The following is a 57,671-nucleotide window of genomic DNA, read 5'->3' as shown; positions in this document are numbered from 1 at the left end:
GCGTCAGCAGATCCGTCGCCTCGACCCTGCGGTATCCGCCCTGCGGCGCTCGGTCCGCGCCGAGATCGAACGCGAGATCGAGGGGGTACGCAACAACCATGACGAGGAAACCGTCAAAGTTGTTGAACGTGCCCTGGGCCGCGTATATAAGCGGCTACTGCATTCGCCTATGATGCGCGCCCAAGAACTCGCGCGGGAAGGAGAGGGTCAAAAGTTCATGTCCGCTGTCCACACGCTCTTCGGTGTGGACCTCGAACAGGGCGGACGGGTACCTAACGACCCTGCCTCGATCCAGGCCCGCGAAACACTGCGCGATGTTGCCGATCACGACCAAGATGCACCAGCGCACGCGATGCCGTTATCCGAGATCCGTGACGCGTTCGTGGACTATGAAGAGACCGCGACCGTGATCGAAGAAGAACTCAAAGAGAAACGCTAAAACCCTGCGGTGTTGAACTGTTGAAACGCTAGCGGCCGATGCGTTCTCTGAGCTCCCCGAGCACTGTTGCCGGGTCGTCGGAGAGGCCATCGTGGTGGTGATCCGCTGATTCCCACACGTTGATGCCGCGGATTCTGGAAGCCGTTTCAAGCGAGAGCTCACGGTCCACATAAATGTCCGGGGTATAGACCGCGGCGGCGACGGGAACCGTGTTGTTCGCCAGTTGCTCGTAATTGTAGAGCGGGTTCCATCCGCTGTATTCATGCAGCGCATGAGCGAGTTGCTCAAGCGGCTGCAGAGCCGGGTCTTGCTCGAAATCTTCAGGCAACGCTGCCTCACCGATCAGCTGCGGAACATCGGCACTAGGCAACGTTTGAGGGTGTGTCTGCTGTTGCGAACGCGAAGCCGCCCACCGTGTCGCAGGGCCGGACGTGTAGATCGCTTCTTGGAAGAGCCAATAGATCGGGTTGCGTGCGTGATCCACCTGGGAACCCAGAAGCGAGAGCATCACAGGGGAGATGCCACCATGCGAGAGGGCGTCTTCTAGCCCGAAACGCAACTGTTGAACACGCGAATTACCGCCCAATAGCATCCCGAGCCGCTGGATAGTCAGTTCGGTCACGACATGGCCGTTAGCTAAGCGGTACGGATGCCCGGCATCGCGAGCGCGGCGCGCTTCAGCGTACAGATCTCTCAACTGCGCTGCGGCATGCGGCCAAGCCTCGAAGACCTCGGCCTGACGTTCAGCAGTACGAGCGTATGTTGCGTCATAGACCCGCTTCGGATCACCTTCGATGAGCCCAAGCCCGCCGGTGATCATCGAACCAGCCAACGCGTCCGGGGCGAAGCTCAGGTAGCTCATCGTGATGAAGCCACCGTAGGACTGGCCCAGCGTGAACCAAGAATCAACACCCATAGCCAGGCGGATCGCCTCAGCATCAGCAACGATGTCAGTGGCCCGGAAGTGAGACAAGAACTCGATCTGTCGGGTGATCTGTTGCGGCTCAGGCTCGCCCGAACCGATAGCATTCAGCGTCGCAGCGCTGATCGGAGAGGAACCGCCGGTACCGCGCTGATCCAGCAACAACACGCGGAAGTGCGGTAGCAGCTCACCAAGCCAGCCGGAGGACGGATTAACGGGACGCAGAGCTTCGAAGCCTGGGCCGCCCTGTAAATAAACAAGCCACGGCCGCTGTTCCGCATCCGCATCGATTGAACGAACCTCACGCGCCCGCACCGTCACGCTCTGAGCATCGAGTGACGCTCCAGAGCTGTGCGTCGACGAGTTAGCAGCTAAGTGCTCGGTTCCGTGGACGAGCGGTACTTCGTATAGAACCGAAGACACGACAGCGCCCCGCCAAGCAGCCGCATCATCACGGCGAAGAAGCTTAGCGGGGCGAGGCGTCAAAGGAGTCAAAACAGTGCTGACCTTCGGTTGGCTCGAACGGTGAAGAGATGCTCACGGTGAAGAGATACTCACCGCGCTGATAGAAATTAGTCGGCTTTACGCAATACGAGCTTGTCCTGACCATTGGTCAGTTCAACACCGTTGGTCGCCTCGGAAATACGCAGCTTACCGGAGGTCAAGAAATCCCCCAGGTCTTCAGCGGCGGTGAGAGCTTCGCCCTGGCAGTTGGTGACATTGCTGTAAGACTGCGTCACCGTTGCATCAGAACCCTGAACATCGACGTCATAGGTTTCGTTAGCGCACTGGTCGATCACTGCCAACGTGCCCTTACCGGAGCCCGAAGGGGTCAACATGAAGCCACCCAGCTTCGCTTCAGACACAGCGCCCTTGATAGTGAAAGACTTCACGGTCAGGTGAGTGTTCTCAGAGAAACCAAGAGCGGACACGCCAGAGTCCTTGCCGGACTCCGTCGAGGAAGCCTCGCCCGAGGCTGCTTCCGACGTCGGTTCAGCCTGAGAGTTTTCACCCTGATTGGTGTTTTCACCCTCAACAGAGCCGTCCTTCTGATGGAACTGAGAGGACTCTGGGGTTGGGGAATCAAGAGTCGTTGGGTGCTTAGGGGCACAACCGGCCAGGGAAGCAACTACCAACGATGCAGGCGCCAAGAGCGCAACTGCGCGAACAGTGCGAGTGGAAAGTCGTGACATGGGAACCATTCTATCGCTAATTTATGTTTGACATGTTCACCGGCGTTCGCCCGTGCCGTCGATGCGGCCGATCGCCGTGACCGTGAGCGCTAATTCGCCACGCTCATCCGTAGCATCCAAATCAACAACCGCATCGAAACCCCAGTCGTGATCACCCTCCGGGTCAGCGAACGTCTGGCTGACCTTCCAGATCGGCCGACCATCGGTGTCTGTTGCCTCAACAATCTGCAACAGTTCAGGGGAGCGGCCGCCCGGGCCATCGTCGATGTCCTCATGCTCAGCGAAGTAATCATCCATCAGATCAGCCCACGCATCGGCATCGAAACCAGATTCGCCATCCAGCTCACCCAGAGCAATATCCTTCTCAGCCCCGAACAGCTTGACGCGAGAGAACATCGCGTTGCGCACCATGACCCGCAAAGCACGCTTCTGCTGTGACAAGCGCGGCGGCTCAGCCGGTTGCTGAATCGACTGATCCTGCGGCACCTCACCCGAAGCTAAGGCCTCCCACTCACTCAACAGCGAAGAATCGACCTGCTCGATCATCTGACCCAGCCACTCGGTGATGTCCTCAAGCTCCTCAGTTACAGCAGAATCCGGCACCGAGCTACGCAAGGCCTTATACGCATCCGTGAGATAACGCAGCAGAATCCCCTCAGCCCGCGTCACCTGATAATTGCGTACATACTCGCCAAAGCTCTGACCCGTCTCATACATTTCACGGACCACCGACTTAGGGGAGAGCTCATAGCCAGCCAACCAGCCAGCGCCCTGCCGGTAACGTTCAAAAGCCACCTCAAGGTCTTCCCGCAAAGGCTGCGGGTGCGTGATCTCATCAAGCCGATTCATACGCTCGTGATATTCGAGGCCATCGGCACGCATCTGCGCCATCGCCTCACTCTTGGCCTTCTTGACCTGTGCCCCGATAATAGGGCGCGGATCCTCAAGGGTCGCCTCAAGAATGGAGACAACATCGACTGCGTAATCAGGTGAATCGCGATCCAGCATCTCTAACGCGGCGATAGCGAAGCTAGAGAGCGGCTGATTCAGGCCAAAGTCTTCCGGCAAATCAACCGTGAGGTGAAGCCGGTTGCCGTACTCATCTGGCTCGCCGCGCTCCAAAACATTGGTCGCCAGTAGCTCCTTGATGATCCCTAAAGCCTTCTTGACGTGCTCCCGGTTACGGATGGGTGGTTCGTGATTCTGCGTCAAGATATCGCGAGCATGTCTGAACGCATCGCCCTCATAAGCGAGCAGGTTCAAGATCATCGCGTGGGAGACCTGAAAAGACGAGGTCATCGTCTCCGGCTGAGAGGCCACGAGCTTCTCAAAGGTCTTCTCACTCCAGGACACGAAGCCATCAGGGGGAGACTGCTTCTTAACCTGGCGCAGCTTCTTCTGATCATCCCCGTGCCGAGCACGGGCTTTCTCCATAGCCTTCGCGTTAGCGATCTCATGCTCCGGGGCCTGCACCACCACATCACCGGCAGTGTCAAAACCTGCCCGGCCTGCACGCCCAGCCAACTGATGGAACTCCCGCGCGTTCACATGCCGGGTGCGTTGACCATCGAACTTAGACAACGCGGTCAAAATCACAGTACGGATCGGCACATTGATGCCCACACCGAGCGTGTCAGTACCGCAAATGACCTTGAGCAAACCAGCCTGGGCAAGCTGTTCAACGAGCCGACGATACTTAGGGAGCATCCCTGCGTGATGCACCCCGATACCGGCACGAATCATCTTCTTCAGAGTCTGCCCAAAACCCGAAGCGAAACGGAAGCCACCCAGAAAATCCGCGATATGGTCCTTCTCCTCGCGGCTAGCAACATTGAGCGAAAGCAAACCTTGAGCTTGCTCGATCGCCTCACGCTGAGAGAAATGCACAACATAGACCGGGGCGCGGTGAGTTTCGACCAGTTCCTTGAGCGTCTCGCCGATCGGCTCCATGCCGTAATGATGGTGCAGGGGAATAGGGCGTTCGGAGCCTGAAACCGTCACAGCAGGCCGGCCCGTGCGTTGTTTGAGGTCCTCTTCAAAGAACGTCGTATCGCCCAACGTTGCCGAAAGCAACAAGAACTGCGACTGCGGCAAACCCAACAGTGGAACCTGCCACGCCCAGCCGCGCTGCGGGTCAGCATAGAAGTGGAACTCATCGGCGATCACGACACCGCAATCAGCGTGTTCGCCTTCGCGTAACGCCATGTTCGCGAGGATCTCCGCGGTACAGCAAATAATCGGTGCCTTTGGGTTCACGCTCGCCTCACCCGTGAGCATGCCCACGTTCTCGGCACCGAAAACCTTGATCAAGTCAAAGAACTTCTCAGAAACCAACGCCTTGATCGGGGCTGTATAAAACGAACGCTCACCGCGGGCCAAAGCCGCAAAATGCGCCGCGATAGCAACCATCGATTTACCCGAACCCGTGGGGGTCGCAAGAATTACATGCTTACCCTCAACAAGCTCCATGACCGCTTCATCCTGAGCCGGGTACAGCGTCAACCCACGGTTTGAAACCCACTTCAGGAACGCATCGTAGATGGCCTCCGGAAGGTTCGTCTCCGAGGCATTCGGGACCAGAACAGACAGGTTCACGTTCATCACCAGCCGCGGGCACGCCACTCAGGCAAGCTCGCACGCTCATCACCTAGCGTGGTGCCATCGCCATGACCCGGTAAAACAACCGTTTCATCCGGATAACGGCCGAACAGTTTGGACTCAACGTCGTCAATCAGCGTTGCGAAACGCTCCGGATCATTCCATGTATTACCCACGCCACCAGGGAAGAGGGAATCGCCCGTGAAGAGGTGCTGAACCCCATCGATCGTAGTGGCCAACGCAATCGAGCCAGGGGTGTGTCCACGCAACCAGATCACATCCAACGTGACCCCGCCAGCGTCCACCGTGTCACCATCATCCACAGTCTCCGTGAATGTGACGCCCCGCATCTCTTCAACCGCAGGAATATCCAGCGGATGCCCGACGAGCCGGGTACTTTCCCCGGTCAGCTCCGGCAAAGCGCCAGTGTGGTCATGGTGCTGATGCGTAATCACGATGCTCGGCGCGGCATCAGCACCGACGGCCGCGCGCAAAGTCTCAGGCTCAGCAGGGGCATCGATGAGCAACACATCCTGCGGATCAGTCAGCGACTGCAGAATATAGGCGCGGTTATCCATATCGGACACCGCGACCATGCTGAGCCGAGTCTTGTCATCCGAGGCAATAACCTGTGCTTTTGATCCTTGCGAAGAGTTACGTGGAGATGCTGGAGCCATGCCCAGTAGTATACCCTGATACATATCTCGTATTGTGTTGTGTCAAAGGCACTAAAACCGCCGGAAAGATGACTATGACGATCCTCGCCGACTTCACGGTCAGCAGTGAAGACATCCCGCCGTACCGCCAAGTGCGCCGCGCAATTGCCCAAGACATCCGAGAAGGCACGATCGCCGTCGGAACGAAACTACCGACAGTCCGCTCACTCGCCGCCCAACTCAACCTCGCGACCAACACTGTTGCCCGAGCCTATAAGGAGCTCGAAGAACTCGGCCTCGTGGAAGGCCGAGGGCGCGCTGGCACGATCGTGACACCCGGAGCCGGGCGAACATCAGCGAAAATCGCATCCAATGCAACATGGTTCGCTCGCTCAGCCGAAGGCGCAGGCCTGAGCCTTCAAGCGGCCCTCGACCTCGTACGCGCCGCCTGGCCATCTAATAAATAGCCAGCCACGCAGTATTGAACTAACCAGTATTGAACTAGCCGGGCCTCAGCATTGAACTAACCGGGGTTCAGCCGCGCGGAGTGCGCGGTGCGCGACCGCGACGCAACCAGTTGCGCAACTGACACTTACTACCATTGGAGCTGTGACTTCTTCTGTGACCACACCTTTCAGCACTCGCCCTGACAGAACCCGCGTTGTTGTTCAGGGAGCCCGCGAACACAACCTTAAAAACGTCGATGTGACGCTGCCGCGCGACGCCATGATCGTCTTCACGGGATTGTCTGGCTCCGGTAAGTCTTCCCTGGCCTTTGACACGATCTTCGCGGAAGGCCAACGCCGCTACGTCGAGTCTCTTTCGGCTTATGCCCGCATGTTCCTCGGCCAGGTTGATAAGCCTGACGTCGATTTCATCGAAGGCCTTTCACCGGCGGTTTCGATCGACCAGAAATCAACCTCAAAGAACCCGCGCTCCACGGTTGGCACCGTGACAGAAATTCACGACTACCTGCGCTTGTTGTTCGCGCGCGTCGGAATCGCACACTGCCCAGAGTGCGGCGAGAAAATCACGGCTCAGACTCCGCAGCAGATCGTGGATCAACTCATGCGGGAAGAAGACAAGACTCGCATCGCCGTCATGGCCCCCATGGTTCGGGAGCGTAAAGGCGAATTCCAGGACCTCTTCGCGCAACTATCCCAAGACGGTTACGCCCGCGCCCGCGTGGACGGCGAAACCATCCAACTCTCTGATCCGCCTAAGCTCGCCAAGCAGTACAAACACACGATCGAAGTCATCGTGGACCGCATCGCGATCAAAGAATCCGCGATGCAACGCCTCACCGACTCGGTTGAGACCGCGCTCAAGCTCGCCGACGGCCGCGTGATGATCGACTTCGTGGACCGCGACGCGGATGCAGCCGACCGCACCCGTACGTTCTCCGAACGCCTCGCATGCCCCAACGACCATCCGGTGCAGCTTGAAGAGATCGAACCACGCACCTTCTCCTTCAACAACCCATTCGGTGCATGCCAACGCTGCGACGGCATCGGGCATCAGCTCGAAGTGGACCCTGACCTCGTGGTTCCAGACCCATCCGCAACCCTGGCTGAAGGCGCGATCGCGCCGTGGGCCATCGGCAGCTCGGTTGCCAAGTATTGGGTGCGCGTCATGGCTGGGCTGGGTGAAGAACTCGGCTTCGACGTCGATACGCCTTTTGAGAAGCTACCGAAGAAGGCTCAGAAAGCGCTACTGCACGGCAAGGACTATAAGGTCACCGTGGCCTACCGCAACCGTTTTGGCCGCGAACGCCGCTACACGCAGGGTTTCGAAGGTGTGCTCGGATACATCAAACGTAAGCACGGCGAAACCGAATCCGATACCGCTCGTGAACGCTACGAAGAGTACATGCGCAACGTCCCGTGCCCGGAGTGCAACGGCGCTCGCCTGAACCCTGCGGTGCTCGCCGTGCTGGTCGGTGGGAAATCGATCGCAGAAGTTTCAGAAATGGCGCTCGATGAGGCTTATGAGTTCGCCGCGAGCCTCGAACTCAACGAGCGTGAAGCTAAGATCGCAACCGAGGTTCTCAAAGAGATCCGCGCTCGACTGAAGTTCATGCTCGATGTCGGCTTGAACTACCTCAACCTCTCCCGCGCCTCCGCCACGCTTTCGGGCGGTGAGGCCCAACGCATCCGTTTGGCGACCCAGATCGGTTCAGGACTGGTCGGTGTGCTCTACGTGCTCGACGAACCATCCATTGGTTTGCACCAGCGCGATAACCGCCGCCTCATCGAGACCCTGACGCGCCTACGCGATCTCGGCAACACGCTGATTGTGGTTGAGCACGACGAAGAGACCATCGAAGAAGCCGACTGGATTGTCGATGTGGGGCCAGGCGCTGGCGAGCACGGCGGGCAGATCGTGCACTCGGGATCGCTCGCCGAGCTGAAGGAAAGCACCGAATCGGTTACGGGCGCTTATCTTGCTGGCCGTCGAAGCATCGCGGTTCCGGAGAAGCGCCGCAAACGCGATAGGAAGCGCCAACTCAAGATTGTTGGGGCACGTGAGAACAACCTCAAGAACGTGACCGTGAACGTCCCGCTTGGCATGCTGACCGCTGTCACGGGTGTTTCTGGCTCGGGTAAGTCCACGCTCATCAACGACATTCTGTATCGGGTCTTGGCGACCAAGCTCAACAAAGCGAAGTTCGTTCCGGGCCGCCATACCCGCGTCGAGGGCCTTGAACACCTCGATAAGGTGATCCACGTAGACCAGAGCCCGATCGGGCGGACGCCGCGCTCCAATCCGGCCACCTACACGGGTGTCTTCGATCATGTTCGTAAGCTCTTCGCCGAAACCCCGGAAGCGAAGATGCGCGGCTATTTGCCGGGGCGTTTCTCCTTCAACGTCAAGGGTGGGCGCTGCGAAGCGTGCAAGGGCGATGGAACCATCAAGATCGAGATGAACTTCCTGCCGGACGTCTATGTTCCGTGTGAAGTCTGCCACGGTGCCCGTTATAACCGCGAGACGCTGCAGGTCAAGTACAAAGGCAAATCCATTTCCGATGTGCTTGATATGCCGATCGAGGAGGCCGCTGACTTCTTCTCCGCCTTCAGGCCCATCGCTCGCCACCTCGACACGCTGGTCGATGTGGGGCTCGGTTATGTGCGGCTCGGCCAGCCCGCCACCACGCTTTCGGGTGGTGAGGCTCAACGCGTCAAGCTCGCCTCCGAGCTGCAGAAGCGCTCGAACGGGCGCAGTATCTATGTTTTGGATGAGCCGACCACAGGCCTGCACTTCGAGGACATCAACAAGCTTCTGCGCGTGGTGCAGGGGCTGGTGGATAAGGGCAACTCGGTGGTTGTGATTGAACACAACTTGGATGTGATCAAGTCTGCGGACTGGATTATCGACTTAGGCCCCGAAGGTGGTTCTGGTGGCGGGACAATCGTCGCGGAAGGAACGCCGGAGGACGTGGCAAAGGTTTCCGAGTCCCACACGGGCTTCTTCCTCAACGAGATCCTGAACTAACCCGCCCGGGTGCCTGCGCCTGCTAGGTGCGGCCAAGCATGCCGGAATCGGCATGAACCTGCGCCTTGTAATGCTCCGCTGTGATAAACAAAAGGCGGGCCATCCGTGGCACAATTGCAAACGGAAAACTTCTAGAGCAATAAGAAAAGCATGCCTTTCAAGGCATGCAGATAAGGTGACGAATCCAGGATGGCAAGCATCGATTTCTTCAAGCCCGTGGTAGCGCGGGCTATCAAGCTTGTCTTCAGGCCGACCATCACAGGCCTTGAGAACATTCCCAAAGAAGGACCGTTCATCGTCGCTTCGAACCACTTGTCGTTCTTCGACTCGGTCATCATCCAGGCGTTGATGCCGCGCAAGGTCGCGTTCTTCGCTAAAGCCGAATACTTCACGACTCCGGGCATTAAAGGTCGGATCATGAAAGCGTTCTTCACCTCGGTTGGCTCGATCCCGGTCCAACGCGGGCAACAGGCTGCCTCAGTGGCCGCGCTGGATAAGCTCGTTGAGATCCTCGACAAAGGCTCCGGAGTAGGTATCTATCCGGAGGGGACCCGCTCCCGTGACGGCCGCCTGTACCGGGGGCGCACTGGCGTAGGCTGGTTGACCCTGGCCACCGGAGCGCCAGTGGTTCCTGTAGGGCTCATTGGTACAGATAAGCTCCAGCCTGCCGGATCCAACCGGATCCGGCGCCATAAATTCGAACTCCACGTGGGTGCGCCGCTTGCTTTCGAACATCCTGGCGCTAAGCACCCGTTGCCGCTACGCCGTAAAGTAACTGATCAGGTGGTCGATGCGATCGCACAGATCACGGGGCAAGAACGCGTGGGGGAGTACAACAAAGCCCCAACAGCCCAATAGGGCCACGGCATCCCAGTAAAGCCCCCAGCATCCCAGTAAAGCTCCGACGTTCCAGTAGCGAACCACCAATAGCGAACCCTAAGTAGTGACCGCAGTAGTGACCTAGGCGAGGTGAATCAGGTGGCCGATCCGGCATCGTACCGCCCCGAATCATCTCAGATCCCTACAAGTCCGGGCGTCTATCGTTTCCGAGACCCTGCTGGCCGCATCATCTATGTCGGCAAAGCCAAGAACCTGAGGAACCGGCTCAACTCCTACTTTGTTGCCCCGGAACAGCTCTCGCCTAAGACGTACACGATGGTGCACACGGCATCGTCTGTTGAATGGACGGTGGTGGGTTCCGAACAGGAATCGCTACAGCTTGAATACACGTGGATCAAACAGTTCAATCCACGTTTCAACATCATGTTCCGGGACGATAAGTCCTATCCTTACCTGGCCGTCACGGTTTCTGAGAAGTTCCCGCGCGCCCAGGTGATGCGTGGTGACAGGCGTAAGGGGACCAAGTATTTCGGGCCGTTTTCCCCGGCGCGTGCGGTGCGTGAAACCCTCGATCTGTTGCTTCGTGTTTTCCCGGTGCGTACCTGTTCAGCGGGCGTTTTTCGCCGGGCAGAGCGTTCGGGACGCCCGTGCCTGCTCGGATATATCGACAAATGTTCCGCCCCGTGTGTGGAGCGGGTCAGCGTTGAGGAGCATCGTGAGCTTGTCAACGGCTTGATTCGGTTCATGAGCGGCGACGGCAAGCCCGCAATCCGCGAGCTCGAAGCGAAGATGAGGCAAGCCGTCGCTGAGCTCGACTACGAATCCGCCGCACGGCATCGCGATGACATCCAGGCGCTTCAGAAGGTCTTTGAACGCAACGCTGTTGTGCTGGATGAATCGACGCACGCGGATATTTTCGGTATCGAACAAGACGACCTGGAAGCGGCGGTCCAGGTGTTTCACGTCCGCCACGGGCGCATCACAGGCCAGCGAGGCTGGGTCATGGAGAAGGTTGAAGACCTCGAACCGCCGCGGCTTGTTGAGCAACTGTTGGAACAGGTTTATGGCGCTTATGATGATGCCGACCGGATCCCACGTGAAGTATTGGTCCCTGAACTGCCTACGCGTTTCGAGGTGCTGACCGGCTGGCTCTCTGAGTTGCGCGGCGCGAAAGTCTCTTTGCGCGTTGCCCAGCGCGGAACCAAGCGTGAACTCGCTGAGACTGTGCATGAGAACGCCGTCCAGGCGCTCAAACTTCACAAGATCAAACGTGCCGGGGACATCACGGTGCGTTCAGCTGGCCTGCAACAACTCCAAGAAGCTCTCGGGCTTGCTGAGCCACCGCTACGCATTGAAGGCTATGACAACTCTCATTCGTCCGGAACCAATGTTGTGGGTTCGATGGTCGTGTTCGAAGACGGGCTGCCGAAGAAGTCTGATTACCGCAGGTTCATGGTCAAAGGTGACGCTGCCCGTGATGACACGGCCTCGATGTATGACGTCATCTCGCGCCGTTTTCAGCGCTACCTCGAAGACCTTGCGGAGGCCGAGACTCACACTTCTGGTGAGATCACTGCCGAAGAAGCCGTGAAGGGTCAGGCCCCTAAGTTTGCCTACCCGCCTTCGCTGGTTGTGGTCGATGGCGGCCCACCTCAGGTGGCGGCTGCCCAGCAGGCTCTACTGGATTTGGGGATCACGGACATCGCGGTGGTCGGGTTGGCTAAGCGTCTTGAGGAGGTGTGGGTCCCCGGGGACGACTACCCGGTGATTCTGCCTCGGCAATCCGAAGGGTTGTTCTTATTACAACGCGTGCGTGATGAATCACACCGTTTCGCGATCACGTTCCACCGAGAACGCCGAGGCAAGTCGATGCTTGAGTCCATCTTGGATACCGTGGATGGGCTCGGCCCCGCCAAGCAAAAGGCTCTACGGGATGCGTTTCCGTCGCTGAAGAAGATGCGGGCCGCGAGCGTTGAGGAGCTTCAAAGCGCTAAGGGCGTTGGTCCTGCGTTGGCTCAGAAGATCTACGATGCGCTTCATGCTGATGAGACCGAGGCACGCTAGGGACGGCGGTTGGGTAGCCTTGGGTTATGCAGATTGAGCAGCCGGCTGAGGTACCGCAGAAGAATACGATCGTTGTCATGACCAGCATGTCTGGGGCAGGCCGCACTACGGCAGGCCATGCTTTAGAGGACATGGGCTGGTACGTGGTGGATAATCTTCCGCCACAGATGTTACAGACCCTCGTAGATGTCTTGTCGCGATCGCGTAGCCAAGAGTTCAAGATCGCGGTAGGTGTAAACGTCCGGTCCCAGCAGGTTCTGGATGATCTGAGTAGCACGCTCGCGCAGATGGACACTGACGGCGTGGAGTATCAGCTCCTGTTTATCGATTGTGACGATGCAACACTCGTGCGCCGCTTTGAACAGGGCCGCCGCCCGCACCCGTTGCAAGGTAGCGGGCGCATCGTTGACGGGATCGCGGCCGAGCGCGCCCTAACGGCGGGCCTGCGTGAGCGGGCCGATTTCACGCTTGACACCACAACGATGAACGTGCATGATCTCAGCCGCTCCATCCACGACCTGTTCAATGAGCAAGGCCCCGTGGTTCTGACGCTCAACGTGATCAGCTTCGGCTTCAAATACGGTGTCCCGATGGACGCTAACTTCATGGCTGATGTCCGTTTTGTTCCTAATCCGCACTGGGTTCCTGAACTGCGTCCACTCACCGGTCAGGATCATGACGTTTCGCAGTATGTGTTGCAAGCGGAGGGCACAACAACGTTCATCGAGCACTACGTGGGTGCGCTCGAATCGGTGTTCGATGGCTACCGCCGTGAACGGAAGCATTATGCGACGATCGCTATCGGGTGCACTGGTGGTAAACACCGTTCGGTGGCGATTGCAACCGAGGTCGCTCGCCGTCTTGATCAGAACCCTGATCTGAAGGTTGTTCTTTCACACCGGGACTTGGGGAGGGAATAGGCATGGATATACCGACACATGCGATCCCGCTGGTCGCTCCGCGTTTGCGTCCTAGCCAGCGTCGCTCGCGGTGGAAGATCACCGCACTCGGCGGCGGGCATGGACTGCATGCCTCGCTGAAGGCTTTGCGTTTGCTTGATGCTGACCTGACGGCCATCGTGACGGTTGCCGATGACGGAGGTTCTTCAGGCCGGATCCGTGACGAGTTCGGTGTGCTGCCGCCAGGGGACCTGCGGATGGCGCTTTCGGCGCTGTGCGATGACAGCGAATGGGGCCGCACCTGGGCCCGGGTCATGCAGCACAGGTTCACAACGCTTCCAGATTCTCCTCGCAGTATGGAAGGTCACGTTCTGGGTAACTTCCTCATCGTGACCTTGTGGGAGATGCTGGGGGATGCGGTCGAAGGCCTGAACTGGGCTGGCCAGTTGCTTGGTGCCCGCGGCAGGGTCCTGCCGATGTCGACCGATCCGTTGCGCATCAAAGGCACCGTTGTGAGGGAACAAGATGGTCAGCCGATAGCTGAGGTGTATGAGGGCCAGGTTGCGTTGGCGAAAGCGGCGCACCGTGGTTCCGTGACCGATATCTGCTTGCTTCCTGAAGATGCGAGCGCGACCCCGCAGGCTGTGGAAGCCATCAGCGAAGCGGACTGGAATGTGCTGGGGCCAGGCTCGTGGTACACGTCGGTTATGCCGCACCTGTTGCTCAATGACAGCCGGCGGGCGCTCGCTGAATCGCAAGCCCGCACGCTTGTGACGATGAACTTGTCGTCTTCAACGTTTGAGGCCTCCGGGCTGAGGTCTGCTGATCACCTCAAGATTCTGCGCCGCTACGCTCCTGAGCTGCACATCGATGCGGTGCTCGCTGATCCATCGACCCTCGATGATGAAGCGTATTTCTGCCAGGTCGCAGAGAACATGGGCACTAAGGTGTTCTTCGACCGTGTCGAATCGAAGGCTAAAGAGTCTGTGCATGATCCATTGCGGCTCGCGGCCGCATATAAGGATGTTTTTTCGCACTTCGAGTCCGGGGGTGTCTCCGGTTAGACTTATGGTTTTTGTAAGACCTATTTTTGTATGGTCTGTGTAATCCGAAGGGGATGTCAGCTTTCATGGCATTGACGAATGCAGTCAGAGACGAGCTGGTTGCCGTGGACGTTACGGTGACGTCCCAGCGCCGTGCCGAGGTAGCTACCATGCTCCGTTTGGCTGGTGGTTTGCATCTGGTTGCCGGGCGGATCGCGGTTCAGGCAGAGGTAAGTGGCGAGGCGATTGCGCGCCGTATCCAGAAGACCCTAGGTGAGGTTTTCAACGTTCGATGCGCCATGCGGCTCGTCAGCGGTGGCGGGCTACGCAACTCTGAGCGTGTTGAGATGCAGGTTCTGGGCGATGGAGCATCGCTGGCTCGGCAGACAGGTTTGGTTGACGGCATGGGCCGCCCGGTGCGTGGCTTGCCTCCTTCGATCGTCAACGGTTCGGTCGCTGATGCGGCGGCCGTGTGGCGCGGAGCGTTCCTCGCGTCGGGCTCACTGACCGAACCTGGCCGCTCCTCCGCGTTAGAGATCGTGTGCCCCGGACCCGAAGTCGCGTTAGCGCTCGTGGGGGCCGCACGCCGCCTGGGCATCACCGCTAAAGCGCGCGAGGTCCGCGGGCAAGATCGCGTTGTCTTGCGTGACGGTGAAGCGATCGGTCTCATGCTTCAAAAAATGGGTGTCGTGGAAGCAGTCAAGGTCTGGGAGGAGCGCCGGGCACGTAAAGAAGTGCGTGCCAACGCGAACCGTCTAGCGAACTTTGATGACGCGAACCTACGCCGCTCCGCGCAAGCCGCGGTCGCTGCTGGTGCACGCGTTCAGCGCGCCCTGGAGATCCTCGGTGATGAGGTACCGGAACACCTCCGGGATGCCGGTTCCTTGCGCATCGAGCACAAGGAAGCAAGCCTCGATGAGCTTGGCCGGCTAGCGGACCCGCCGCTGACGAAGGACGCGATCGCTGGCCGTATTCGCCGCCTGCTGATGATGGCCGATCGCGTTGCTGATGAACGCGGGATCCCGAACACCACAACCGCAGTTCCTGCGGATATCCTCGACGACTAACCCAGGTGGGGCCGTCCATCCCGGCGTGCGGAACAGGATGACACCGCAACGCGCAAGATAAAGCGCGGCCCGGGAATAAGAGCGGGGTTGTGTTGGTTACACCCGGATGAGGGCGTCCTCAGGGATGGCTCCCAACAGTTTGCGCTACCCCTACTCGCACTGCCCAGACGTCAGGGGAGTAGAGGCGTTGCAAGAGTACATCTGTATGACCGGCATGGAGATTCCTGCTGGTTGAACCCATGGAGGTTAACTTGACTCAGTACACGCTTCCGGACCTGGACTACGACTACGGTGCACTTGAGCCGCACATTTCCGGCAAGATCATGGAGCTGCACCACTCCAAGCACCACGCAACCTACGTCAAGGGCGCCAACACCGCCCTCGAACAGCTGGCAGAAGCACGCGATAAGGGTGATCTGTCCAACGTCAACAAGCTCACCAAGGACCTCGCGTTCAACCTCGGTGGTCACACCAACCACTCGATCTTCTGGAAGAACCTCTCCCCAGAGGGTGGCGGCGAGCCAACCGGTGAACTTGCTGAGGCCATCAACGAGCACTTCGGTTCTTTCGAGAACTTCAAGAAGCACATCAACGCCGCAGCACTGGGCATCCAGGGCTCCGGTTGGGCTCTTTTGTCCTATGAAGGCATCGGCGGCAAGTTGCTGATCGAGCAGTTGCATGACCAGCAGGGTGATGTCCCAGTAGCAACCCAGCCACTACTGATGCTGGATATGTGGGAGCACGCTTTCTACCTCGACTACCTCAACGTCAAGGCTGACTACGTTGATGCGTTCTGGAACATCGTCAACTGGGACAACGTCTCCGAGCGCTACGCAGCAGCTAAGGAAGGCGCATCGAAGCTGGTTCTGCCAGGCGCCTAATCAACGCAACTAGAGCGTGAGTGTCTCGCCGCTCTCGTCCGCTTCGTCGCGGATGAGAGCGGCGAACATCGTTAACGCGGGCGTTATCCCGTAGGCTTAGATGTATGCCTGCCTTTACTCTTGAGGATTTGATGTCCAAAGGCGTCAAGGGCCGTACGGTTCTTGTACGCTCCGATTTGAACGTTCCACTCGACGATGACCGCAACGTCACCGATGCTGGCCGCGTTAAGGCCTCGATTCCGGTGATTTCGCGTCTGAGCAACGCTGGTGCCCGGGTGATTGTGATGGCACACCTGGGTCGGCCGAAAGGGGAGCCTGATCCGGCGCTTTCGATCCGCCCGGCAGCTGAAAAGCTCGCTGAGCTGAGCGGCTTGAACGTCACGGTCGCTGAAGACGTTGTAGGGGAGTCCGCGCAGTCCTTGGCTCAGGAGCTTGCCGATGGTGAGGTTCTGGTGATCGAGAACGTTCGCTTTGAAGCTGGCGAGACGTCCAAGGATGACGCCGAGCGTGAGGAACTCGCGAAGCGCTACGCCGCACTTGCCGGCGAGGACGGCGCGTATGTGGACGATGCGTTCGGTGCGGTGCACCGTAAGCATGCCTCGGTTTTCGATATCGCACGCCTTCTGCCGGCGTACCAGGGGGACCTGGTTCGTGATGAACTTGAGGTCTTGAAGCGTTTGACGGTTGAGCCTCAGCGCCACTTCGTTGTAGTTCTGGGTGGGGCGAAGGTCTCTGACAAGCTCGCTGTGATCGAGCGTTTGCTCACCGTTGCTGACCAGATTCTGGTGGGCGGCGGAATGGTCTTCACGTTCTTGAAGGCTAAAGGCTATGAGATCGGTAGCTCGCTGGTTGAAGAGGATCAGCTTGAGACGGTCAAGGGTTACCTTGACCGTTCCGGAACCGAAGGGCACGCCGAGATCATCCTTCCAAGCGACATCGTGATGGCTGATTCCTTCGCTGCTGATGCCGCCCACGAAACCCGCTCGGTTGAAGACCTGACTGGCGGCAGCATCGGGCAGGCCGGCATGGGCTTGGATATTGGCCAGGTTTCCGCTGGAACCTTCGGAGAGAAGATTGTCACCGCAGCCACGGTGTTTTGGAACGGCCCGATGGGCGTGTTCGAGTTCCCGGCATTCGCTGCGGGTACGCGCGCTGTAGCGAGCGCGCTGGAGCGCTCTGAGGCGTTCACGGTCGTGGGTGGCGGCGACTCGGCTGCTGCGGTTCGTAGCCTGGGCCATCACGATGCTGATTTCGGGCACATCTCAACCGGTGGTGGCGCATCCCTTGAATACCTTGAAGGTAAGGAACTTCCAGGGCTGACTGTTCTGGAGGAGAGCAACTAGATGGCACACATCACCAACGGTGAATTCGCTCGCCGTCCACTGATTGCCGGCAACTGGAAGATGAACATGGATCATCGCCAGGGCATCACGTTGCTTCAAAAAACGGTGTGGACGTTGCAGGACGCGAACCATAACTTTGATCGAGTCGAGGTAGCGGTCTTCCCGCCGTTTACTGACCTGCGTAGCGTTCAGACGCTGGTTGCGGGGGACGATCTCCCGGTGGTCTATGGCGCTCAAGACATCTCCGAGCATGACGAGGGGGCGTACACGGGCGAGATTTCCGGGCAGTTCCTGGACTCCCTGGGGTGCACCTATACGCTCGTGGGCCACTCGGAACGCCGCACACTGCATCAGGAAACCGATGAGGTAGTTTCCGCTAAGACAGCCGCGGCGCTGCGCCACGAGATCACGCCTGTGGTGTGCGTAGGTGAACCGCTTGAGGTACGCCAAGCGCAGCAACACGTTGAGCACACGCTTGAACAGGTCAAAGCCGTGATCAGCTCGCTGGATGTGCACACGGTCTCGAAGCTCGTGCTCGCTTATGAGCCGGTGTGGGCGATCGGGACCGGCGAGGTCGCTGGACCGGAAGACGCCCAGGAGATGGCTCACGCTATCCGGGAGTGTGTCAACCAGATCCACGGCGAGGATGCCGCTAACGGCGTACGTATCCTGTACGGTGGGTCAGTGAAAGCAACTAACGTCGCGGAGATCATGCAAGAAGCCGATGTTGACGGTGTTCTTGTGGGAGGCGCAAGCCTCGATGCCGTGGAATTTGCTAATATTGCTAGGTTCGAACAGCACTACGCATAGACGCGGAGTGCGAAGCGAACACTTTGAATCAGTTTTGACGTATTTAGAAGCTCGAGGAGATCATGTCGGGTTTGATCAACGCCTCGCAGGTCACCCTGCAGATCCTTGTACTTATTACCAGCATCCTGCTGATTATGACGGTGCTGTTCCATAAGGGCCGTGGCGGCGGCATCTCGGATCTGTTCGGCGGCGGTATGGCCTCATCGATGCAGTCTTCCGGTAGTGCTGAGCGAACGCTGAACAAGATCACCGTTACGATCTCGATCGTGTGGGCTGTGTGCATCGTTCTGCTTGCTCTTCTGATGCGGCTGAACGTCGAGGCCTAGACAGCCTGAGCAACATAGACGTTGGAGGCGGACCATTTCGGTCCGCCTCCAACGTGTTTAAGCCCGCCGCGGCAGGCTCGCTTGGATATCGAGGTTGCTTGGGTACTGAGGCTCGCTTGGGCTTCTAGATGTGATTCAGTGTTCAGGAGCGCTTGAGTATCTCGGTGAGCTTGTCCACGATGTACGGCAATCCTACCGCTGGGTCGTCGGCTTTGATCATGAGGACGGGACGTCCGCGCCCGGCGAGCACGCGTGCGTCTCCGGTGGCTTGTGCTGCAAGCTGTTCACCGCCGGTATGGTCCAGGCCAGGGATGTCGATGTCGTTGACGGTTCCGGCGAGGATGTGTATGAAGATACCTTCCGCTGGACCGCCCTTGTGGGCTTGTCCGGTCGAGTGCAGGAAACGGGGCCCCCAACCGAATGCGGTTGGACGTTTGAAGATCTCTAAGAGGGCCGTCTGCAAGGTAGCGGCGATCTCACGGTGCTTGTTGCGGTCAGCGAACACGTTGACCGCAACATAGCTACGCGATGTGGAGGCGGCACCGAGTTCCTCGATAGCCGAGGAAAGGTCGGTGATGTTCGCGTTGTTCGCCCAATCGCCGTATGCGGCGATACGGACCGGACCGTCAGCGATGTTCGGGGGAGTCTGAGCGTTGCCGGGTTCGCCCGCTAGGAGGCTGCGAGCTGCCACTTTGGAGGTCTCGACATCCGGCTGGTCGAATGGGTTGACGCCGATCAGACGGCACGCCACCGCGACCGCGTACTCCCACACCATGAATTGTGCAGCGATCGAACCCGCGACGGTGATGCCTGGGCCCGCGGGCGTGTGGGCGCCATCGTTGGTGCCTTGCAAGTAGACGTGCAGAACATCCTCTGCCTCATCTAGTAGCGCATCCTCGGCTGATGAGGCCAACTGTACGGTGGGCACAAGCCCCAAACCCTGTTTGCCAGTGGATTCGGCTACGAGCTGTTCGATCCACGCACTGAATCCTGGCAGGTGGGTGGTGTCATCATGGATCACAAGCTTATTTCGCTGTGGATGCTGGCCCGCTAAAGCCGCGCCCAAGATGAGTGCGGGGTTCTCGCGATGATCCCGGATGCATTCGGCTTGCGCCGCCATCGCCTCATCGAGTAGGCGCTCAACATCGACGCCGGCGAGACCGGTTGGCACGAGCCCGAAAGCAGCCAGAGCAGAGAAACGACCACCAACCGTTGGGTCTGCGGTGAACATCGTGAGCCTGTGCTGATGCGCTAGTTGCTCAAGCGGGGAGTCAGGGTCAGTAATGACCAGAACGTGCTCAGTGAGCCTCAAACCAGCCCGCTGGACGGCCTCGCTGAAAACCCGGAAAGCAACGTCCATCTCAAGGGTGCTTCCGGATTTAGAGGCCACGATCATCAGCGTCGAATCAAGGTGTGTCAGTGTTGCGGCGAGCATCCCAGGATCGGTTGAATCGATCACGCTGAGCTCCACACCTGCTGCGCGAGACACAACCTCTGAAGCCAGCGTGGAACCACCCGTGCCCGCCAGGATGATCCGTTTGATGCCGCGTTCTTTCAGCTCATCCCGCAACTCGATGATGGGGTCAATGAGCGGGCCAGACGCAGGAAAAGGGTTCGCCCAGCCAAGCCGATGCACAGCCTCGAGTGCGGCTTTCTTGCCCCACAGGGAAGAGTCCTTAGCCGCAAGGCGGGAAGCCACACGGTCCTTGACCAGCTGAGGCACTAAAGCGTTGACCGCCTCCTCGGTTTCGAGGTGGGCGGTTGTCGAAAGCATCGTCATCTCTAGCGTTCCGATGCAGCCTGAAGTTCAGCCTCGAGCCGCGTCAGCAGGTCCTTCCATGCTGCAACAAACTTCTGGACGCCTTCGGTCTCCAGCTTTGCGATGACCTCGTTGTAGTCGATTCCGAGTTCACTGAGCTCATCGAGGATCACGTCTTGCTCACGGTAGGTTCCGCTCACTGTGTCCTTACCGTCACCGCCGTGATCAGCTACCGCCTTGAGTGTGGCCTCAGGCAACGTCGTGACAGTCTGAGCGGCAACGAGCTCATCCACGTAGAGCGTGTCTGCGTAGTCGGGGTTCTTGACCCCGGTCGAAGCCCACAGGGGACGCTGCGGATGCGCACCTTGAGCCGCGAGTGTCTTCCACCGCTGGGTCAGCGATACTTCACGGAAAATCTCGTAGGCCAAACGCGCGTTAGCCAGCCCCGCTTTACCTCGCAGCGCAAGAGCCTCAGGGGAACCGATCGCATCCAGGCGCGCATCCACCTCGGTATCCAGACGGGAAATGAAGAAAGACGCAACGGAATGGATGCTGGCCAGGTCCAGCCCGGTATCCCGGGCCTTCTCAAGGCCACGCAAGAAAGCGGAGAGAACCTCGCGATAACGCTGCAGACCAAAAATCAAGGTCACGTTGACGCTGATACCGCGGGCAAGGCACTCGGTGATGGCAGGCAGACCCTCATCCGTTGCCGGGATCTTGATCATGACGTTGGGACGGTTCAGGGACTCCCACAACGCTACTGCCTGATCGATCGTTGCCTGCGTATCGAAAGCGTGGCGTGGATCCACCTCGATCGAGACACGACCATCCACGCCGTCCGTCGCATCATAGATAGGCCGCAACAAGTCAGCGGCCTGCGCGACGTCCTTCGAAGTGATCGCAACCACCGCATCGTCGACTGAAGCGTTCTGAGCGGCCTGCTCAGCGATGTCAGCGGCATAGCTTTCCGAATCAGCAAGCGCGGAGGCGAAAATCGCAGGATTAGTGGTCACACCGGTGACGTTCACCTCACGCATCAAAGATTCCAGCGAGCCGCTCGTGATGCGGTGACGAGACAAATCATCAAGCCAAATGGAAACACCGGCATCGGAAAGGGCCTGCGTATGAACGTTAGACATGAACGGGGACAACTCCTGAATCAAGAACAGTTCAAGTGTAAAAACAGCGGTGAGCGCCCGGCACACACGCGTGCCTCTCGGGCGTGCTTGCGGCTCGCGGGGCGAGCGCACACACGTTATTCCATCGTTAGCGGGCAGCGAGGGCTTCTGCAGCCTCGACAACAGCCTCAGAAGTGATACCGAACTTACGGTACAGCGTGTCACCGTCCGCGGAGGCGCCGAAGTGATCCAAGCCAACGATGCGGCCGTTGCTACCAACCCATTCGTACCAGCTCATCGGGTGAGCCGCTTCCACCGCTACACGCGCAGTGACCTCAGATGGCAGGACCTTTTCGCGGTACTCGGCATCCTGGGTGCGGAACCATTCGATGCACGGCATCGAAACCACGCGGGCGGCGATCCCGCGTTCGACCAGCGTCTTCTGTGCCTCCACGGCGAGGCCAACCTCGGAGCCTGTACCGATCAGGATGACATCCGGGGTGACGTCCTCGCCGTCGCGGGTCGCTTCACGCAGGATGTATGCGCCGCGTTCAGCATTCTCGGCTGCGGCGAAACCGTCTTCCTCACGCGGCAGGGTCTCTACACCTTGACGGGTCAAGACGATCGCGGTCGGGTGATCGGTGGTCTCAAGCATCTTCTTCCACGCGACTGAGACCTCGTTGGCGTCCGCTGGGCGGATCACATCAAGGTTCGGGATCGCGCGCAAGGAAGCGAGCTGCTCGACCGGCTGGTGGGTCGGGCCGTCCTCACCCAAACCGATCGAATCGTGCGTCCACACGTAGATCGAGGGGATACCCATCAGCGCGGACAAACGCACTGCAGGGCGCATGTAGTCGGAGAAGATCAGGAACGTGCCTGAGTAGGCCCTGGTCGGGGAGGAGGTCACGATGCCGTTGACGATCGCACCGGCAGCGTGCTCACGGATACCGAAGTGCAGGTTGCGCCCGCCCGGGCACGCCTCATACATGCCGGTAGCCCACGTGGACGGGTTGAAAGACTTAGCGCCGTTGATGAACGTGTTGTTCGAACCTGCAAGGTCCGCTGAGCCGCCCCACAGCTCGGGAAGCACAGGGGCCAGTGCGTTGATGACCTTGCCGGAGGCGGCACGGGTAGCGATCGTCTCACCGGCCTCAAAGTGAGGCAGGGCTTCAGTCCAGCCCTCAGGCAGCTCGCCCTTCTCAAGGCGGTCATACAGCGCTACAGTGTCACCCTCGGAGCGCGCGCGCCACGCATCCATCGCGGCGTCCCATTCCTTACGCAACTGTTCACCGCGTTCTTGAGCCTTGCGCGTGTAGGTAAGCACTGCATCGTCAACAACAAAGCTGCGCTCAGGGTCAAAACCCACCGCTTTCTTCAAACCAGCGACCTCGTCGCCGCCGAGCTTGGCGCCGTGGATACCGCCGGTGTTCTGCTTGGTGGGTGAAGGCCAACCGATTACGGTGCGCAAAGCGATCAGCGAAGGCCGGTCGGTTTCTGCCTTAGCGGCCTCGATCGCCTCGTTCAGTGCCTCCATGTCCTCGACGTAGTCGCCAGTGCGCAACCAGTCGACGCGCTGGGTGTGCCAGCCGTAAGCGCGGTAGCGGGCTTCGACGTCTTCAGTGAACGCTACATTCGTGTCGTCCTCGATGGAGATCTCGTTGTCATCCCAAATGACCACGAGCTGACCCAGCTGCTGGTGACCAGCCAGCGAAGACGCCTCGGATGTAACGCCTTCCTGCAGATCGCCATCGGATGCGATCACATAGATACGGTGGTCAAACGGCGACTCACCAGCAGGGGCATCTTTATCAAATAGACGACGCATGCGGCGCTGAGCGTAAGCGAAACCAACAGCTGAAGCCAAGCCCTGACCCAGCGGGCCCGTGGTGAACTCAACGCCTGCAGTGTGACCGTACTCTGGGTGGCCCGGGGTCAACGCATCCCAGGTGCGAAGAGCTTTCATATCATCAAGGCTCAGACCGTAGCCGGTCATGAACAGCTGTGTATAGAGAGTCAGCGAAGTATGACCAGGGGAGAGGATGAAACGGTCGCGGCCCGCCCACTGAGGGTCCTGAGGGTTGTGGCGAATATGCTTCTGGAACAGCAGGTGAGCTACGGGTGCGAGCGAGATGGCGGTGCCTGGGTGACCATTGCCCACCTTCTCAACCGCATCAGCGGCCAAAACTCGTGCGGTATCTACCGCGGCGGCATCTTCTTGTGTCCAGGTGAAGGTCTGGCTCGCCGAAGGCATTAATGGTCCTTTCGAACTACTCGCTAACAGAACGGTCACTTAACGCTGAAGATCAGTGACGTATCGAGGCTGTATCTAAGCCTACCCGCAGATGTCAGGGAAGCGAGCGCATAGGACGGTAGAATAGGTGGAAGAATGCAGGAATCGTCTCTTCCTGTGCCCCGCATCACTGCGCCCCGCGGTTTGGCGCGACCCAACGTCATGAGGTAACAGTCAATGTCCACCTTGAGCCATCAGGAAACGTCTACTCCCGCCGTGCCGCGCCATCAGCGCCAGCCCGGCGAGACACATGGCGTCTTCCTCTCGCGCAAGGCTAAAGCGTACTTGGCTCTGACCAAGCCGCGCGTGATCGAGCTGTTGCTTGTGACCACGTTGCCGACCATGATCTTCGCTCAACGCGGCTGGCCGGACCTGGTTGCGATGCTGGCAACCAACATCGGTGGGGCGATGGCTGCCGGTAGCGCTGGCGTGTTCAACTGCTATTTTGACCGGGACATGGACAAGGTCATGAACCGGACCAAGAACAGGCCGCTGGTGACCGGGGAAATCACGCCGAACGCCGCACTCGTGTTCGGGTGGATTCTAGGTGTTGCCTCGATCGCGGTGTTGTGGGCTGGAACCAACCTTCTGACTGCCGCGTTGGGTCTTGCTGCGATCCTCTTCTATGTGGTCCTCTACACACTGATCCTTAAGCGCAAGACCACCCAAAACATCGTGTGGGGCGGCATCGCAGGCTGCATGCCTGTTCTGATCGCGTGGGCTGCTGTGAAGAACACGATCGAGTGGCCTGCCATCGTCTTGTTCCTCATCATCTTCTTGTGGACCCCGCCGCACTACTGGCCGCTGTCCATGAAGTATTCGGAGGACTACGAACGCGCCGACGTTCCGATGCTGGGTGCTGTTGCCCAAGGTCGCACGGTGTCCGCTCAGGTTGTTGTGTACGCGTGGGCTACGGTCGCGTGCTCGCTGTTGCTGATCCCGATGGGGGACGCCGGCATCGTGTACACAGTGGTTGCGCTGGCCTCGGGTGGATGGTTCATTTGGGAATCCCATATTCTGCACCGTGAAGCGGCACAGGATCACAGCGCGAAGAGCCTCAACCGGAAGGCTATGCGCGTGTTCCACCTCTCGATCATGTACCTCACGCTTCTGTTCATTGGCCTGGCGATCGACCCGTTCGTCGGATCGCCGCTTCTGGGCTAGAGCATATTTACTTACAGACAGAGCCGCGCTTCACTCGCTGAGTGAAGCGCGGCTCTCTCGTTTGGTTGGGTTTCGCGTGGCTGGTGTTGCCGTGCGTCTGGTGCTGGCTAGTTGACGGTACGGTCCCACACGTTGGTCACCGCGGAGAGCAGTAGTGCCGAGCCGAGCATATGTGCCAGAACCAGGCCGATCGGAAGGCCTGAGAAGTGCTGCCAATAGCCGATGCCTGCCTGGATGAGGATCACGCCGATCGCCATGAGGTAGGCGTTCTTGAGGCTCGCGATGTTGCGGCGCATCACAATGACAAGGCCAACGATGATCAGCAACGTCATCGCGTAGACGGGGATGGTGTGCATCCGAGTCACGATGAGGGCGTTGAACGTGTGTCGTGGCGCGCTTTCGTCACCTGCGTGCGGGCCGGTGCCGGTCACGGTAGTTCCCATCACGATGATCCAAGCGGCCAGAGCCCATGCAGTCGCCGCGATCACACGCAGCGGGCCAAACACTGGCTGCGGAGTGAACGGCACGTTTTCCTTGAGGGCTACAGAGCTTTCGACGCCTGGGTTGCGGTAGGCGCGGCCGGTGCGGTTGACGAGCAGAACCGCGAGAGCCACGCACGCGGCGGATGCAAGGAAGTGCAGTGAGACGACCCAGGGGTTGAGCTTGGTGAGAACCGTCATGCCGCCGATCACAGCCTGTGCCGGGATGATGCCTAGAAGCGCCCAGGACAGCACGAAGATGTTCTTGTGAGCCTTGCGGGAACGCCACGCGGCAACGATCATCGTGACTGCGATCGCCGCAAGCACGAAGGTCAGGGTGCGGTTGCCGAATTCGATGAGACCGTGGATACCCATTTCCGGGGTAGGGGTCATGGTTTCAGGCGTGCACTTGGGCCATTCGGAACAACCGAGGCCGGATTTGGTCAACCGGACGGCACCACCGGTCACGATGATCCCGATCTGTGAGATCAGGGAAGCGATTGCTAGACCGTGAGCGGTTTTCGTCACCGGCTGGTAGCCGCTGGCTTGTGCGCCAGTTGGCTGGGTTGGCGACGAGGTGGTCGCTGTCATGACGGTTCCTTTCTGGGGCTCGGTGTGAGGTTCGGTTGTGGGCTCGAATGGGGCAGGCTCATCATCAAGAAGCGCAATGCCGCACCGTCAATTCTCCCACCTAAAGTTGCGTATTGCGGCCGCGACGAGGATCAGGGCCCACCCGGCGAGCACGATCGTGGCTTGGATGTTGATGTGGCCGTGTGCAAGCGCGTCGCGCATTCCTTCGCCGAGCGCTGCGGAAGGCAAGAGCTGTACGAAACCTGCGAGCGCATCGTGCAGGCGGGTCAGGGGCATGAGCACGCCGCCGATCGCAGCGATCAGAACGAGGCCGATGTTGGTGATGGCGAGCGTTGCTTGTGCTCGCACGGTTCCAGCGATCAGTAGGCCCAGAGCAGTGAATGTGATGACGCCAAGAACCCCGATGAGAACGGCCCATCCGAACGTGGGTTTTGGTTGCCATCCGAGGAACACCGCGACGGTGCTGAGCACGGCCACGTGGAGTAACGCGACTATGGCGACGGCCGTGATCTTGCCGAGGATGAGCCCTGACTTGCCGAGGGGAGTTGTGGCCAGCGCACGCAACACGCCGTACTGTCGGTCGAAGCCGGTTTGGATCGCTTGGCCAGTGAAGCCCACGCTCACGAGTGCGAGTGCGAGCACGCCCGGGGTTGCAGCGTTGATGCGGGTGTCCGCGATGCCGTCGAGTACCGATGTGGTGGTCAGAGCCCCGAGTGCGAGCAACGGCAGGATGAGGGAGACCAGGAGTTGCTCCGCATTGGTCACGATGATCCGGGTTTCGTAGCCGGCATGGCGCAGGATCCGGGTGAGCGCGGGAGCCGGAAGGCTTGCAGTCGTAGTCATGTCAGGCCTCGCCTTCGGTGGATTGCGATGCGACCTCAAGGAAAACGTCCTCGAGGCTACGGCGTCCCAGGTGCATACTGGTGGGCATGAGGTCTGCCTTCTCGAGCGCAGATGCTAGTTCGCGCAGCTGCTGGGGAGCCGTCACATCCTCGATAGTCCATGCGCCTGGTCTTGTGTTGGTTGCGGTGAGGTGCACGCCGGTTTGGTCAAGGATGCGTGCGAGGTCAACGGCCTCGGGGAGAGTGAGACTGAGGCTTGCCGTTGAGTCGGCGTCTAAGAGGTCAGACACACTCGACTGCTTCACGACGCGTCCGCGGTCCATGATGAGGATGTAATCGGAGAGCCGTTCGGCCTCTTCGAGCAGGTGGGTTGTGAGAACAACCGCCGCGCCATCGCTTGTGAGTTCTTTGATGATGTCGAAGACAAGCAGTCGTGACTGTGGGTCAAGCCCAGCACTTGGCTCATCGAGGAAGAGAACTTCGGGCCGCCCCAGCATCGCCATCGCGAGGGAAACCCGCTGTTTCTCGCCACCTGAGAGGCGCCGGATGGAGCGGCGCGCGAGGTGCGCGATGTTGAGCTGCTCCATGAGCTCAGGCAGCGGGCGGGGATTCTGGAACAGGCCCGCAACGTGTTTGAGCAGACGTAGTGGGGTCTGTGCTGGTGGTAGTCCACCGTCTTGCAACATGACGCCTACACGGGAGCGCAATGTGGCAGACGCACCCCAAGGGGTCTGGCCCAGCAAAGAAATTTTTCCGGCGTCAGGCTTTTGCAAGCCCTGGCAGCACGCGAGGGTTGTGGATTTACCTGCACCGTTCGTTCCGAGCAGAGTCGTCACCTGCCCACGCGCCGCGGTGAAGGACACGCCTTGAACTGCCTTGATAGGGCGGGTTTTCGAACCGAAAGCTTTCGCAAGCCCCGAAACCTCGAGGGCAACATCCGCAGCCTGCGTTTCGGGCACGGAAACCTGGGGTAAATGATGTTGGGCCACGGTGCCATCGTATCGAGCCACGCGCGCGATCCCGGATCGAGTAGTTACGATGGTGGACAGTTGCGTTAACCCTCAACGAGGAAAGGTGGCAAACGTTCATGTCTGCCCAGACCAGCAACTCTGCTCAGTCCAGCAACTCTGCCCAAGCTAGCAACTCTGCCCAGACGAGCAACGATGCTGTTGATCGCGATACGCGGGATGGGGCCGCTGAACGCGAGCCGCACCTTGCCCCGGAAGAATCCACGCGCGACCGCGTGTTGCATAGCGTCATGATGAACGGCCCCATCACCGCGGCCAAACTCGGCAAAGAACTAGGCCACACCGCAGCCGCGATCCGCCGCCACCTCGACAAACTCGAAGAAGAAGGCCTCATCGAAGTCAAAGAGATGGGGCACAAGCCATCCCGAGCCGGACGCCCCGCACGCCACTACGTGGTCAACCCACAAGGCCAATCCCAGTGGGGCTCCCGAAACGCTGACGTAGCGATCAAAGCCATCTCCCGTCTGTACGCACTTGGCGGGGAACGCGCAGTAGAAGAGTTCGCACGCGAACTCGCACTCGAACAAGAAGCCCGCTACACCGCGATGCTTGAAGGCACCGAAAAAGGGCCCGAGCGCATCGAGGCACTAGCCCGCGCGCTCGCCGCCGACGGCTACATGGGATTCACACGGGACGTCTCGATCCCTGCCGGCAGGACCCCGATGCGGGCTAAACAGATCTGCCAGGCTCACTGCCCGGTGGTGGATATCGCAGCGGCGGTGCCCGCGATTTGTGATGCGGAAACAGAAATGTTCCAGCGGGTCTTGGGTGTCGATGTGCGGCGGTTGTCGACGATGGCGGCCGGCGGGCACGTCTGCACCACCCACGTGCCTGTTGAGCGCGGCTCTGCCGGTAGGGGTACGCCCGTTCCGCGGGAGAAAGTTACCCGCGTGGCTGGGCCGCGGCGCCCATCGGCTGATAAGTAGGCCTTGGACAGCGCATGACGGATCGTGACCACAGCGAATCGCGAGCATAGTGGTCGCCAGCACAGCGGATCGCGGTAGGTATATCCCATGAATGAACTGAGGCGTGGCTTAGTTGACGCAGATGCCGAATAACGCAACAGTTAAGTTCGGTAATTCAGTTTTTTGGGCGGCGGGACGGAATAAATCCCACACCGCCACCGTTGTACCGCAATGGCAACTCGCGCGCTCAACGTTGACAGCGTATCTGGGCGCAGACGCCGAACACCGATATCGGCGTCAGAGGAAAACATCTCATTGGAACAAACATCAGTGACCCGACGCTGGCGAGTGCCAGCAGAGAAGAGGACGCGATGACGGATCAACAGGCGCCTAGCGCAAAGGATCCAGGTGTAATCGCCGAAATCCTCGAGGCGAACCCGGAACTCGAGGGTATTGGTAACTACGAATACGGTTGGGTTGACTCCGACGCCGCCGGACAGGACGCAGAGCGTGGCCTCGACGAAGACCGCGTGCGCTCCATCTCGGCTAAGAAGGACGAACCCGAATGGATGCTCAACAGGCGTCTGCGCGCACTGAAGTACTTTGAACGCAAGCCAATGCCAACCTGGGGCCCAGACCTCTCCGGCATCGACTTCGACAACATCAAGTACTTCGTCCGTGCTTCCGAAGGCCAGGCCCAAACCTGGGAAGACCTTCCAGAAGATATCCGCAACACGTACGAAAAGCTTGGCATCCCAGAGGCAGAACGCAACCGCCTCGTAGCTGGTGTTGCCGCCCAGTACGAATCCGAGGTTGTCTACCACCAGATCCGCGAGGACCTTGAAGAACAAGGTGTCATCTTCCTTGACACTGACACCGCTTTGAAAGAGCACCCGGAGTTCTTCGAAGAGTACTTCGGCACCGTGATCCCAGCTGGCGATAACAAGTTCGCGGCACTCAACACCGCAGTGTGGTCCGGCGGTTCCTTCGTCTACGTCCCGAAGGGTGTACACGTCGAGATCCCGCTGCAGGCCTACTTCCGCATCAACACGGAGAACATGGGCCAGTTTGAACGCACCCTCATCATCGCTGACGAGGATTCCTACGTTCACTACATTGAAGGCTGCACGGCCCCGATCTATAAGTCGGACTCCCTGCACTCCGCTGTGGTTGAGATCATCGCGAAGAAGGGTGCCCGCGTTCGCTACACGACCGTCCAGAACTGGTCGAACAACGTGTACAACCTCGTCACCAAGCGCGCAGTATGCGAAGAAGGCGCGGTCATGGAATGGGTCGATGGCAACATCGGTTCCAAAGTCACCATGAAGTACCCGGCTGTCTACCTCACTGGTGAACACGCCCGCGGCGAGACCCTTTCGATCGCGTTCGCTGGTGCCGGCCAGCACCAGGACACCGGCTCGAAGATGGTGCACATCGCACCAAACACCTCGTCCTCGATCGTCGCGAAGTCGATCGCCCGTAACGGCGGCCGCTCCGGTTACCGCGGCCTCGTGCAGGTGCGTGAAGGTGCCCACGGTGTCAAGAACAACACCGAATGTGATGCGCTCTTGGTCGATACGATCTCGCGTTCGGACACCTACCCGTACATCGACATCCGTGAGGACGACGTACAGATGGGCCACGAAGCCACAGTTTCGAAGGTTTCCGAAGACCAACTGTTCTACCTCATGGCCCGCGGTATTCCTGAAGACGAAGCGATGGCGCTCATCGTTCGCGGCTTCGTCGAGCCGATCTCCCGCGAGCTCCCGATGGAGTACGCGCTTGAACTCAACCGTCTAATTGAACTTCAGATGGAAGGATCTGTTGGCTGATATGTCTGAGACGACTTCCACACAGCGTCCACAGGGCGCACCACTGATCGCGGGCTTCACGGAGGAAGGCGAAGACCTATCCCCGATGAACGCTGATCAGGCTCACGGCGGTAGCCCCATCGCAGGGGCTGCCGTGAAGAGCCACTCCCACGGCGGGGCAGCCGAGGGCTGGGGTGGCGCTAACGATTCTTCGCGTGCCGGCCGCGCCACGAGCTTCAACGTTGAAGACTTCCCGCAGCTCACCGGCCGTGAAGAGGATTTCCGCTTCACCCCACTGCGCCGCCTGAAAGGCCTCCACAAGGATGATCTGACAGGTACTGCACCGAGCCTGAACCAAGAGGTCCTCACCGGTACCGGCGAGGTCCGCATCGAACAGGTCGCCCAGGATCACGCGGCCGTTTCCTTCATGGAGCCAGAAGACCGGCTCTCGGCGAACGCCTACGCAGCCGCCAAACACGTGGATCTCGTGACAGTTCCCGCTGAAACCGACGGGCTCGTCACCAAGCTCACGCTACGTGGTGAGCATCAGGACCCGGCAGGCCAGCACATCACGGTTGTAGCCGAGCCCGGCTCCAAGGCAACCGTCGTGTTCGACCACGTAGGTTCGGCGGTTCTGACCCAGCACATCGAATACGACGTCAAGGACGGCGCTGAGCTGACCATCGTTTCGCTACAGAACTGGGAAGACGACGCCGTGCATGCTGCGAACATGCAGGCACGCCTCGGCGCTGAGGCCAAACTCAAGCACGTGGTGGTGACCTTCGGTGGAGACCTCGTCCGCCTGACGCCATCGGTACGTTTCGCGGGTGAACGAGGCGAAGCCTACGTCTACGGGTTGTACTTCACCGACGCGGGCCAGCACCAAGAACACCGCCTGTTCATCAACCATGCATCCGCCAACTGCACGTCCGATGCCCTCTATAAGGGTGCGTTGCAGGGCGACGGTGCGCACTCGGTGTGGGTTGGCGACGTCCTCATCCCGGTTGCCGGTGAAGGCACCACAACCTACGAAGCCAACCGTAACCTCGTGCTGTCCGAAGGCGCACGCGCCGACTCGGTGCCGAACCTCGAAATCGAGACCGGCGTCATCGAAGGTGCAGGCCACGCGGCAACCACGGGTCGCTTCGATGACGAGCACCTGTTCTACCTCATGGCCCGCGGTATCGACGAGAAAACGGCGCGCCGCTTGGTGGTCCGTGGCTTCCTGAACGAAATCATCCAGAAGATCGATGTTCCAGAGATTGAGGATTCCCTCAACACGACCATCGAGGCCGAGCTGGCCGTCAACGATAACTGACCTTCACTTCTCACAAGGAGAATCGACTTTTCATGAACACTCTTGAAATCAAAGACCTGAAGGTCGGCATCGAGACCGATCAGGGATTCAAGGAAATCCTCAAAGGAGTCAACCTGACCATCAAGCCAGGTGAGACCCACGCGATCATGGGCCCTAACGGCTCCGGTAAGTCCACGCTCGCTGCAACCATCGCAGGCCACCCGTCTTACATCGTGACCGGCGGCTCCATCACCCTCGACGGTGAGGACGTCTTGGAGATGGAAGTTGACGAGCGCGCTAAAGCCGGATTGTTCCTCGCGATGCAGTACCCAGTCGAGGTGCCGGGCGTTACCATGACGAACTTCCTGCGTACCGCCAAGACTGCACTCGATGGCGAGGCACCGAAGCTGCGCACGTGGGCTAAGGACGTCAAGGGTGCTTTCGAAGCGCTCAAGATGGATCCAGAGTTCGCTAACCGCAACATCAACGAAGGCTTCTCAGGTGGCGAGAAGAAGCGAGCTGAAATCATCCAGATGGAACTGTTCAAGCCAAAGTATGCGGTACTTGACGAGACCGACTCCGGCTTGGACGTCGATGCTCTGCGCATCGTTTCCGAAGGTGTGAACCGTGTCCAGGAAAGCAACAACATGGGTGTCATGCTGATCACGCACTACACCCGCATCCTGAACTACATCAAGCCTGACTTTGTGCACGTGTTCGTTGACGGCCACATGGTTGATCAGGGCGGCCCAGAGCTCGCTACCAAGCTTGAAGAAGAGGGGTACGACAAGTACCTCGCTAAGGCGTGATCCCTCATGGCTGAGAACGCAAAAGATCTGGCACCCATCGAGGATGTCACCGAGGCGTTGCATGAGGTGATTGACCCGGAGCTTGGCGTCAATGTGGTTGACCTCGGGTTGCTCTACGGCATGGCATATGACGACGAGGGTGCGCTCGTGATCGACATGACGCTCACCACGGCGGCGTGCCCGCTCTCCGATGTGATTGAAGATCAGATCGACTCGGCTATTGGCACCATGGTTGATGAATACCGCGTCAACTGGGTGTGGATGCCGCCGTGGGGTCCTGAACGGATCACCGAAGACGGCCGCGACCAGATGCGCGCGCTCGGATTCAACATCTAAGCAGAGCGTTATCTAGAAGCTCACGCTTGGGCTAGAACTGTGCGGGGTTGAGTATCTATACGGTGCTCAACCCCGCACAGCTTTAACTATTAGCGACCAGGAAGTCACGCGTGAAGGTGCCCGCGCGGTGAAAGGCACAGCGTTTTCGCGCCAACCCCTGGGTAGACTAGGAAAGTTCGTTTTCAGCCGTATTGGGGGTTGTCTTGATTTCCGTGGACAATGTGGAGCTGCGCGTGGGTGCGCGCCTGCTCATGGACGAGGTCTCGTTCAGGGTTGACCGCGGAGACAAGATCGGCTTGGTGGGGCGTAACGGCGCCGGAAAAACAACGTTAACGAAAGTGTTGGCTGGCCAGGGGCTCCCGGCCGACGGCAGCATCGAACGCCGCGGAGAGATCGGCTATCTTCCGCAGGACACCCATCTTCCGGATATGCAACAGCTGGCTCGCGACCGCATCTTATCGGCCCGTGGCCTCGATAACGTCATAACCAAGTTGCGTGAATCGCAAGCACAGATGGCCAGTGATGACCCGGCTATTGCGCAGAAGGCGATGCGCCGCTATGACCGCTTGGAGGCCCAGTTTTTAGCCGCGGGAGGTTATGCGGCTGAATCAGAAGCGGCAACCATCTGCAATAACCTCGACTTACCTGAGCGGGTCTTGGCTCAACCGATCGGTACGCTCTCGGGTGGTCAACGCCGCCGTGTTGAGCTTGCCCGCATCCTGTATTCGCAAGCCGACACGCTGCTATTGGATGAGCCGACCAACCATTTGGATGCAGACTCGATCATCTGGCTGCGGGAGTTCCTGCAGGCCTATGAGGGCGGGTTCGTGATCATTTCCCACGATACGGACTTGCTGGAGGCGGTTGTGAACAAGGTGTTCCACCTGGACGCCAACCGTGCCACGATCGACCAATATAACCTCGGGTGGAAGAAGTACCTGGAGCAGCGGGAAACCGATGAGCGGGCCCGCCGCCGTGAAGCCGCCAACGTCCAAAAGAAGGCATCGGCGTTGTTGGCTCAGGCAGATAAGATGCGTGCTAAGGCTACCAAGGCTGTGGCGGCGCAGTCCATGATCAAACGCGCGGAACGCATGTTGCGGGGCATCGAGCCTGAACGGCAAGCGGATAAGGTTGCGGCGCTTCGCTTCCCGGACCCGGCCCCGTGCGGGAAAGTGCCTATCTCTGCGGAAGGTTTGAGCCGCTCCTACGGTTCACTCGAGATCTTCACTGGCCTGGATCTTGCGGTCGACCGTGGTTCCCGTGTGGTCGTGTTGGGTCTCAACGGTGCCGGTAAAACCACGCTGTTGCGCCTGCTTGCCGGGGTTGATGAACCGAACTCTGGGCAGGTCGTTTACGGGCATGGATGCAAGATCGGTTATTTCGCTCAGGAACACGACACGATCGATGGTGAGAAAACCGTGTTGGAGAATATGCGCCGCACCGCACCGAGCCATTTAGGGGATGCCCAAGTGCGTTCGATCTTGGGTTCGTTCTTGTTCTCTGGTGATGACGTGGACAAACCCGCACGTGTGCTCTCAGGTGGCGAGAAAACCCGCCTAGCTTTGGCGATGATCGTGGCTTCGCATGCGAACGTGTTGCTCCTGGACGAGCCCACTAACAACCTTGACCCGGCCTCTCGTGAACAGATCCTTGGTGCGTTGGCAACCTATGAGGGCGCGGTGATCTTGGTGTCCCACGATGAGGGAGCGGTAGCCGCGCTCAACCCTGAACGGGTCCTGCTCTTGCCAGATGGCACCGAGGACTTGTTCAACGACGAATACCTCGAGCTCGTTTCCTTAGCATAGAGAAGACGCAACTGGATGCGTTTGCTCTTGAACGGACGCTGAGCTTTTCAACGGACGCCGGGCTCTTGAACGGATGCCTAGGTCTTATCCGACATCCACGTGTGGTCTTCTCGTTGCGGTTCGGCTAGGGGAGTTTCATCCTCATAACCTTGCGCGTCGAGGTAGGCGTCTTCGATGTCTTCATCGTGTGCCGAACCGTCACGGCGTGGGCGGCGCTGTTTCTTCTGAGCCACCCGCCGGGCTTGGAACATCGGCTCAGACGTGCCCTCGCCATCGACCCCTGTAGCACCGGCGGCTTGGGCTTGCTTGCGTTCAGCGTTGATTTTGGCCTGTTGTCGTGCCGCATATCCGAAACCGATGAAGAACAAGAGGCCGAAAGCCATCCACTGTAAGGCATAGGACCAATGCATGCCTTCGTCTTCGGACGGCTCTTGCAGTAGTGCTGGAGTTTCAACGCTTGGCTCTTCCGAAGCAAGCCAACCGTAGGCGCCCGGGGCGATATCCAGTCCCGTCAGCTGGGCGGCCCCAACCAGATCAACTGAGGCGATCTGCCCGGCAGGGGCATCCCTGCCAATATTAGGTTCACCACGCACCAAACGAACCACGATGCTCGCCTCACCTTGGGGAGTTGCGGGCACGTTGTCGGGGTGCTGGTCAGGGCCGTCGCCGTTGGGCATCCAACCGCGGTCAACAGCGAGGATCACGCCGTCATTGGTTTCGAATGGAACCAGTTGCTCCATACCGACCCGACCGTTGCCAGAACGCATACGCACCATGAGCTGTTGATCGCTCAGGTAGCGGCCCTCGAGCCTAACCGGAGTGTACTGCTTGTCTTCTGGCAGGGACTCAAGCCACGGGCTATCAGGGGCTAGCTCGATCGGGGTAGCGTTCCAGTTCTGTTCGATGAGCCGGTTCGTTTGCGCGACATCGGCCCGGCGGTCCCACTGCCACCAGCTCAACCCAGCGCAAATCGCTGCGAAGAACAGGACCATCAGAAGCCAGCCGATCCAGCGAGTGGAAGCTAAAAACTTATACACCTAGGGCTCCTCCCTCTGAGTCGCTGAGTCTTCATTCGAGGCGTGCAGCTGCGCTGTGTGCAATGTCGCTACAGGGACAACGTTTTTGAGGAATAGGCGAGCGTTGAGGAATTCGCTGAGATACTCGCGGTGCTCATTGCACGCAAGCCATTGTTTGCGGCGGTCAGGGGAGTGGACCTTCGGGTTGTTCCACTCCAGAACATAGCTCGCTTCCGCCTTACAGCCTTTGCGGGAGCACGTGAGTTTTGAGGCTTCCTGCGCCGCTGCATCATCGTCTTTGTGCTGACCTGATAGAAAACCGAGCACATCCATAATCAGGCATGCCCCGCATCGTTGTTTCCAGCCGCTTGTGAACGTTGGTGTTGCTCGCTATGAACCTGGATGACCTGTTCGGAGGCCTTATCCTCTTGGTCTTCGACGTAGGTGCTCGGCAACTCAGTAGGTGCCTGTTGATCTGCCCACGTGGGGTCAGCGGTGTCGGAAGGCTGGATCGCGTTCGCGCTCACGACGGCGAACCAGGGGATCACGGTAGCGAACAGTAGAAGACCAAGGCCCACCCATAGGTTCCCGTAGTAGGCGATGATACCGCCGAGCGGGAAGCAAATGACGCGCAGAGTCATCTTGAGCGCGTACATACGGTGACGATGGCGTGCCTCAAGCGACGCCGCCTCTTGGGCGTCGGTGATCGAGTATTCCGCAGCTACGGTCGCATCCTTTTTAGCCATCGTATCTATTATGGACTCCCACTCGTTCGATGCCGGCATCCTAGGTACGCATCACGGGTGTTGGCTTCCTGCCAGCTTGCGCACCGCACTCGGTAGACTGAACACGTACATCACATTGGCTTATTGCACACCCAGGGAACGGGTGTGCGCTGACCTGCTCAAGGAGATGCATGAGCGCGAGTGCCGCGACCACGAAAACCACGGATACACCCGCACGCACTGTATTAGTGACCGGTGGTAACAGGGGGATTGGTTTGGCGATCGCTGAGCAGTTCCTCAAAGCCGGTTACCAGGTGGCGGTGACAACTCGGTCTGAGCCTGCACCGGTTGAGGGGATTCTTTCTGTCAAGGCCGATGTGACCGATAGCGGCAGCGTTGATGCCGCGATGGCTGAGGTTGAGCAGAAACTCGGCCCGATCACCGTGGTGGTTGCCAACGCAGGTATTACTCGCGACACTCTTTTGATGCGGATGAGCGAATCCGACTTCACCGATGTTGTGGACACGAATCTCACGGGTGCGTTCCGTGTGGTTCAGCGCGCCACGAAAGGTATGGTCAAGGCTCGTTTCGGCCGCGTGATCCTCATATCCTCTGTTGTTGGTTTGCTGGGTGGGGCAGGCCAGGTCAACTATTCAGCATCGAAAGCCGGGCTCGTCGGGATTGCGCGTTCCGTTACTCGTGAACTGGGTTCGCGCGGCATTACCGCGAACGTGATCGCCCCCGGCTTCATCGAGACAGACATGACTGAGGCTCTTGACGAGGATCTGAAGAAGCAGTACAAGCAACAGATCCCAGCGGGCCGTTTCGCTTCCTCTGAAGAAGTAGCCAAGGTCGCAGTGTGGCTGGCATCGGAAGACGCCGGCTATATCTCTGGCGCGGTTGTACCCGTCGATGGCGGGCTGGGGATGGGTCACTAAGTCCCGTCCTAGATTTTCTTTGCTCTGAGACGTCTTAAGGACAGAGGCGTTTCGATTGACTCAGACGTTTTGACTGACTGAGACGTTTTACTGAAAGTAGGTTTGCATGTCCAAGCTTGAAGGCAAGGTAGCGATCGTTACTGGTTCCAGCCGTGGAATCGGTGCGGATACCGCGAAGATTCTCGCGGCTGAAGGTGCCGCTGTCGTGGTGAATTACCGCGATAAAGCGCCGCGGGCGAATAAGGTTGTCAAAGCCATCGAGGAAGCCGGTGGCCGCGCGGTAGCGGTCAAGGCGGACCTCACGGTCGCAGAGGATCGTGAAGCGCTCGTGAAAGCCGCTGTAGAGAACTTCGGCCACCTCGACATTCTCGTGCTCAACGCATCGGGCGGTATGGAGTCCGACCGTGGCGAAGACTACGCGATGCGCCTGAACCGTGACGCTCAGGTGGGTATGCTCGATGCCGCGTTCCCGTCGATCCGCCCGGGCGGCCGCGTAGTGTTCGTGACCAGCAATCAGGCCCACTTCATCGAAACCCACCCAACGCTTCCGGCCTACGAGATGGTTGCCAAGTCGAAGCGCGCAGGTGAGACCGCGTTGAGAGAGCGTGAACACGAGTTCGCTGAAGCCGATATCACGTTCGTGGTGGTCTCGGGTGACATGATCGAAGGCACCATCACCGCAACGCTTCTGGACCGCGTTGAGCCAGGTGCGATCGAAGCGCGCCGCGAGGAAGCTGGCCGCTTGTACTCGGTTGCTGAGTTCGCTCAAGAGGTTGCTCGGATGGCTATGGATGACGTCGAGCACATGCACACCGAATACGTCGGTGGCGCTAAAGGCTTCCTCGATAAAGGTTTTAACCTCTAAGGGATATCCGCTGACGAAGGCCCTTAGGCCTCAACGTAGGGGCTAGCACATGTGAAGGGGCGACCACTTGTCCAAAGTGGTCGCCCCTTCGCGCTGTTCCGCAGGACTGCTTGCTGAGCTCGTTGCGGTTGCCTATCTTGTGCTACAGCCTAGTCCTTGCTGCAGGTTACGTTAGGCCAGCCCTCATAACGTGTGGTCTGGGAGTCCTTGAGAACTTCGCCGGTATCAACGTTGGTGCGAGTTCGCGTGACATTAACGGTGAAGCCCTTCTTGCCGCTGGATTCCGGGATACAGTTCGGATCGTCCGAGGTCAGCGTTGGGCCAGACGTGTAGTCGTAGAAGTCGCTCGTGGTGGTTTTCACTTTCCAGGTCTTATGGCCAAACACGGCGGTGTTAACCTTGTTGTTCTCCAGCCACATCGCGACCACGACGGGAGCCTTGGTGTTGTTCTTCCACTTGACGTTGATCGAGCCTTCCCAATATGTGGATTCACGTCCAGCTGGGTAGCGGTCGAACCAACGGTTGTGTGGCCTCCACTCCTGGATGTCCATGCCTGCGAGGTATCCGGCGTTATACGCCATCGTCGCGATCTGCGAAAGGCCCCCGCCGACTGCCTTGGTCGAGACGCTGTTGACCACCACACCGGATGAGTAATAGCCGTTTGCTTCCGTAACTGGGCCGAACTTGGTGGCAAGATCGAAAGACTCACCGGGCAGGATGACGCTACCGTTGATGCGTCGTGAACCGGCTTCGAGGTTCTTAGTCCGGGTTGGGTCATAAGGGTACGGTGTTGCGAACTCAGCGACCTTGGTAACGTTCCACTTCTTCGCTTGCGCGGTGGTTACGGATGGTTCCTGGGCTTTGAACGGCACGTCCGCGATGCGATCAGACGTGGATGCGGCGGCTTCGCGGACCTTTTTGCCTAGCTCCTCAGTATCTAGTCCTTTACCGCTTTTGCCCGGTACTATCTCCGCTTTCGCGTTCGAGCCTGTCCCGACCAGTTTGAGGCTTGCGTCTTGTGCCGTGGTGTTGAGCTTAGGGTTGGCTTTTTCTACCGCGGATTTCAACGCCTCATCGTCCGTTTTCAGTTCGGGGGAGGAGTCCTTGACGTCTACGACGGTAGCCTGAGCGAGAGTAGCCACGCCCAGTTCGGCCCGCTCGCCTCCGGCTTTCACCGTGACTGGGCCAGAGAGGTATGGGTCCACCGTGGTTTTGATGAATTCGTTCCATTTTTCGGTGGTGACGTCGGGTTCGATGACGTTAGATGCGACCTCGATTTTGCGTTCTTTGGCAAACGCGTTCTTGGTGATGCTATTCCGGGCGAGCTGCTCGCTGACGTCGTGGCCGTCTTTCGGTTGAGTGAACTCAGGGCCGCCTTCGGTGAGGCTCAGTTTTCCTTCGACCGGGTCATTGGTGAGTGCATCAGAGATCTTCTCTGCGCTGGACTTGAGGGCTTGTTCATCGAGGGTCTGCTTGACATCGAGCTCTTGGGTTCCTGATAGACGTTCGAGAATGATCTTCGGGTTCCACGTCCACCCAGACAGATCTGCAAGTGTCGCCTCAACGTCGATTCCGACACCGGCCTGAGCGGGGGTCACCGACGCGGTCGCGGACCCAGCGGTGAGCGTCAGCTTTTTGGTGAGCCTGCCGCCGAGCTCTTTCTCTAGTTTCACGGCGGCTTCCTGGCTGGAAAGGCCAGAGATATCGACCCCACTCACCGTGATGTGGGCAGGGAGCTTATCTGAGGTGAACCAGGCGGTTCCGGCGTAGGCGCCAGCTGCGAGTAAAAGAACGCCACCGACGATGGAACCTGCGACGAACCCGCGCCGTTTGCGCTTGCGGCCGCCAGCCTTCTCAGATGGCGGGTTGGAAGCCGATGCAGAACCTGGGGCGGACGCAGCAGAAGCGGACGCAGTGGAAGCGGACGCAGTGGCGGTGGATGTGGCGGCGGGAGCGGTGGTGGAGACCGAGGCCGAGTCCGAAACGGAAGATGCGGCGGAGGACTCATCGGAAGGCTCCGTCGAAGGCTCAGTGGAAGGCTCGGGGACCGATGCGGTGGAAGCCGCGGCGGGGTCCTGCTCTTGGTGAGCCGTCTCTTCCTGAGCTGACTCGTCCCGATTGGTCTCGTCTTGGGGAGTCACCTCTTGAGACGCATCCTCTTGCGGCGTCTCATCCTGAGTCGCCTCGTCCTGAGTCGCCTCGTCCTCAGCCGATTCCTCCTGAGTCGGCTCCTCTTGAGGCGCCTCGTTTTCGGCAGTCTGCTCTTGAGGCGTCCCGTCTTCGGGGGTCTCGTCGGATCCAAGCTTTGCGTTCATGAAAACCCTTCTGTGCTGCACACGGGCGCATGCGCCTGTTGGAATACTGTTGAAAGCCTCCCAATATTCTAAGTCTTTTCACAAGGTTTCTTGAGCGGGCTTGCGGTCAACAGCTGTGGTGTACCTCTCGTGCTGTACTCGTGATGTTGCCTGCGTCTTAGTGTTGCTGCTCGACGGCAACGTCCCAGCCAAGCAGCGCGACTACGGCGTCAAGCCGGCGGAGCGAGAGGATGCCGTCAGCGACGGCTTTGAGGGCTGGCTTGGGTTGCAGCCCGAGACCGCCGGTTGCGGTTGTGAGGAGGTCGATGTCATTCGCGCCGTCTCCGAGCCCGAGCGAAGGCAACTGGTTGTTCGATGTCCATTGTGCACGATGCTTGGCTTTCGCCTGGCGGTCGATAATCGGCCCTGTCACGCGGCCGGTGAGTTCGGCATCGTTGACTTCGAGGTGGTTAGCTATGGCTCCGTCAAGGTTGAGTCTGGCGGCGAGCGGGTCGAGGATTTGTTGGAACCCGCCGGACACCGCATAGGTTTTCCAGCCGCGTGCATGAGCGGTTTCGATCAAGAGTTGTGCGCCCGCTGTTGGCGTAGTTTTCTTTGAGACGTCCTCGATGGTCTGGGCGTCTAGCCCCTTGAGTACCGCGACTCGTTCGCGCAGGCTCTGTTCAAAGTCCAGTTCGCCGCGCATGGCGCGTTCGGTGACTGCGGCGACCTGTTCTTCAAGGCCGATGTGGGCGGCGAGCATTTCGATCACTTCTTGTTCGATCAGTGTTGAATCGACGTCGGTCACGATCGCCCCGGCTGGCTCGTTCCATGCGGCCATCTGTTCGCTCGTCCACGCGGCCCATGCGCATTCGGTGTCCGCGGTCTCCCTGTCCGGGGCCTCGGTGTCGGTAGTCTGTGCCGGGCCGTCAGTGACGACCCAGTCCCGCAAGCGTGTGCGCGCAACAGTTACCGCATTGTTGGAGGCCAACGTCCAGGCAGCAGCGCCAAGATCAGGTGCGGTTCGCGGCGCCTGCTTCTCCTGGACTATGAGTGACCCCAAAAGGTCAGCAACCTGCCTGCGTGCGGAAGCGAGAAAGCCTTGTGGCGCGACGACAATCACGGTGGGGGATGCTGAGAGTGGAATGCTCATGATGGCATTGTTTCGAATCTTGGGCACTAGTTGTCTATCTGTGGCATAAGAATGACGCCGATGTGTCCTAAAGTGGTGTGCATGAGCTCCGTTTTGAACCTGGAAGATGTCAGCCTGTGGCGCGGCCGGAAATACCTGCTTAAAGACGTTAATTGGCAGGTGAGCGAAGACCAACGGTGGGTTGTGTTGGGTCCGAACGGCGCAGGTAAAACGACGTTGATGAAAATCGCAGCAACGCAGATGTTCCCTTCCGCCGGCACAGTGGACATTCTGGGTGAGCGTTTGGGGCGCGTTAACGTTGCGGATCTGCGGCCATCGATCGGATTGGCATCGAGCTCGGTTGCGTCGATGGTGCGGGAGCGCGAGCAGGCCCTGGATCTGGTGGTTTCTGCTGCTTACGGTATGACGGGCCGTTGGCGTGAAAAATACGATAAGGACGATGAGCGCCGCGCCTTCCAGCTATTGCAGGACTGGGGTGCCGGGACATTGATGTCACGCAGGTTTGCCACGTTGTCTGGCGGCGAAAAGGCACGCGTTCTCATTGCCCGTGCCCTCATGACTGACCCTGAGCTGATGCTGCTGGATGAACCAGCGAATGGTTTGGACCTGGGCGGGCGTGAAGATCTGGTCTCGCGTATGTCCGAGCTCGCGCATAGCCCGTACGCGCCTGCCCTGATCTTGGTGACGCATCACCTTGAAGAGATCCCTCCTGGTTTCACGCATGTTTTGATGCTCAAAGACGGCGAGGTTACGGCGAAGGGCTCGATCGAAGACACGCTGACCGAAGAGAACCTGAAGAAGACGTTCGGCGTGGACGTTAAGCTGACCCGGACCGAGCAGGGCCGCTATAGCGCGTTTGCACGCTAGAAGGTCCGGCTCCTGTGGGTGAGTGGGAACTCTGGCAGCTAGGGCTGATCTTTCTATCTGGCTTATGGGCTGGAACCATCAACACGGTTGTGGGTTCGGGCACGTTGGTGACGTTCCCTGTTTTGGTGTCGATGGGTATGAACCCCGTGAATGCGGTGGTTTCTAACGCGATGGGGCTGGTGGCCGGCGGGTTTTCTGGCGCTTATGGTTACCGCGAAGAGCTGAAGACTGTTCCGCGTACGTTTCTGCGGCTTCTGCCTGCCTCAGTTGCGGGCGGGTTGTGCGGTGCAGCGTTACTTTTGAACGTTCCTGACGACGTGTTCGATTGGGTTGCACCTGCCCTCATTCTGTTCGCGTTGTTTTTGGTTGTCTTCCAGCCGCGGCTCTCTGCGCTAGTTCAAGCCCGTACCGGTTCAACGCAGTTGCGTACGCCTGATCATCAGCAGTTGTCACCGTTTCTGTATGTACTCGTATTCCTTACGGGCATCTATGGGGGGTTCTTCACCGCGGCGCAGGGCGTGATTCTGTTCGCGATTTTCGGAGTCATGCTTTTCGGCTCTTTGCAGCAATCCAATGCGCTCAAGGTGGTTCTGACCTTGGCGGTCAATATCGTTGCTGCGTTGAGCTATCTCTTGTTTGCCTGGGACAGGATTTCGTGGCCCGTGGTTCTGATGGTCGCGGCAGGCTCAACCGTAGGCGGTTGGATCGGTGGGCGAGTGGGGCGCAAACTGTCCCCCACGATCCTGCGCGGGACCATTGTGGTGATCGGCTCGGTGGCTGTAGTCACGATGCTCATCAAACTCTTCGTATAGGCAGCGTGCTCAGATTGAGTGTGCTATCTGCCAGCTGAGCATGTAGACTTGAAAAGCTGTTCGCGCACGTGCGCGTGCCTGAACGCCACCGAAACCATCGCGACTGGCAAAATCCAGGCGCACTAGATCTTTAAAGGTGCAGATATATGAAGGCTGAAATTCACCCAACGTACGAGGCCGTGGTTTTCCGTGACCTGGCTTCCGGCGAGAAGTACTTGACTCGCTCGACCATGACTTCCGATAAGACCATCGAGTGGGAGGACGGCAACACCTACCCGGTTGTTGACGTTGAAATCTCTGCGGCATCGCACCCGTTCTACACGGGTAAGCAGCGCATCATGGACTCCGCTGGTCGTGTGGAGCGCTTCAACCAGCGCTTCAAGGGCTTCGGCGGCAAGCGCTAAGTTCTGCATCGCAAGCATTGCGGCGCGCACACTGTGCAGCGCGCATTCAATGGGGCTGACACCTACGGGTGTCAGCCCCATTTAGCTTGCCAGCGTTAGGGTAGAAGCATGAGTAACATCGTGAACAGCAATCGTGGGCCAGCCTTTACTCACCACGGCGAATATAAGGTTCCAGGTGGAAAACTTGTGGTTGCCGACCTTGTAGTTGATGGCGGACGCATCGAGCAAGCGATGATCAACGGCGACTTTTTCCTGGAACCTGATGAGGCGTTAGCTGACATCAATCATGCGCTCACTGGTCTGGCGGCAGATGTAAGCCACTCGAAGTTGGTTAAAGCGGTTGAGGCTGGACTGCGCGAGGACGCGGTCATGTTCGGTTTCGATGCTCACGCGGTTGCGACGGCGGTCCGCCGGGCCCTGGGCCATTCAACAACGTGGGCTGATCACGAGTGGGAAATTCTTGAGCCGGTCGCGTATCCGATCTCGTGGAACACGGCACTCGATGAGGTTTTAACCCGTCAGGTGGCTGCAGGCAAGCGTAAACCTACGTTGCGTTTGTGGGAATGGAATGAGCCGGCAGTAGTGATCGGTTCTTTCCAGTCGCTTTCGAATGAAGTCGATGTTGAAGCAGCCGAGCGGCATGGTGTCACTGTGGTGCGTCGCATCAGTGGCGGTGGAGCCATGTTCATGGAGTCGGGTAACTGTGTGACCTATTCGCTGACTGTGCCGGCGACCTTGGTTGATGGCATGAGTTTCGCTGACTCGTATCCGTTTTTGGATGCGTGGGTCATGGAAGCGTTGAGCGAGCTGGGGGTCGAGGCGCGCTACGTTCCTTTGAATGACATTGCTACCGAGCAAGGGAAGATCGGCGGCGCTGCCCAGAAACGGTTGGCTGGCGGTGGCTTACTGCATCACGTGACGATGAGTTATGACATCGACGCTGAGAAAATGATGGAGGTCTTACGCATTGGGCGGGAGAAGATCTCCGATAAGGGGATTGCTTCGGCGAAGAAACGAGTTGACCCGCTGAAACGTCAGACTGGCAACACTGCCCGTGAAGACATTCTTGAGGTCATGATGAGTGCCTTCGAACGAAAATATGGGGCTCGGCGCGTCCACTTGGATGAAAAAACACTGGCGGAGGCGCGGAACCTTGCCGAGAAGAAGTTCCAGGATCCAGAGTGGACGGCTCGTTTGCCGTAGAGGGCAGCCTCTTTACACGGGCCCTTACATGTGCTTACCGTTAGAAATATCAGGCCCGGTCACTTATAGCTCCCGCAGAGCGAGAATCAAACATCCCGTGCCTGTGTTGCAAGAGAACCGGATAAGGAGCCGTGGACGAAAATCGTCACGGCACGTCTAGAAACAACCAGCAATGGCGACAACGCATCATGTTGGAGGTTCACATGAAGACCGTAAGGAATATTGCAACAGCAACCGCAACCGGACTACTCATCGGAGGGCTCGCACTTGGCGGAACTGCCACTGCCAGCCCAGCTAGCACCGTAGCGCCAGAGAAAGGCGCGAATGCCGCATCGTGCTTTGCAGAAGCAAACACGCAGACTCTAACTATCCAGCAGAACATCGAAGCTACGCTGGGCAATCTCAACGTAGCGGAGAAGAAACTCCTCGCTGAGGACTACCAGTCCAACAACTATTCGGCTGACCTGAAGAAAAATATCGAGCTCTCTCATGACAAGAGCGAAAAGGCCAAGACGTTGGTCTCCTCGGCTCTGCAGATCGCGGAGGAGGATTACGGAAGCCTCGAAGACCTGAATGCGGCTGTGTCCAAGGCTCAAGCAGACCGTGACGAGGCCATCCAGGCCTATGATGCGATCGTTGAGAAGATAGAAAATGGAGAGATCTCAGGTGACGAAGCCAAGAAGGCGGAAAAGAAAGCCGCTGATGCGGTAGCTGAAACCACCGATGCATACAACGACAAGCTGACTGATCTCTCGGGGGTCGTGAAGCTAATTCAGTCGGCCCGAAACATTAACGGTGAAGCCCGCGATGCAGCACAGGCCGGGCTCAACAACCTCAAACAGGCAGAAGGCGCCGGCTATTGGCCAGCTAACGGCGAAGAGATCAAGACCGCGCTGACCAACGCTGACAAGGCGGCACTCCAAGCGGACCAGGAGCTTGAAAGCCTCCTTGATGGAGATTGCTCCGAGCTAATCGACCAGTCGGGAACCCAGCCAGGAACCCAGTAAGCATTTTCGGCCAGTGAAGGAAACAGTAAAATAGTGGGCACGTCGCCAAGCTCTTGGTGACGTGCCCACTATTTTTATGTGAGAGAGGCTGTGCTAAGCCTCTGTTTTTCTATGCCTTCGAGCTAGCTGCTTGCGCGGCTAGGCGGCGCTCAGCATCGTCGAGCTCTTCGAGTACGAGGCGACGCAGCGCAGCTGGCGCGTCCTTGGATCCATCAAGCCACCTACGTGCACGCTGAATCTCAGGGTTGGACTTGAGGTCGCCATCGGCCAATTCAACCGAACCAGGGAAGAGGCCCTCAACAACGCGGGTCGCTTGGCCCTGCGACATCGAAGCCCACACGCTCTCGATCCGCTCCCAGTACTCGGCCGGTTCAGGTTGATCCTTGCGGGCCGGGTCGATGCCCAGACCGTCTGTGCAGGCCTGCAGGTAGTCGTTGGATAGAACCGTGCCGTCGGATTCTTTGCCTACGTACACGTTCGCGCGGATCTCCTTCTTGACCTCAGCATCCGGGCGGGCGGCAAGCGCCTCACGCAAACCACATGCAGCATCCTGAGTTGGCTTGCGGTGGTGCTCAGCCTCGATGTCTTCAGCGGTAGCGCGGCCGTGCGCGGCGATCACTGTCAGCGAGGCCCACGTCAGCTCTTCGCCCAGGGTCTCTTTGTCCTGAAGCCAGGACTCAACCACATCGAGTAGCCCCTCCGGAAGCTCAGCAACCCGAGCAGCCGTGTAGAGCAGCGAACGAGTGAATACGAGGCGGCGGTCAGAGCCGACCTCTTCTTCAAGAACCTGAGTCAGCAAGAACGTGAGCCACCGCTGTGCGATCTCGGCGCGCTGGTCCTTGGTCGTGTAGCCGCGAACAGCGATACCCGCCTGCCCCAGTACGGTAGCCAAAACGCCGGAGTCCTCGATCAACGCGGAGTTCGCGACCACGCCATCGATGAAACGCTCGGCAGGCAGGTCGCCGTCACGGGTCATGTTCCATGCGGCAGCCAGCGCGGTTGCACGGTCCAGTTCGGAATCCAAACCAACCGTCAAGGCGACATCAAGCGAAGCGCCCTCCAGGCGGACCTTCGCATACGTCAGGTCACCCTGGTTCGGCAACACGGCGCTACGGCCCGCAACCAAGGTGCGGCCCACCAACTCAGGAACTGGTGCGGACTCACCCTCAAGGCGAACCTCGAACGCCTCAACCAGACGTGCAGGCTCAGCGGCCTGCTCAACCGCATCAGCATCAGCGGCGTCGCCAGCCTCGAACAAGCCAACCTTGAGCACCTGCGGACGCACCACCTCCTTGCCCGTCACCGGGTCCGTTCCCTGCTGCTTCACCACAGCGGAGGTGACAACACCATCGGCATCCGTGTCGGTTTCAACCCACAGGCTCGACGGCCCGGACGTGTTGAGCCACGCCTCAGCCCACGCCTGCATGTCGCGGCCGGATGCCTCGGAAAGGATCACCAGGAAATCATCCAGGGTCGTGTTGCCCCACGCGTGGCGCTGGAAGTATGTGCGCGATGCCTGCAGGAACGCATCCTGACCCACATACGCGGCCAGCTGCTTCAGGACCGAGGCGCCCTTAGCGTACGTGATGCCATCGAAGTTCTGATCCGCGGCTTCAAGGTCCACGATGTCGGCCATGATCGGGTGGGTCGTCGGGTACTGGTCCTGCGTGTAGGCCCAGCCCTTGCGGCGCGAGGCGAACGTCGTCCAGGCGGTCGTGAAATCGGTCGCTTCATCGACCACGAGCGTTCCGATGTAGTCCGCGAAGGATTCCTTGAGCCACAGATCATCCCACCACGTCATCGTCACGAGGTCACCGAACCACATGTGTGACATCTCGTGCATGATCGTGTTCGCGCGTCCCTCGTGCTGCGCCAACGTCGGTGCCGAGGTGAAAACATAGGCTTCCGTGAACGTCACCAGGCCCGGGTTCTCCATCGCGCCGAGGTTGTATTCCGGTACGAACACCTGGTGATAGTCACCCCACGGGTATGCGTAGTCGAAGTGGGTATGGAACCAGTCCAGCCCCTGCTTGGTCAGCGTGAACAGTTCCTCGTGGTCCAGGTGTTCAGCGATGGACGCGCGGCACGCCAACTGCAACGGAACAGAGACTTCAACGCCCGACGCGGTGGTCCCGTTGTAGTGGTCCTGCCACGTTGCGTACGGTCCAGCGAGGAATGTGGTGATGTAGGTCGACATCGGCTCGGTTGTGGTGAAGGAGCGGGTCGCGCTACCGTCGCCGTGATCCTCGGTTGCCTCGAGCGCACCGTTAGCATCCGCATGCCAGTCGCTTGGCGCGGTGATGGATACGCTGAAGCGGGCCTTCTGATCCGGCTGGTCAAAGCACGGATAGATGCGGCGGCAGTCTGCTGGCTCATTCTGGGAGTACAGGTAGACCTGGCCATCGGTTGGGTCTTTGAAGTAGTGGACGCCTTCACCCGAGCGTGAGTAGGCGGATTTCGAACGGATCGTCACCGTGTTCTCGGCTTCAAGGTCGCGCAGGTAGATGCGTGCCCCATCGACAGCATCATTGACCGGAACCTCGCGGCCGTTGAGGGTAATCTGCTCAACGATCCCGTCGACGTAGTCCAGGAACGTTTCGGAACCGGCAACTGCTGTGAACTGCAAGGTGGTTGTGAGCCCAAAGTGTGTGGGGTTCTCACTCACCGCACTCATGAAGTCAAGATGCAACTGGTACGTGTGGGCTTGCACGGTGCGCGAACGTTGCTGCGCGTCGTTGCGGGAGAGATTTTCGTTGGAAGAACGCAGATTACTCATGTGAATATTCAAACATTATTGGCGTGCAGACCTTTAACCAGCTATAACCGCGTATGGCCTGCACCCATCGGCGCAGGCCATACGCGGCGTTAGTTGGCTGAGTTGGCTCGGCTCAGCGTGGTCTTACTTGGCGGCTTTTTCTTTAGCGCGCAGCGTTTTCTCTGACACCGGGGCGTCCGGGTCCTTGCGCAGCTTCTCGTAGTAGGCGTGCGCTTCGTCCTGACGTTCCTGCTCGCGGCCAGAAGAGATCGGTGCGCGGTAGTGCTCTTGTGTGTAACCGAACGCATCAACCAGATCCTGAGCGTGCGGGCGCAGACGGGTGATCAGACGATCCAGGTACTCGGTCAAAGTGCGGCCGCGGTGAGGAGAAATGAGGCCGTGCATCATGTACCAGCCGAGCTCCTCCTCGATCACGGTGAGCGCGAAAACATCGCGTACCCACGTCAGAACCTGCGCGGTGCCGTCCCACGAATCGCCGTGCTTTTCTTCGAACGCCTCGATCGCGCGAGTGAACGCCTCCCATTGAAGCAGGCGGGCGTGAGCCTTGGAGGCAAGCACGAGGCTGTTCTGGTGCTGGTTGAAAACATCGGCTTGATCGCCAGGGGAGGCTTTGCGTACCGCGTTGAGCGCTTTCGCGATCTCTTCGACAGCCATGCGAACGCGTGCTGAGAGCAACGCGTGCTGAACCTGCGGATCCTTGAGGTTCTTAGCTGTGCGGCGTTCCGAGCCGGTGTCCAGGGCGTCCTGAACAACGTTGCGCAGACCGGAGTGTGAATAGAAGTTCTCCGCGAGAGACTTTGCTGCAAAGGTTGCAAGCCCGAGCGGCTCCATACCCTTGAGCTGGCCGGCGAATTCGGTCAGTAGGCGCTTGCCCACCAACTGAAGCAGAACGTTGTTATCGCCTTCGAATGTCGTGTAAATATCCAGGTCTGCGCGCAGGGAGGTCAATCGGTTCTCGGCCATGAACCCGGCGCCACCGCATGCTTCGCGGCATTCTTGCAGTGCATCCATCGCATCCCATGTGCTGACCGGTTTCAACGCCGCAGCCAACGTTTCGAGGTCCTGACGGGCTTCGTCGTTGTCTTCGCGGCCAGAGAACACGGCATCGAACTTGAGCAGCAGCTCATCGTGGGCGAACGTTCCGGCATAAGCCTTGGCCAGAAGAGGGATCAAGCGGCGCTGATGGCGGCCATAATCCAGCAGCAGCTGCTCGCGGTTGCCGGCAGCAGCGAACTGGCGGCGCTGATTCGCGTACGTCACCGCAATACCCAAGCCGACCTTGGACGCCGCAATCGAAGCACCATCGAGGGACACACGCCCCTGAACCAGGGTTGAGATCATCGTGAAGAAGCGGCGCCCCGGGGAATCGATGCTTGAAGAATACGTGCCGTCAGCTGCGACGTCGCCGTAACGGTTCAGCAGGTTGGTGCGTGGAATGCGCACGTTCGTGAAGTGCAGCATGCCGTTGTCGATGCCGTTGAGGCCACCCTTGACGCCATCGTCTTCCGCGCCAACGCCTGGAAGCAGGTTGCCGTCCTCATCGCGGATCGGAACCATGAAACAGTGCACACCGTGGTTGACACCCTTGGTGATTAGCTGAGCGAAGACGGTGGCTGCACGGCCGTGCAGAGCTGCGTTACCGAGGTAGTCCTTCCAAGCCGCCCGGAACGGGGTGTGGATCACGAACTCTTCGGCATCTTCGTCATAGGTTGCGGTGGTGCCGATGCTTGCAACGTCTGAGCCGTGGCCAGCCTCGGTCATCGCGAACGCACCGGGGAGCTCAAGGCTGATGATCTGTGGGATCCACTTACGATGGTGTTCCTCGGTCCCAAGGTGCAGCACGGCTGAGCCGAACAGGCCCCACTGAACGCCGGCTTTGATCTGCATCGAAGGGTCAGCGATGACGAGCTCCTCGAAAGCAGAGATGTTGCCGCCGTGGTCGTCACGGCCGCCGAGCTCGGTTGGGAACGCGCGGGAGATCGCGTCTTGTTCAACCAGGATCTTGAGGTTGTTGAAAACGTGCTGGCGCTGGTCAGCTAGGACCTGACCCTCGATCTTGTGCAGACGTGTGTCTTTGACGCGTTCGCGTGCTTCAGTGCGTGCTTCGGCAAAGCTGCCCAAGAGGTACTGATTCAAGCGGTCTACGTTGATGCTGGTGCTACTCATGGTCAGTGTGCCTTTCCTAGTGCTGCGGCGGGTGTTTCGGTTTGGTTGTCCATGTCGATGGGGGAGAGGACTCCGTGGGTGAGCCACGTACTGATTGCCTGAGCTAGTTGTGCAGCTGGGGTGCTGTTTTCGTTTTGGTGGGTCAGCCAGTGGTCAACTGCGGAGAGGATGAATCCGAGCGCGGATTCAGCCCAGAGGGTGTCAAAGAGCTCGCTGCTGTGATGCGGGGTGATTTGGCGTAGCCCGGACGTCATGAGCGATGTGATGTCGTTGCGGGCCTTGGCCGCTACATCGGTCTCGATTGAGCTGCTGGTCGGCATGACGCCGGCAGCGTTTTCGGGGTGCATCACGAACGCATAGAGCGCGGGGGAGCTTTGTGCTTGGTCGAGGTATTCGCGGATCATCGCTGTGAGTCCGCCTTCGGGTGTGGTGGCTCGGCGGCCAGCGTCGATCACGTGTGCCCTCACACGCGTGATGATTTTTTGGGAAATCGCAGCACGTAGACCGTCTTTGTCGCCGAAGTATCGGTAGTAGACGGACTTGGATGTTTGCGCGGCTGCTGCGATCTCGTCCATCGATAGCTGTGGGCCGCCGTGGTGGATGGCTCGGCGGGCGGCTATGAGGAGTTCTTCGCGCCGTTGCCTGCGGTGGTCTTCCCAACGTGTTGCGCGTCCGTCGCCTTCGCGCTCCTCAGTTTGGTGTTCATCACCTGTGCGGTGTTCATCATCATGTGTGGCGAGTGAGCCTTCGGCTTGATCGCTGTGCATGGGTCAGCCTCGCTTGTAACGCATTGAATACTGTGTGATGTATTTCACGATACCGATAGTATCAGGTACGCTGAGTATTGGTTGAATCACATGAGGCACTGTTAGCTTCAAGCTCGAATAGAGACTCCACTAGAGAGGACACAAGTCCGTGAACAAGTCCCCAGAAAACTCCCCAGCAAACAAGGCAGAAGCAGCAAGTAAAGCTGAGCCCAAGCCGCAGAATCCAGGTGTATCTGCGCCTCGTGAGGTTGCGATTGTTGGCGGTAACCGCATTCCGTTCGCACGCGCTTATACCGCATACGCCGATGTGTCTGAGAAAGACATGATGCTCGCCGCCCTCGATGGCCTTGTGGCCCGCTTTGGTTTGCAAGGGGAACGGCTTGGCGCCGTGGCCGCTGGTGCCGTACTGAAGCACCCAAAGGACTTCAACTTGACCCGCGAGGTCGTTCTGGGCTCCCATCTTGACCCGGCAACGCCGGCCCACGATGTGCAGATGGCGTGCGCGACCGGCGTTGAAGCCGTCGGCTCCGTAGCAGACAAGATCGCTCACGGCCGCATCGACGTCGGCGTGGCAGGCGGGGTGGACAGCATTTCCGACGCTCCGGTCGTTGTCACGGACGGGCTACGTAAGATCCTGGTGCGCCTCACGACAGCGAAGACCGTCAAGCAGAAGCTCGCGGCGATCGCATCGATCCGTCCATCCCACCTCAAGCCAGTTGCACCGGGCACTGCCGAGCCGCGCACCGGCTTGTCGATGGGTGAGCACCAGGCGATCACCAACGAACGCTGGGGAATTACTCGCGAAGCCCAGGACGAGCTTGCCGCTGCAAGCCACCGCAACCTCGCGAAAGCCTACGATGAGAACTTCTTCGACGACCTCATCACCGGATTCCAGGGGCTCACTCGCGATAACAACATGCGCCCGGATTCCACGGTTGAGAAGCTCGCGAAGCTCAAGACCGTCTACGGCAAGAACCTGAAATCGGAACCAACGATGACCGCCGGTAACTCGACCCCGCTGACTGACGGCGCATCAGCTGTTCTGTTGAGCTCGGTTGAATACGCTGATGAGAAGGGCCTTCCGAAGCTGGCCAAGCTCGTTGACTACGAACTCGGTGCCGTGGATTTCGTTGGCGGTGAAGAGGGCCTCCTCATGGCACCTGCCTACGCAGTCCCGCGCATGCTCGAGCGTAACGGCCTCACGCTTCAGGACTTCGATTTCTACGAGATTCATGAGGCCTTCGCCGGTACCGTGCTCTCGACCCTGAAGGCATGGGAAGACGAAGAGTTCTGCACCACCAAGCTCGGCTTGAAGGCCCCGCTCGGTTCGATCGACCGTTCCAAGCTCAACGTCAACGGATCCTCCCTGGCGGCCGGCCACCCGTTCGCTGCAACCGGCGGGCGCATCATCGCCTCGGCCGCCAAGATGGTTCACGCCAAGGGCAGCAAGGCACGCGCGCTCGTATCCGTGTGCGCGGCAGGCGGCCAGGGCGCTGTAGCTATCGTGGAGGCTTTCTAATATGGCTGATCAGTACATGAAATTCACCCAAGCAGGGTTCGGTAAATTCCTGAGCAAGAAGCTCGGGCTACCCCGGCCAACCACGCTGCGCCGCTTTGAGGAAGGTGCGCCGCTCGTGCCTGGCACGGCGGTCGTGCTCGGGGTGGAAACACAACTGGAAACCCGGAGCAAAAGCGTCCAACGGATCGCCGATCTGCTCGGAACGTGGGGCGTCAACGCCACAACCCACCCTGATTCTGTGCGCGGTGAGATCGGCGCCATCATCCTGTGCACCGAAGAAATCAATACCCCAGAAGAGCTCAGCAGTATAGCGATGACCGCGTCCCCGCTGGTCAAGAAGCTCGCACGCACCGGCCGTGTTGTGGCCCTCATGCGCCGAGCGGATCAAGCCACATCCACAGCCCAAGCTAGCGCCCGCGGTGCCGTAACCGGCATGATGCGTTCGCTCGCTCGCGAGCTCCGTTGGGGATCGACCGGCAACGGCATCGTGTTAGATAATTCCGTCGATGTGGATGCAACGAGCGTCCAGGCGGCGCTGCGTTTCTTACTTTCGGGTCGCTCGGCTTACGTTGACGGCCAATTCATCGAAGTCAGCAGTGCCGATGGAACACTGCCAGAGAACCCGGAGAAACGACTAGAAGGTAAAGTCGCAGCCGTCACCGGTGCGGCCCGTGGCATCGGCGCCGCGATCGCTAAGGTTTTGGCTCGCGACGGCGCACGCGTCATCGCGATCGACATGCCAGGGGCATCCGAATCGCTCACCACAGTGGCCAACGAGATCAAGGGAATCGCGCTCCAGCTCGACGTCACGGCTGTAGACGCTGGCGAGCGCATTATCGAGCATGCACGCCAGCTACACGGCGGCCTCGACATCGTGATCCATAACGCGGGCATCACGCGCGATAAGTTGCTGGCCAACATGGATGAGTCACGTTGGAACAGCGTCATGGCAGTGAACCTGGAATCCCAGTTGCGCATGAACAAGCAGTTCCAGGAGGCGGGGCTCGATGGCCTGCGTGTAGTGACACTCGCCTCAACCTCCGGTATTGCCGGTAACCGAGGCCAAACTAACTATGCAGCATCGAAAGCTGGCGTGATCGCGATGGTTGCGGCTGAAGCCGAGAGGTTCGCGGCCCACGGTGGCTCGATCAACGCGGTCGCTCCGGGCTTCATCGAAACTGACATGACAGCCAAGATCCCACTCGGCCCGCGTGTGGTGGGCCGGCTCGTGATGCCAAGCCTTCAACAGGGAGGCTTGCCCGTGGATGTTGCCGAAGCGATCAGCTTCCTCGCATCCGACGGCGCGGGTGGTGTCAACGGCCAAACCTTGCGTGTATGTGGCCAGAGCCTGATCGGAGCGTGAGTATGTCCATCCGTTATCTCGACGCGCTACCAAGCCTGGGGAAGATCTATGCGCAAGCGGGTACCGAGGCGCTTAAGAAGCGGCCAAAGAAGGTCGCTGCAGGTAGCCTCCCGAGTGATGGGCTCGGCGTGCGTGGGGTCACGATATCCCGGGAAACCGTCAACGCTGTCAACCGTCACGTTGGGGCGCCCACTAGGGATTCCGTGCCGAGCATCGTGGTGTTCGGTACAGCGTTTCCGTTGCTGATCGAGCTCATGCGGCAGCCGGAGTTCCCGTTGCCGATGCTCGGGATGATCCACTTGACCAACACGGTTGAGCATCACCGCACCATCGTGCCAGGGGAGAAGCTCACTTTCGAGGTCCGGCCGCTTTCACTCGATGCGCATCACGCCGGTGTGGCGTGCGAAATCGAAACGCGTGTGCTCGATGACGGCGGCGACGTGGTCTGGACGGGGACGGGTGTGTTCCTCGCTAAGGGGGTCACCCTCGAGGGCGTGCAGAAGCCCGAACGGCCTGAGCGGGAAGCGCCTGACCTTCCACCGATGAACGCTCAATGGAGCTTTGCTCCGGGGGAGGGCCGTAGGTGGGCCGGGATCCTGGGGGATTACAACCCGATCCACCTCTCCAACGTGAGCGCGAAACTGTTGGGTATGAAAACCGCGATCGTTCACGGCGCGGACCTCGCAGCGCACGCGCTGGCTGCCGTTGAACCGGCTGATGCAACTGCTTGCGGCGGCTATGAGTGGCACATCGAATTCGGTGCGCCCGTTCCGATCCCATCCCGCATCAGCTTCAACCAGACTGCGGTGAAGAACGCAGATTTTGGTGAGGGAAACGCGGGAGATGAAGTTGAGGGGCTTGTTGGCTTCACCGGGTTCAGTACCCGGAAGAAGCCGCGGATCCACTTCACAGGGTACGTGCGCCCCTTGGGTGTGTAGCCGCCTGACGGTAGAGACCCAGAAGCGTTGAGGCGGTGGACTCCCACGAGAAGTGCCGGCCGTGATCTGCGGCCGCGAGCGCTACCTCGTGGGGGACACCGCCCTTCGCCCAAGGCGCCAACGTGCGTGCCCACTCATGTGGATCACGTGAGTGAATCAGCAAGCCGTCAACGCCGTCGTCAATCAAATCAAGTAAGCCACCCGCGGCATGCCCTACAACAGGGGTACCGGAAGCCAGTGCCTCGGCAGCTACAAGACCGAACGTCTCGTGGCGAGACGGCACCACAACAACATCAGCGGCCCTGTACATTAACGCGAGAAGATCCTGGGGCATCGGGGGTTTGAACGCAACCCGATCCTCGACGCCTCTCGCGCGTGCCCGTGCCGCTAGGTCCATCGAACCAGGCCCAGACTGATCCCCGATCATGACCAGGCTCGCTTCACACCCCGCATCTTTCAGCGCAGCCAGGGTATCTAGCGCGACATCCGGGCCCTTATAGTCCTGGAACCTGCCAGCGAACAACATCTTGAGCCCGCTCCGGTGTGCTCCGGGCTCTACTGGCCAGGAAGCCGTAGGTCCTTCTGGGTGGAACACGCTGCGGTCGATCCCGGGACGGACGATCGTGATCTTCTCAAGCTGGACCCGTAGGTCGTCACTGAGCTCCGCCCGGTCTGTCACGGTATTAGCTGTGAGCCCGTACGCTTCGGCGGCGATGCGCTGTTCCGTCTGCTCACGAAAGGTTTCCACAGTATTCCGGATGTGGCCGTGATGCCGCTTCCGCGCGGCGGTGGTGTGAAAGGTTACGATAACCGGCTTGCCGTGAGCGGCTTTGAGGGCGGCGTCGGCTGAGAGCCAATAGTGGGCGTGAACCACATCTGCGGCAATAAAAGCTGGATGCTGAGATAACTGTTGCGCGAACTCATCCGTGTATTGGGGTAGGTCTTCTTTCGATGCGCCGGCTGGCCCAGCCGGTAGGGTGTGGACACGGTAGCCAGGGGTCACTTCGATGCTTCCCGGCTTACCTCGTGTGAAAACATCGACGCTCACGCCGGCGGCCGCGAGGGCACGCGACGTCTGATCGACGAAAACATTGAGACCACCGGCGTCCCCTCCACCCGCTGTTGCACGCGGCGAGGTGTGCATACTGATCACAGCAACGTGCATTTAGTCACACTCCAGGCGGAATACGGGAACAAACCAAACAGGGACACGAGCGGAATCTAGCTCGCTTAAAGCCAGCAAATAAGCCCATGGAACGGCTTTCATTCTAGAGCCAGCAGTTCATGTGGGGTAGCTGGCAGGTCATCCACGTGACACATAGAGGTCCCCTCGTTTTGGCATTCTCGAAATCACTGTGTAGAGTCTTTCCTGTTGTCTTCGGTCAGTACAACACAAGGGACTGGCCAAAGCCGCTCGCGCGGGTGGCGGAATAGGTAGACGCGCTAGCTTGAGGTGCTAGTCCTCGCATAAGAGGGTGGGGGTTCAAGTCCCCCTCCGCGCACGTTTGTTATGTGTCGGGACATCGTTCACACGATGTCCCGACATTTTTTATGCTCCGGGGCGTTGATGTGTCGCCTCATCTGTATCTATTGTTTGCGGCCGCTATGACAGGTAGCTTCTGCCCCGCCCCGCCTCAACGTGGGCTACGTCTCCGCACCAGTTAGACCTTTGTCTCCACGCGGGGGATGTCGTGACAAACGGGTGAAGGATGTGGCTGCGCCAGATAAGTTCCCATCCCAGTTGCGGCACGAAATGAACCCATTACACTGCGTTTAACTTTATTTCAAATTTCTAGAGTTTTTGGGTTTTTGGGGTGTTTTCTGGTGGTGGTGCGGGTTAGGATGGCGTGCGTTGGCTCGGGTTTCGCGCCTTGTTTTGTGGGTGTGGGGTTTGGGTTGATGTGTTGGTTGTATTGGTTTTTGAAGGGAATAGTTTTATGAAGTTTGATATGGGTTCGCAGACGTTGGCTACGTTGAATCAGAAGACGTCTGGGTCGAATGATGATTTGGGTGGTTTGGTTCGTCAGTTGGTGGCGGCTGTTGCTCCGTTG

48 protein-coding genes and 1 tRNA gene (1 of these 49 running past the window's edge) are annotated in these 57,671 nt (G+C 59.2%); 30 read left to right on the top strand and 19 right to left on the bottom strand.

Annotation, left to right across the window (positions count from 1 at the left end; translation table 11 throughout):
• A protein-coding gene (locus MHJ63_RS07960; protein WP_070490644.1) for a glutamyl-tRNA reductase crosses the window boundary here: on the top strand, nucleotides 1-439 show its final stretch. The gene continues 1,019 nt to the left of window position 1, outside the view; only the last 439 of its 1,458 coding nucleotides appear in the window; the start codon falls outside the window, past its left edge; its stop codon occupies nucleotides 437-439.
• A gap of 28 nt (nucleotides 440-467) precedes the next feature.
• On the opposite strand, the gene MHJ63_RS07955 is transcribed toward MHJ63_RS07960, so the two are convergent.
• From MHJ63_RS07955 to MHJ63_RS07940, 4 genes are all read right to left on the bottom strand, one after another.
• Nucleotides 468-1,856, bottom strand: a complete 1,389-nt coding sequence (locus MHJ63_RS07955) for an alpha/beta fold hydrolase (RefSeq protein WP_239446923.1) — start codon at nucleotides 1,854-1,856, stop codon at nucleotides 468-470.
• A 77-nt stretch (nucleotides 1,857-1,933) separates the two neighbouring features.
• Complete coding sequence (locus MHJ63_RS07950; RefSeq protein WP_239446921.1) at nucleotides 1,934-2,554, bottom strand: hypothetical protein; 621 nt, start codon at nucleotides 2,552-2,554, stop codon at nucleotides 1,934-1,936.
• Between the two features lie 36 nt (nucleotides 2,555-2,590).
• Nucleotides 2,591-5,155, bottom strand: coding sequence for a DEAD/DEAH box helicase (locus MHJ63_RS07945; protein ID WP_420876145.1), 2,565 nt, complete (start codon nucleotides 5,153-5,155; stop codon nucleotides 2,591-2,593).
• Complete coding sequence (locus MHJ63_RS07940; protein WP_083285614.1) at nucleotides 5,155-5,829, bottom strand: MBL fold metallo-hydrolase; 675 nt, start codon at nucleotides 5,827-5,829, stop codon at nucleotides 5,155-5,157. The genes MHJ63_RS07945 and MHJ63_RS07940 overlap by 1 nt, the downstream gene beginning before the upstream one ends.
• 74 nt (nucleotides 5,830-5,903) lie before the next feature.
• On the opposite strand from MHJ63_RS07940, the gene MHJ63_RS07935 reads away from it, so the two are divergent.
• The 11 genes from MHJ63_RS07935 (at nucleotide 5,904) to secG (ending at nucleotide 18,573) form a co-directional block, all read left to right on the top strand.
• Nucleotides 5,904-6,275: a GntR family transcriptional regulator gene (locus tag MHJ63_RS07935; protein ID WP_052048368.1), complete on the top strand. Its 372-nt coding sequence runs from the start codon at nucleotides 5,904-5,906 to the stop codon at nucleotides 6,273-6,275.
• A gap of 154 nt (nucleotides 6,276-6,429) precedes the next feature.
• Complete coding sequence (gene uvrA, locus MHJ63_RS07930) at nucleotides 6,430-9,300, top strand: excinuclease ABC subunit UvrA (RefSeq protein ID WP_239446917.1); 2,871 nt, start codon at nucleotides 6,430-6,432, stop codon at nucleotides 9,298-9,300.
• Nucleotides 9,301-9,489: 189 nt separating this feature from the next.
• Nucleotides 9,490-10,158: a lysophospholipid acyltransferase family protein gene (locus MHJ63_RS07925; RefSeq protein ID WP_052048370.1), complete on the top strand. Its 669-nt coding sequence runs from the start codon at nucleotides 9,490-9,492 to the stop codon at nucleotides 10,156-10,158.
• A 120-nt stretch (nucleotides 10,159-10,278) separates the two neighbouring features.
• Nucleotides 10,279-12,204 (top strand): excinuclease ABC subunit UvrC, encoded by a 1,926-nt coding sequence (gene uvrC, locus MHJ63_RS07920; RefSeq protein ID WP_035755626.1) that lies wholly within the window; start codon nucleotides 10,279-10,281, stop codon nucleotides 12,202-12,204.
• A gap of 26 nt (nucleotides 12,205-12,230) precedes the next feature.
• Nucleotides 12,231-13,124, top strand: a complete 894-nt coding sequence (gene rapZ, locus MHJ63_RS07915) for an RNase adapter RapZ (protein ID WP_035755628.1) — start codon at nucleotides 12,231-12,233, stop codon at nucleotides 13,122-13,124.
• Nucleotides 13,125-13,126: 2 nt separating this feature from the next.
• On the top strand, nucleotides 13,127-14,167 hold the full coding sequence (locus MHJ63_RS07910) for a gluconeogenesis factor YvcK family protein (RefSeq protein ID WP_035755630.1): 1,041 nt from the start codon (nucleotides 13,127-13,129) through the stop codon (nucleotides 14,165-14,167).
• Between the two features lie 65 nt (nucleotides 14,168-14,232).
• Nucleotides 14,233-15,213: a DNA-binding protein WhiA gene (whiA, locus tag MHJ63_RS07905; protein WP_070508132.1), complete on the top strand. Its 981-nt coding sequence runs from the start codon at nucleotides 14,233-14,235 to the stop codon at nucleotides 15,211-15,213.
• A gap of 251 nt (nucleotides 15,214-15,464) precedes the next feature.
• Complete coding sequence (locus tag MHJ63_RS07900) at nucleotides 15,465-16,094, top strand: superoxide dismutase (RefSeq protein WP_070508133.1); 630 nt, start codon at nucleotides 15,465-15,467, stop codon at nucleotides 16,092-16,094.
• A 104-nt stretch (nucleotides 16,095-16,198) separates the two neighbouring features.
• The gene (locus tag MHJ63_RS07895; RefSeq protein ID WP_239446913.1) at nucleotides 16,199-17,437 is read left to right on the top strand and encodes a phosphoglycerate kinase; all 1,239 of its coding nucleotides are present in this window, start codon (nucleotides 16,199-16,201) and stop codon (nucleotides 17,435-17,437) included.
• Nucleotides 17,438-18,247 (top strand): triose-phosphate isomerase, encoded by an 810-nt coding sequence (tpiA, locus tag MHJ63_RS07890; protein ID WP_070490637.1) that lies wholly within the window; start codon nucleotides 17,438-17,440, stop codon nucleotides 18,245-18,247.
• Between the two features lie 74 nt (nucleotides 18,248-18,321).
• Nucleotides 18,322-18,573, top strand: a complete 252-nt coding sequence (gene secG / locus MHJ63_RS07885; protein ID WP_141739900.1) for a preprotein translocase subunit SecG — start codon at nucleotides 18,322-18,324, stop codon at nucleotides 18,571-18,573.
• Nucleotides 18,574-18,715: 142 nt separating this feature from the next.
• Here secG and MHJ63_RS07880 read toward each other — a convergent pair whose 3' ends face one another.
• The 3 genes from MHJ63_RS07880 to tkt all read right to left on the bottom strand — a co-directional run bounded on the left by MHJ63_RS07880 (nucleotide 18,716) and on the right by tkt (nucleotide 23,701).
• On the bottom strand, nucleotides 18,716-20,347 hold the full coding sequence (locus MHJ63_RS07880; protein ID WP_070508134.1) for a hypothetical protein: 1,632 nt from the start codon (nucleotides 20,345-20,347) through the stop codon (nucleotides 18,716-18,718).
• 8 nt (nucleotides 20,348-20,355) lie between these two features.
• The gene (gene tal, locus MHJ63_RS07875) at nucleotides 20,356-21,471 is read right to left on the bottom strand and encodes a transaldolase (RefSeq protein WP_070508135.1); all 1,116 of its coding nucleotides are present in this window, start codon (nucleotides 21,469-21,471) and stop codon (nucleotides 20,356-20,358) included.
• 127 nt (nucleotides 21,472-21,598) lie between these two features.
• Nucleotides 21,599-23,701: a transketolase gene (gene tkt, locus MHJ63_RS07870; RefSeq protein WP_070508112.1), complete on the bottom strand. Its 2,103-nt coding sequence runs from the start codon at nucleotides 23,699-23,701 to the stop codon at nucleotides 21,599-21,601.
• 216 nt (nucleotides 23,702-23,917) lie between these two features.
• On the opposite strand from tkt, the gene MHJ63_RS07865 reads away from it, so the two are divergent.
• Complete coding sequence (locus MHJ63_RS07865) at nucleotides 23,918-24,904, top strand: heme o synthase (RefSeq protein WP_035755640.1); 987 nt, start codon at nucleotides 23,918-23,920, stop codon at nucleotides 24,902-24,904.
• Between the two features lie 107 nt (nucleotides 24,905-25,011).
• Here MHJ63_RS07865 and MHJ63_RS07860 read toward each other — a convergent pair whose 3' ends face one another.
• From MHJ63_RS07860 to MHJ63_RS07850, 3 genes are all read right to left on the bottom strand, one after another.
• Nucleotides 25,012-25,974 carry a COX15/CtaA family protein gene (locus MHJ63_RS07860; RefSeq protein ID WP_035755642.1) on the bottom strand — a complete coding sequence of 321 codons (963 nt, stop codon included), beginning with the start codon at nucleotides 25,972-25,974 and terminating at the stop codon, nucleotides 25,012-25,014.
• 87 nt (nucleotides 25,975-26,061) lie between these two features.
• The gene (locus MHJ63_RS07855; protein ID WP_239446911.1) at nucleotides 26,062-26,817 is read right to left on the bottom strand and encodes an ABC transporter permease; all 756 of its coding nucleotides are present in this window, start codon (nucleotides 26,815-26,817) and stop codon (nucleotides 26,062-26,064) included.
• A gap of 1 nt (nucleotide 26,818) precedes the next feature.
• Nucleotides 26,819-27,826 carry an ABC transporter ATP-binding protein gene (locus tag MHJ63_RS07850; protein WP_239446909.1) on the bottom strand — a complete coding sequence of 336 codons (1,008 nt, stop codon included), beginning with the start codon at nucleotides 27,824-27,826 and terminating at the stop codon, nucleotides 26,819-26,821.
• A gap of 77 nt (nucleotides 27,827-27,903) precedes the next feature.
• Between MHJ63_RS07850 and MHJ63_RS07845 the strand changes: the two genes are divergently transcribed.
• The 6 genes from MHJ63_RS07845 (at nucleotide 27,904) to MHJ63_RS07820 (ending at nucleotide 34,807) form a co-directional block, all read left to right on the top strand.
• Complete coding sequence (locus tag MHJ63_RS07845; RefSeq protein ID WP_239446907.1) at nucleotides 27,904-28,770, top strand: helix-turn-helix transcriptional regulator; 867 nt, start codon at nucleotides 27,904-27,906, stop codon at nucleotides 28,768-28,770.
• A gap of 350 nt (nucleotides 28,771-29,120) precedes the next feature.
• Entirely contained in the window at nucleotides 29,121-30,581 is a 1,461-nt protein-coding gene (gene sufB / locus MHJ63_RS07840) for a Fe-S cluster assembly protein SufB (RefSeq protein WP_035755647.1), read from the top strand.
• Nucleotide 30,582: 1 nt separating this feature from the next.
• A complete protein-coding gene (gene sufD, locus MHJ63_RS07835; protein ID WP_239446899.1) occupies nucleotides 30,583-31,878 on the top strand; it encodes a Fe-S cluster assembly protein SufD in 1,296 nt (431 codons plus the stop codon).
• 32 nt (nucleotides 31,879-31,910) lie between these two features.
• Entirely contained in the window at nucleotides 31,911-32,666 is a 756-nt protein-coding gene (gene sufC / locus MHJ63_RS07830; protein WP_070508115.1) for a Fe-S cluster assembly ATPase SufC, read from the top strand.
• Between the two features lie 6 nt (nucleotides 32,667-32,672).
• Nucleotides 32,673-33,002 carry a metal-sulfur cluster assembly factor gene (locus MHJ63_RS07825; RefSeq protein WP_035755651.1) on the top strand — a complete coding sequence of 110 codons (330 nt, stop codon included), beginning with the start codon at nucleotides 32,673-32,675 and terminating at the stop codon, nucleotides 33,000-33,002.
• Between the two features lie 203 nt (nucleotides 33,003-33,205).
• A complete protein-coding gene (locus MHJ63_RS07820) occupies nucleotides 33,206-34,807 on the top strand; it encodes an ABC-F family ATP-binding cassette domain-containing protein (RefSeq protein WP_070508136.1) in 1,602 nt (533 codons plus the stop codon).
• Nucleotides 34,808-34,884: 77 nt separating this feature from the next.
• On the opposite strand, the gene MHJ63_RS07815 is transcribed toward MHJ63_RS07820, so the two are convergent.
• The 3 genes from MHJ63_RS07815 to MHJ63_RS07805 are packed head-to-tail and all read right to left on the bottom strand — an operon-like array spanning nucleotide 34,885 to nucleotide 36,569.
• Nucleotides 34,885-35,844, bottom strand: coding sequence for an SURF1 family cytochrome oxidase biogenesis protein (locus MHJ63_RS07815; RefSeq protein ID WP_239446897.1), 960 nt, complete (start codon nucleotides 35,842-35,844; stop codon nucleotides 34,885-34,887).
• Complete coding sequence (locus MHJ63_RS07810) at nucleotides 35,845-36,156, bottom strand: hypothetical protein (RefSeq protein WP_070508117.1); 312 nt, start codon at nucleotides 36,154-36,156, stop codon at nucleotides 35,845-35,847.
• Between the two features lie 2 nt (nucleotides 36,157-36,158).
• Complete coding sequence (locus MHJ63_RS07805) at nucleotides 36,159-36,569, bottom strand: DUF3099 domain-containing protein (protein ID WP_035755655.1); 411 nt, start codon at nucleotides 36,567-36,569, stop codon at nucleotides 36,159-36,161.
• Nucleotides 36,570-36,739: 170 nt separating this feature from the next.
• On the opposite strand from MHJ63_RS07805, the gene MHJ63_RS07800 reads away from it, so the two are divergent.
• Nucleotides 36,740-37,486, top strand: coding sequence for a beta-ketoacyl-ACP reductase (locus MHJ63_RS07800; protein ID WP_052048374.1), 747 nt, complete (start codon nucleotides 36,740-36,742; stop codon nucleotides 37,484-37,486).
• Nucleotides 37,487-37,592: 106 nt separating this feature from the next.
• Complete coding sequence (locus MHJ63_RS07795; protein WP_035755657.1) at nucleotides 37,593-38,351, top strand: SDR family oxidoreductase; 759 nt, start codon at nucleotides 37,593-37,595, stop codon at nucleotides 38,349-38,351.
• 149 nt (nucleotides 38,352-38,500) lie between these two features.
• On the opposite strand, the gene MHJ63_RS07790 is transcribed toward MHJ63_RS07795, so the two are convergent.
• On the bottom strand, nucleotides 38,501-40,666 hold the full coding sequence (locus MHJ63_RS07790) for a VanW family protein (protein ID WP_239446895.1): 2,166 nt from the start codon (nucleotides 40,664-40,666) through the stop codon (nucleotides 38,501-38,503).
• Between the two features lie 157 nt (nucleotides 40,667-40,823).
• Complete coding sequence (gene serB / locus MHJ63_RS07785) at nucleotides 40,824-41,798, bottom strand: phosphoserine phosphatase SerB (protein WP_052048375.1); 975 nt, start codon at nucleotides 41,796-41,798, stop codon at nucleotides 40,824-40,826.
• Between the two features lie 81 nt (nucleotides 41,799-41,879).
• On the opposite strand from serB, the gene MHJ63_RS07780 reads away from it, so the two are divergent.
• The 5 genes from MHJ63_RS07780 (at nucleotide 41,880) to MHJ63_RS07760 (ending at nucleotide 46,091) form a co-directional block, all read left to right on the top strand.
• Nucleotides 41,880-42,665 carry an ABC transporter ATP-binding protein gene (locus MHJ63_RS07780; RefSeq protein WP_070508120.1) on the top strand — a complete coding sequence of 262 codons (786 nt, stop codon included), beginning with the start codon at nucleotides 41,880-41,882 and terminating at the stop codon, nucleotides 42,663-42,665.
• Between the two features lie 14 nt (nucleotides 42,666-42,679).
• Entirely contained in the window at nucleotides 42,680-43,477 is a 798-nt protein-coding gene (locus tag MHJ63_RS07775) for a sulfite exporter TauE/SafE family protein (RefSeq protein ID WP_239446885.1), read from the top strand.
• 146 nt (nucleotides 43,478-43,623) lie between these two features.
• Nucleotides 43,624-43,881 (top strand): type B 50S ribosomal protein L31, encoded by a 258-nt coding sequence (locus MHJ63_RS07770; RefSeq protein ID WP_035755666.1) that lies wholly within the window; start codon nucleotides 43,624-43,626, stop codon nucleotides 43,879-43,881.
• A 108-nt stretch (nucleotides 43,882-43,989) separates the two neighbouring features.
• Nucleotides 43,990-45,084, top strand: a complete 1,095-nt coding sequence (locus tag MHJ63_RS07765; protein ID WP_052048376.1) for a lipoate-protein ligase LplAB — start codon at nucleotides 43,990-43,992, stop codon at nucleotides 45,082-45,084.
• Between the two features lie 203 nt (nucleotides 45,085-45,287).
• The gene (locus MHJ63_RS07760; protein WP_035755668.1) at nucleotides 45,288-46,091 is read left to right on the top strand and encodes a hypothetical protein; all 804 of its coding nucleotides are present in this window, start codon (nucleotides 45,288-45,290) and stop codon (nucleotides 46,089-46,091) included.
• Between the two features lie 109 nt (nucleotides 46,092-46,200).
• Here the strand turns inward: MHJ63_RS07760 and pepN are convergent, their stop codons facing one another.
• The 3 genes from pepN to MHJ63_RS07745 form a co-directional block, all read right to left on the bottom strand.
• A complete protein-coding gene (gene pepN, locus MHJ63_RS07755) occupies nucleotides 46,201-48,867 on the bottom strand; it encodes an aminopeptidase N (protein ID WP_035755670.1) in 2,667 nt (888 codons plus the stop codon).
• A 123-nt stretch (nucleotides 48,868-48,990) separates the two neighbouring features.
• A complete protein-coding gene (locus MHJ63_RS07750) occupies nucleotides 48,991-51,033 on the bottom strand; it encodes an acyl-CoA dehydrogenase family protein (RefSeq protein ID WP_239446883.1) in 2,043 nt (680 codons plus the stop codon).
• A gap of 2 nt (nucleotides 51,034-51,035) precedes the next feature.
• Entirely contained in the window at nucleotides 51,036-51,800 is a 765-nt protein-coding gene (locus MHJ63_RS07745) for a TetR/AcrR family transcriptional regulator (protein ID WP_239446874.1), read from the bottom strand.
• A 148-nt stretch (nucleotides 51,801-51,948) separates the two neighbouring features.
• On the opposite strand from MHJ63_RS07745, the gene MHJ63_RS07740 reads away from it, so the two are divergent.
• Genes MHJ63_RS07740 through MHJ63_RS07730 form a run of 3 tightly spaced genes read left to right on the top strand, consistent with a single transcriptional unit; the run spans nucleotide 51,949 to nucleotide 55,620 of the window.
• Nucleotides 51,949-53,319, top strand: a complete 1,371-nt coding sequence (locus MHJ63_RS07740; protein ID WP_338110387.1) for an acetyl-CoA C-acetyltransferase — start codon at nucleotides 51,949-51,951, stop codon at nucleotides 53,317-53,319.
• A gap of 1 nt (nucleotide 53,320) precedes the next feature.
• Nucleotides 53,321-54,682 carry a 3-oxoacyl-ACP reductase gene (locus tag MHJ63_RS07735; RefSeq protein ID WP_239446872.1) on the top strand — a complete coding sequence of 454 codons (1,362 nt, stop codon included), beginning with the start codon at nucleotides 53,321-53,323 and terminating at the stop codon, nucleotides 54,680-54,682.
• 2 nt (nucleotides 54,683-54,684) lie between these two features.
• Entirely contained in the window at nucleotides 54,685-55,620 is a 936-nt protein-coding gene (locus MHJ63_RS07730; RefSeq protein WP_239446871.1) for a MaoC/PaaZ C-terminal domain-containing protein, read from the top strand.
• Here MHJ63_RS07730 and MHJ63_RS07725 read toward each other — a convergent pair.
• The gene (locus MHJ63_RS07725) at nucleotides 55,589-56,785 is read right to left on the bottom strand and encodes a glycosyltransferase (RefSeq protein WP_239446869.1); all 1,197 of its coding nucleotides are present in this window, start codon (nucleotides 56,783-56,785) and stop codon (nucleotides 55,589-55,591) included. The two genes, MHJ63_RS07730 and MHJ63_RS07725, sit on opposite strands and share 32 nt — an antisense overlap.
• Nucleotides 56,786-57,036: 251 nt before the next feature.
• Here MHJ63_RS07725 and MHJ63_RS07720 point away from each other — a divergent pair.
• Nucleotides 57,037-57,122 (top strand) — tRNA-Leu (locus tag MHJ63_RS07720).
• The last annotated feature ends 549 nt before the right edge of the window (nucleotides 57,123-57,671 follow it).

This window comes from Pseudoglutamicibacter albus, from assembly GCF_022346425.1.
Classification (GTDB): domain Bacteria; phylum Actinomycetota; class Actinomycetes; order Actinomycetales; family Micrococcaceae; genus Pseudoglutamicibacter; species Pseudoglutamicibacter albus.
Note: the sequence above shows the minus strand (reverse complement) of the source record. Positions and strands in the feature narration are given on the sequence as shown.

Bases quoted from the DNA above. Each gene is read 5' to 3' on its own strand.
- MHJ63_RS07950 (WP_239446921.1), bottom strand. From the start codon at position 2,554: ATGTCACGACTTTCCACTCGCACTGTTCGCGCAGTTGCGCTCTTGGCG.
- MHJ63_RS07945 (WP_420876145.1), bottom strand. From the start codon at position 5,155: ATGAACGTGAACCTGTCTGTTCTGGTCCCGAATGCCTCGGAGACGAAC.
- MHJ63_RS07940 (WP_083285614.1), bottom strand. From the start codon at position 5,829: ATGGCTCCAGCATCTCCACGTAACTCTTCGCAAGGATCAAAAGCACAG.
- MHJ63_RS07935 (WP_052048368.1), top strand. From the start codon at position 5,904: ATGACGATCCTCGCCGACTTCACGGTCAGCAGTGAAGACATCCCGCCG.
- MHJ63_RS07925 (WP_052048370.1), top strand. From the start codon at position 9,490: ATGGCAAGCATCGATTTCTTCAAGCCCGTGGTAGCGCGGGCTATCAAG.
- rapZ (WP_035755628.1), top strand. From the start codon at position 12,231: ATGCAGATTGAGCAGCCGGCTGAGGTACCGCAGAAGAATACGATCGTT.
- MHJ63_RS07910 (WP_035755630.1), top strand. From the start codon at position 13,127: ATGGATATACCGACACATGCGATCCCGCTGGTCGCTCCGCGTTTGCGT.
- whiA (WP_070508132.1), top strand. From the start codon at position 14,233: ATGGCATTGACGAATGCAGTCAGAGACGAGCTGGTTGCCGTGGACGTT.
- MHJ63_RS07895 (WP_239446913.1), top strand. From the start codon at position 16,199: ATGCCTGCCTTTACTCTTGAGGATTTGATGTCCAAAGGCGTCAAGGGC.
- tpiA (WP_070490637.1), top strand. From the start codon at position 17,438: ATGGCACACATCACCAACGGTGAATTCGCTCGCCGTCCACTGATTGCC.
- MHJ63_RS07880 (WP_070508134.1), bottom strand. From the start codon at position 20,347: ATGCTTTCGACAACCGCCCACCTCGAAACCGAGGAGGCGGTCAACGCT.
- tal (WP_070508135.1), bottom strand. From the start codon at position 21,471: ATGTCTAACGTTCATACGCAGGCCCTTTCCGATGCCGGTGTTTCCATT.
- tkt (WP_070508112.1), bottom strand. From the start codon at position 23,701: ATGCCTTCGGCGAGCCAGACCTTCACCTGGACACAAGAAGATGCCGCC.
- MHJ63_RS07865 (WP_035755640.1), top strand. From the start codon at position 23,918: ATGTCCACCTTGAGCCATCAGGAAACGTCTACTCCCGCCGTGCCGCGC.
- MHJ63_RS07860 (WP_035755642.1), bottom strand. From the start codon at position 25,974: ATGACAGCGACCACCTCGTCGCCAACCCAGCCAACTGGCGCACAAGCC.
- MHJ63_RS07855 (WP_239446911.1), bottom strand. From the start codon at position 26,817: ATGACTACGACTGCAAGCCTTCCGGCTCCCGCGCTCACCCGGATCCTG.
- MHJ63_RS07845 (WP_239446907.1), top strand. From the start codon at position 27,904: ATGTCTGCCCAGACCAGCAACTCTGCTCAGTCCAGCAACTCTGCCCAA.
- sufB (WP_035755647.1), top strand. From the start codon at position 29,121: ATGACGGATCAACAGGCGCCTAGCGCAAAGGATCCAGGTGTAATCGCC.
- sufD (WP_239446899.1), top strand. From the start codon at position 30,583: ATGTCTGAGACGACTTCCACACAGCGTCCACAGGGCGCACCACTGATC.
- sufC (WP_070508115.1), top strand. From the start codon at position 31,911: ATGAACACTCTTGAAATCAAAGACCTGAAGGTCGGCATCGAGACCGAT.
- MHJ63_RS07825 (WP_035755651.1), top strand. From the start codon at position 32,673: ATGGCTGAGAACGCAAAAGATCTGGCACCCATCGAGGATGTCACCGAG.
- MHJ63_RS07810 (WP_070508117.1), bottom strand. From the start codon at position 36,156: ATGGATGTGCTCGGTTTTCTATCAGGTCAGCACAAAGACGATGATGCA.
- MHJ63_RS07805 (WP_035755655.1), bottom strand. From the start codon at position 36,569: ATGGCTAAAAAGGATGCGACCGTAGCTGCGGAATACTCGATCACCGAC.
- MHJ63_RS07800 (WP_052048374.1), top strand. From the start codon at position 36,740: ATGAGCGCGAGTGCCGCGACCACGAAAACCACGGATACACCCGCACGC.
- MHJ63_RS07795 (WP_035755657.1), top strand. From the start codon at position 37,593: ATGTCCAAGCTTGAAGGCAAGGTAGCGATCGTTACTGGTTCCAGCCGT.
- MHJ63_RS07790 (WP_239446895.1), bottom strand. From the start codon at position 40,666: ATGAACGCAAAGCTTGGATCCGACGAGACCCCCGAAGACGGGACGCCT.
- serB (WP_052048375.1), bottom strand. From the start codon at position 41,798: ATGAGCATTCCACTCTCAGCATCCCCCACCGTGATTGTCGTCGCGCCA.
- MHJ63_RS07780 (WP_070508120.1), top strand. From the start codon at position 41,880: ATGAGCTCCGTTTTGAACCTGGAAGATGTCAGCCTGTGGCGCGGCCGG.
- MHJ63_RS07770 (WP_035755666.1), top strand. From the start codon at position 43,624: ATGAAGGCTGAAATTCACCCAACGTACGAGGCCGTGGTTTTCCGTGAC.
- MHJ63_RS07765 (WP_052048376.1), top strand. From the start codon at position 43,990: ATGAGTAACATCGTGAACAGCAATCGTGGGCCAGCCTTTACTCACCAC.
- MHJ63_RS07760 (WP_035755668.1), top strand. From the start codon at position 45,288: ATGAAGACCGTAAGGAATATTGCAACAGCAACCGCAACCGGACTACTC.
- pepN (WP_035755670.1), bottom strand. From the start codon at position 48,867: ATGAGTAATCTGCGTTCTTCCAACGAAAATCTCTCCCGCAACGACGCG.
- MHJ63_RS07750 (WP_239446883.1), bottom strand. From the start codon at position 51,033: ATGAGTAGCACCAGCATCAACGTAGACCGCTTGAATCAGTACCTCTTG.
- MHJ63_RS07745 (WP_239446874.1), bottom strand. From the start codon at position 51,800: ATGCACAGCGATCAAGCCGAAGGCTCACTCGCCACACATGATGATGAA.
- MHJ63_RS07735 (WP_239446872.1), top strand. From the start codon at position 53,321: ATGGCTGATCAGTACATGAAATTCACCCAAGCAGGGTTCGGTAAATTC.
- MHJ63_RS07730 (WP_239446871.1), top strand. From the start codon at position 54,685: ATGTCCATCCGTTATCTCGACGCGCTACCAAGCCTGGGGAAGATCTAT.
- MHJ63_RS07725 (WP_239446869.1), bottom strand. From the start codon at position 56,785: ATGCACGTTGCTGTGATCAGTATGCACACCTCGCCGCGTGCAACAGCG.